Here is a 55189-nt window from a genome sequence, read left to right on the forward strand (position 1 = left end):
CAGCACGGGCTTGTAGGCGGCCTTGGGCGCGCCATTACGCTTCAGCTCACGGCAGATGCTCGATGGCGAGCGACCCAGAGCCGCAGCGATTTGTCGGATCGTCTCACCCGCTTCACGACGCCGGGCAAGCTCACACCGCTCCTCGAGCGTGAGGTGATCATAGGCTTGTCCCATCGCAACACCTCGGTCAGAGAGTGTTGCACTTCGTTTGTGAACTCAGGGGACCCAGATCCCATAGCGGTGTGGTGGATCGGAGGGGCTCAGAGCCCGTGGCGTCAGCCCCAAAGCCATTCCATCCGGGTCCCAGCATTCGCCGGGATGAGCGGAGAAAAAGGGCGATGCCGCACCGGCAGGAAACGCGCTTGGACCCAATCACAGCCTTAGCGCGTTGACCCGGCTCATCTTCCAATCAGGAGCACGGCGACCATGGGCATCTTCAGCAACATCATGGACAAGATCTTCCATCACAAGCCCAAGGCGGCCCCCGCGCCGACCACCCCGACGCCCGCGCCGCAAGCCGCTCCGACCGCCGCCGCGCCCGCCCCAGCCCCGCAGGTCATCGACGTCACCGCCTCGCTCGACGACATGGCCGCCAATGCCGGGCAGAAGCTGGACTGGCGCCATTCGATCGTCGACCTGATGAAGCTGGTCGGCATGGAGAGTAGCCTGTCGGAGCGCAAGGAACTGGCCGACGAGCTGGGCTATAGCGGCGACAAGAACGACAGCGCGGCCATGAACATCTGGCTGCACAAGCAGGTAATCAAGAAGCTCTCGGAAAACGGCGGCAAGGTGCCGGCCGAGTTGATGGACTAAACGAGCACGCAAGACTCCCTCCAGCCCTCCGCGCCATCTCCCCCTCTGGGGAGCCGTCGCGAGCGCCCGAGGGGGTCTTCACTCCCCTTCGTACCCCACCCCCGTCAGATACAGTCCGTCGGCCGGCGCGACCGGCCCACAGGCCGTGCGATCCTTGGCTTCCAGCGCCTCGCGCACGTCCTGAGCACTCCACCGCCCGATCCCGACCTCGGCCAGGGTCCCGGTCATCGACCGCACCTGGCGATGCAGGAACGACCGCGCCTCGAACACCAGATGCACCTCGTCGCCGACGCGCGACACCCGCGCCACGTCCAGCGTCTTCAGCGGCGACTTGGCCTGGCAGGCCATGTCACGAAACGTGGTGAAGTCGTGCAGGCCCACCAAATGCCGGGCCGCCGCCTGCATGGCCTCGGCGTCGATCAGTTTCTTGACGTGCCAGACCTTGCCCGCCTCCAACGCCGGCGGGGCGGGGCGGTTGAGAATGCGGTAGAGGTAGCGACGCTCGACCGCCGAGAAGCGGGCGTGCCAGTCGCCCGTCACCACCACCGCGTCGAGCACGCTGACCGCCTCGCGCGCCAGGTGGGCGTTGAGGGCGTTCATCACCGTCTGAGCGGGCCAGTCGCGCTCGAGATCGACATGGACCACCTGGGCCGTCGCATGGACGCCGGTGTCGGTGCGGCCGGCCGCAGCGATGCGGATCTCCTGGCCGCAGAACGCCTTCACCGCCGTCTCGATCGCCCCCTGCACCGACGGCAGCGCGGCCTGGGCCTGGAAGCCGTTATAGGGCCGGCCGTCATATTCAATCGTCAGGCGGTAGCGGGGCATCTAGTCTGGCTTGACCTAAAACGAGGAAACCAATGGCGCTTATCACAAGCTTCCAACGAAAGCCGCAAGCTAGCGGCCAACTCCAACGAACCGACGTCGTGGGCCACTACAAGGTGTTCTCCCATGATGGACAAAAGCGGGTCCTTCAAATCGACACGCTCGGGTCTCAACAGCGGGAAATCCCTGGCAAGGTGAGCCAGACAATTCAACTGTCGGAGGACAGCGCCAGAGAACTTTGGCTGATCCTCGGCAAAGAGTTTGCCTTCAAAACCTAGGCCAGAGCTGTCCCTACTGCCAGCGGGAAGCCTCGAACGAAGACCTCGGCGTCCTGGGCGCCCTTGCCCTCGCGCTGGGCCTTGAGCAGGCGCACCGCGCCGTCGCCACAGGCGATGAGCAGGGCGTCGTCGAGCACCGCGCCCGCCGCGCCGTCACCGTCCTCGACCCGCGACAGCAAGGCCTTGACCCGCACCGGCCCCTTGTCCGACGGCGCCTCGAACCAGGCTCCGGGAAAAGGCGAAAGCCCGCGGATGTGGCAGTCCACCTCGGCGGCCGAGCGAGTCCAGTCGATGCGAGCCTCGGCGGGCTTGATCTTCTTGGCGTAGGTCACGCCCTCGTCGCTCTGCGGCGTCTCGCGGGCCCCGCCGCGCTCGATGGCGGCCAGGGCGACGGGCAGGATGCGCGAACCGACGGCGGCCAGCTTGTCGTGCAGCGAGCCGGCGGTCTCCAAGGCGTCGATCCGCACCTGCTCGCCCATCAGCACGGGGCCTTCATCGAGGCCGACGCTCATCCGCATCACCTGGACCCCGGTCACCGCGTCGCCGGCCATGATCGCCCGCTGGATCGGCGCGGCGCCCCGCCAACGGGGCAGCAGGCTGGCGTGAAGGTTGAAACAGCCCAGGCGCGGGGCGTCGAGCACCTCGGCCACCAAGATCTGGCCAAAGGCCACCACCACGGCGGCGTCGAGGTCCAGGGCCTGAAAGGCTGCGATCTCCACGGGCGACTTCATCGACACCGGCGTGCGGACTGGCAGGCCCAGGCTGTCGGCGAAGGCGTGGACCGGCGAGGGCTTGAGGTCCTGCCCGCGACCGCGCGGCGCGGGGGGTTGGCTGTAAACACAGGCGATCTCGTGCCCGGCGGACATTAGTTCGGCCAGGCAGGCGACGGAGAATTCGGGCGTCCCGAGGAAGGCGATGCGCATGGCCGCCGGTTTAGACGGCTCGGCGTCCTGGGGAAAGCTTGAGAGTCGGAACCTTCACCATGGACCGCCGTTCTAGGAAGCGACCTTTTCCAAGGAAGAACCGTCATGCGCTCCATCGCCCTCATCGCCGCCGCCGGCCTGGCCGCCCTCTCGCTGGCCGCCTGCTCGGACGAGCACGCCGCCCAGATCAAGGAAGGCGCCAAGGCCGCCGGCTCCGAGATCAAGCAGGCCGCCACCGACATCAAGAACGATCCCGACGTCAAGGAAGCCGGCACGGCCCTGAAGGAAAGCACCAAGGAAGCCGCCGCCGACGTCAAGGTCGCGGCGGGTGAAGCCGTCGATGCGACCAAACAAGCCGGAGCCAAGGCGGGCGACGCCACCAAGGAAGCGGCGGGCGACCTCAATCGCGAAGCCAAGGAAGCCGGCCAGGACGCCAAGCAAGAAGTCCATAAGGCGACGCGGTAAATCACGGACGGGGACACGTCCTCGGGCGTGTCCCCGATAGAGCTAAGCCGCGCGGCGGGCCTTCTTGACCTTGCTGATCGCCCGGTCGCGCTTCAGGCGCGACAGATGGTCGATAAACAGCACGCCGGCCAGATGGTCCATCTCGTGCTGGAAGCAGACGGCGGAGAGGCCCTCGGCCTCTTCCTCCACCGTCTCGCCCTGATAGTTCAGATAGGTCAGCTTGACCTTGGCCGGACGCTCGACCTCGTCGTAGACCTCGGGCACCGACAGGCAGCCCTCTTCGTAGACATAGAGCTCTTCCGACGCCCAGGTGATCTTGGGATTGACGAAATATAGCGGAGCCGGCGGCTCGCCTTCGCGGGCCAGGTCCATGACGATCACGTTGAGCGGCTCGCCCACCTGCACGGCCGCCAGGCCGATGCCGGGGGCGTCGTACATCGTCTCCAGCATGTCATCCATCAGGGCGCGCAGACCGTCATCGACGGCGGGGACGTCCTTGGAGACCTGCTTGAGAACCGCCAGATCGGCGGCGTTATCGACGGTGAGGATGCGACGTATAGCCATGATGGTGCTCAGGTAAGGGCCGCGCGGTTCAGCGTCAAGGCGACGGAAGGGCGCGGGGGAGCGTCACGCCTGTTTCAAAATCCGCTCATCCCGGCGAATGCCGGGACCCCGATCCCGTAGCGGTGTGGCCGATTGGAGGGGCTCAGCGCTCATGGCCTCAGCCTCAGAGCCATCCAATCTGGGTCCCGGCATTCGCCGGGGTGAGCGGAGAAAAAAGCGCTAGAGGTTCGCTTGCAGCTTCGGCGTTTCGTCCACCGCCAGCTTGATCAGCGGCCGTACCGAGCCCTCGACCGGCGTCAGCTCGCCGATCTCCTTGCCCTCGTGGTCCACCGACAGGTCCTCGAAGCGGCGGGCCTGGGTCAGCACCTGGCTTTCCAGCGAGCCGACGAATTGGTTGTAGCGACCGACCGCCGCCTCCAGCGCCTTGCCCACCGAGCCGGCATGGGCCCCCATCACGGCGATCCGCTTGTAGAGCTCGCGACCGACAGCCACGATATTGGCGGCGTTCTTGGCCTGGTCCTCGGCCCGCCAGCCATAGGCGACGGCCTTGCACAGGGCGAACAGGGTGGTGGGGGTGACCAGCAGCACCCGGCGGTCCATGGCCTCGGTCATCAGGTCGGGCAGGCGGTCCAGGGCGGCCGCGAGAAAGCCGTCGCCGGGCACGAACATCGCCACGAAGTCGGGCGAGCCTTCGGACGCGAACTGGTCCCAATAGGCCTTGGCCGACAAGCCCTGCATGTGGTTCCGGACGCTGGCGGCGTGGCGGATCATGGCGGCTTCGCGCAGGGAATCCTCGGTGGCCTCCTGGGCCTCCAGAAAAGCGTTGAGCGAGCACTTGGCGTCGATGACGAACACCCCGCCGCCGGGCATTTTCACCTTCACGTCGGGCCGGCGACGGCCCTCGTCGCTCTCGACGCTGAACTGCTCCTCGAAGTCGAAGCGGTTCGTGAGGCCAGCGGCCTCAAGAACGTTACGTAAAGTCTGCTCGCCCCAGCGGCCTTGCACGCCGGCCCCGCGCCGCAGGGCGGCCGACAGCTTGCGGGCCTCGAACTGGGTGGCCACCGAGGCTTCCATCAGGGCGGTGATCTGGGCCTTGAGGCCGCCGGTCTCTTCGGCGCGGGCCTTTTCGACGGCGGTAACCTGGGCCTCGAACTTGGCCAGGGTCTCGGCCACCGGCTTCAGCTGAGCTTCAAGACGGGCCTGAGACAGTAGTTCGCGGCTTTTGAAGTTCTCCTCGGTGCGCTTGATCAGCGCCTCGGCGACGGTGTTGGCGGTCATGGTCGCCTGCTGGGCGGCCTGGGCGCGGATCAGCTCGCCCTGGGTGATCGCCTGGTCCTCCAGCAGCCGCGCCCGCTCGTCGGCCTGGACCAGCCGGGCGTTGAGCTCCCAGGCGCGGCCGTCGGCGGTGGTCGCCCGCTTCTGGCTGGCCAGGGCCCACAGCACGGCGCCGAGCGCCAGCAGGGCGAAGACCAGGGTGAGGATCAGGAAGGGATCGGAGAAGTTCATGCTCCGTTCCTATAGGGAGTCGGGGGATCTAGGAAGCGGTGGACTTGCCCCCTACGGACCGCTTCGCGGTCGTCTTCCCCCACAGGGGGAAGAGCCTTTGGTTGAAGCCGCGCTGGAGGCTCCGCCCCCTATGGGGCGGACAGACGGCGCAGCCGTCGGGTGGGGGCAAGTGTGCGAGCTCTAAGCCGGCCGCCGGGCCCGCAACGCCTGGGCGATCGTCCCATCGTCGAGCCAGTCCAGGTCGCCGCCCACCGGCACCCCTCGCGCCAGCATGGTCACCGACACCCCCGACGGGATCAGCCGATCGGCCAGGTAATGCGCGGTCGTCTGGCCATCTACCGTGGCCGGCAGGGCCAGGATAACCTCGGAAATCTCGCTGCCGGTCGCCCGGCTCAGCAGCTCGCCCACCCGCAGGGCCTCGGGGCCGATTCCGTCCAGCGCCGACAGCAGCCCGCCCAGCACGTGGTAGCGGCCCTTGAACGACTGCCCGCGCTCCATGGCCCATAGCGACCCCACCTCCTCGACCACGCAGATCAGCCGCGGATCCCGGGTCTGGTCGGCGCAGATGGCGCAGGGATCGGAGGTGTCCAGCGAGCCGCAGATCGAACAGGTCCGCACCTTGGCCTGGGCGTCGACCAGGGCGGCCGTCAAAGGCGCTAGCAGGGTGTCACGCTTCTTCAGCAAGGCCAGCGCCGCCCGCCGGCCCGAGCGCGGGCCCAGGCCCGGCAGCTTTGACAGCAGGGCGATCAGCCGCTCGATCTCGGGTCCGGCGGAGGCGGCCAAGGCCTAGAACTTCATCCCAGGCATGCCGCCCATAAGGCCCGCCATCGGGCCAGCGGCTTCCTGCATCATCTGGGCCTGCTGGGCGTCGAGCTTCTTCTTGGCGTCGGCATGGGCGGCGACGATCAGGTCGGCGATGACCTCGCCTTCGCCGGGCTCGATCAGGCTCTCGTCCAGCACCACCTTGAAGAGTTCGCCCGAGCCCTTCAGCGTGACGGTGACCATGCCGCCGCCCGAGGTGCCGTCGACCGTCAATTCCGCGAGCTTGGCTTGGGCGTCAGCCAGTTTCTGCTGCATGGCCTGGGCCTGCTTCATCAGGCCGCCGAGGTCTTTCATGGGTCTAGGCTCCGCTCTTATGCCCCCCTCCCCCTTGATGGGGGAGGGGCTGGGGGTGGGGTGACAGCGTCGGCGGGCCTTGGCGCGGCAGGGCCACATCCTGAAACGCTTTCACCCCCATCCCCGACCCTTCCCCCATCAAGGGGGAAGGGAGATTTCTATTCTTCCAGCTCATCCGGTTCGATCGGCGGCGCCTCGGGCGTCAGGATCTTGCGGATCTCGACGATCTCGGCGCCGGGGAAGGCGCTGAACACCGAGGCCACGAACGGGTCGGACTTGATCGAGGCCATCTCCTCGCGGTCTTCGCGCTTTTGGCGTTCGATCAGGCTCTCGGCCCCGCCGCCGCCCTCGGCCGCCACCAGCCAGGGCTGGCCGGTCCATTCCTTGAGCGCCCGCACCAGCCGGCCGGCCAGGTTGCCGGGCGCGCCGGGGGCGGGTTCGAAGGTGATCGCCCCGGGCCGGAAGCTGATCGGACGGACATATTGCTCGACATCCAGCCGCAGGCCGATGTCGCGTTTCTCGGCGATCAGCTTCACCACGTCGTCGAAGGACGACAACACCGGAAGAGCCGAGGCGGCCGGCGCGGCCATCATCCGGGGCTGAGCGCTGACCGCGCCGCCATTCCCGCCGCCGCCGACCGAGCCGCCGCCGCCGCCGCTAGGACCGCCACCAGCGGGCAGGCCGTCGCGCAGAGCCTTCAACGCCTCTTCCGGGCCCGGCAGGTCGGCGGCATAGCACAGTCGGATCAGCGCCATCTCTGCGGCGGCCCGGGCATCGGGCGCGCGGCGCACCTCGTCATGGGCCTTGAGCAGCATCTGCCACAGCCGCGACAGGGTCCCGGCCGAGGTCTGGGCCCCGATCGCGGTCAGGCGGGCCGCCTGTTCCTTGGGCAGGGTCAGGGCGTCCGGCCCCAGGGCCTTGGCCACCGAGGCGCCGTGGCAATGGTCCAGCAGGTCGAGCATGACCACCGCCGGATCGGCCCCGAAGCCCCACAGGGCGCGGAAGCCGGCCAGGGAGTCGCCGGGCTTGCCGCTCATCACGTTCTCGAACAGGGCGATGGTCTGGCCGCGGTCGGCCAGGCCCAGCATGTCGCGGACCACGGCGGCGGTGACGGTGGAGCCGCGCTCGCCTTGAACGATGGCCTGGTCCAGCAGCGAGAGGCCGTCGCGCACCGAACCCTCGGCGGCGCGGGCGATCAAGGCCAGGCCGTCTTCCTCGACCTTGGCGCCCTCATTGGCGGCGATCTTGGCGAAGTGCTTGACCAGCACGTCGGGCTCGACCCGGCGCAGGTCGAAGCGCTGGGTGCGCGACAGGATGGTCACCGGCACCTTGCGGATTTCAGTCGTCGCAAAAATGAATTTGGCGTGCGGCGGCGGCTCTTCCAGCGTCTTCAGCAGGGCGTTGAACGCCGCCGTCGACAGCATGTGCACTTCGTCGATGATATAGACCTTGTAGCGCGCCTCGACCGGGGCGTAGCGCACGCCGTCCAGCAGCTCGCGCATCTCGTCGACCTTGGTGCGGGACGCGGCGTCGAGCTCCAGCACGTCCATGTGCCGGCCCTCGATGATCGACTTGCAGTGCCGGCCCTCGACGGTCAGGTCGACCGAGGGCTGGTGCACGGTGTCGGTCTCGTAGTTGAGGGCCCGGGCCAGCAGGCGGGCGGTGGTGGTCTTGCCCACCCCCCGCACGCCGGTGAGCATGAAGGCGTGGGCGATGCGCCCGGTGGAGAAGGCGTTGGCCAGGGTGCGGACCATCGCCTCCTGGCCGATCAAATCCTCGAAGGTGCGCGGCCGGTACTTGCGGGCCAGCACGGTGTAGGCGGCAGCGGGATCGGACGCCTGGGAGGTCATGGGTGTGACGGCGGGCGCCGCTTCAGCCGGAAGCGTCGCCACGGGCGCGGCGATGGGCGCGGCCCCGAAGATGTCGGCGGTGTTCGCGTCGCGCTCGTGCTCTGCCCCAGGGGGAGCTTCATCCCACGGCGGCGCGGAATCGGTGAGGTCGTCGTGGTCGGCCATGTCTCGACTGTAGAGCGCGGAGAGGCGCAGCAAAAGGCTCGGCCCGCGCTTGCAGGCCAGATGCTGTCAGATTTCAGGGGGAAGGTGGAGACCGACAGCCGACCCGAAGGTTAACTCGTTGTGGCTGCTGCCTCTCGGCCCTGACCAGATTGGCGAGCGCTTCGCCCGTCGCCGATCTCCGAGGCCTATATCGCGACTCGTCGTGAAGGATGCAAGACATCAAGCGCCGGGCCGTGACGACTCTTCGTCGCGGATGCTACAGAAACGCCATGGCTCTTTCGATCATCACCAACATCTTCGCCGGCAACCCGCTGGACCGCGCCGGCGAGCGGCGCGGCGACGAGTCGTGGCTGGCCGAGAAGGCCGACGATCCGCATTCGCTGGCCGTGGCTCTCTGGAATGGCAAGCCGCTGGTCGAGGACGCGCCTGCGTCCCAAGACAAGGATGGCGAGGACAAGCCGGCCAGCGTCCAGATCGCCTATCTGCGGGCCGACATGGCCAAGGACTTGGCCGGCACGCCCGAGCGGCTGCTGTTCATGGGGCTGTGGAAGGACATCGCGGTGTTCGCGGTGGATCTCGAAGGCTCGGCCGATCCCGTCGAGGGCCCGCTGCAGGGCCTGGGCCGGTTCGAGGAGCTGCGAGGCGTCGCCCCGATGCTGCCGCCGCCCGACGCAGGCATATTGGCCACCGCCAAGTCGATGTTCGAATGGCGTCGCAAGCACCGGTGGTGCAGCGCCTGCGGCCAGGAGACCGCCGTCACCGATGGCGGCTGGAAGCGGCTCTGCCCGGCCTGCCACACCGAGCACTTCCCGCGCACCGACCCGGTGGCGATCATGCTGGCCCTGCACGACGGCAAATGCCTCCTGGGTCGCCAGGCCGCCTGGCCGGCCGGCATGTATTCCGCCCTGGCCGGCTTCATCGAGCCCGGCGAGACGATCGAGGAAGGCTGCGCCCGCGAGCTAAAGGAAGAGGCGGGCCTGACCGCAACCGCCGTTCGCTACCACTCCAGCCAGCCCTGGCCCTGGCCGTCGTCGCTGATGATGGGCCTGATGGCCGACGTCGACAGCGACCAGGCCGCCCCCGACCAGACCGAGCTGGAAGCGGTCAAGTGGTTCACCAAGGACGAGGCCAAGGCCCTGATCAGGGGCGAGATGGAGGGCTTCTTCGCCCCGCCGCCGCTGGCGATCGCCCACCAACTGATCAAGGCGTGGGCGGAGGACTAAGTCCTGCCCCTGTGGGGCAGGTGTCGGCGAAGGCGCCGGAGGGGGAGGATCCGGACAGTGTCCGCGCCCTAGATCGCAAGAGCCTAAAACTCCCCCCACCGATCGCCTTCGCGATCGCCTCCCCACAGGGGGAGGACCTTGTCCCATTCAGCCGCCGAACACCCTGACCAACTCCCGCACCACCATCACCGCCAGGGTGATCGTCGACAGCGAGAAGGCCAGGAACCGCAGCGCCACGACATTGGCGCTGACCTGGACCAAACTATGAACCACCCGCAGCGCCACATAGAGCCAGGCCAGACGCAGCGCCCAGCCGTCGAGGTGCCCCGCCACCTGGATCGCCAGGGCGGCGGCGTAGAAGATGGTCGGCTGCTCCATCAGGTGGTTGTAGTTGTTGGCCGCCTGCCGAACCCCGGCGGGCAGGAGGTCGAGACTGCCTGGAAATGCCGCGTCCTGCGGCTTGAGCCCCGCCTTGCTCATCGCCGGTAGGCGGCGGACATACATCCACAGCCAGATCAGCAGTGACCAGGCCACCAGCGCCATCACTGGCGCGATCATCGTATGCATAGCGTCCCTCCCAGGATCGTTTTCGGGAGGTTAGGCGCCGATTGCCCAATAGCGAAGCTTGCCGCGACGGCAGGGACGGTGCGTCCTTCGAGGCTCGGCTGCGCCTCGCACCTCAGGATGAGGAATTCAGCAACAGCGTTCCTCATCCTGAGGCGCCCGCGGAGCGCGCCTCGAAGGACGCACGGCGCTTAAACCCGATCCCGGAACGGATCGGCTGGGTATACGCCCAGGATTTCGAACTTGTCCGAGAAGAACTTCAGCTCATCGAAGGCCAGGGCCAGCGAGCGATCCTCGGGCCGGCCATCGACTTCGGCATAGAAGAAGGTCGCCGTGAAGGCGCCGCCCTCCATGTAGCTTTCCAGCTTGGTCATGTTGACGCCGTTGGTCGCAAAGCCGCCCAGCACCTTGTAGAGCGCGGCCGGCAGGTTGCGCACCTTGAACACGAAGCTGGTCACGCAGCGGTGGGTGAAGGCCGGCGCCTCCGGGGCCTTCTCCGCCGTCATCACCAGGAATCGCGTGGTGTTGTTGCGTTCGTCCTCGATGTCGCGGGCCAGGATGTCGAGGCCATAGATCTCGGCGGCCAGGGCGGGCGCGACGGCGGCTCGGGTCGGGTCGGGCTTGAGGGCCAGGGCCTTGGCGGCGCCGGCCGTGTCGCCGGCGCTCTCGTGAGCCAGGCCCAGCTTCTTGAGGCTGTGGCGGCACTGGCTGAGCGCGATCGGCATCGAGCAGGCGGTCGTCACCGTCTCCAGCGTCACGCCCTTATTGGCCATCAGCTGGAAGCGGATCGGCTTGAAACGCTCGCCGATGATCTTCAGGCCCGAAGCGGGCAGCAGATGGTGGACGTCGGCCACGCGGCCGGCGATCGAGTTCTCGATCGGGATCATACCCAGCTGGCAGGCGCCGGTCTTGATGGCCTCGAACGCCTCCTCGAAGGTGGCGCAGGGCACGGCCTCGTAGTCGGGGAAATAGGTGCGGCAGGCTTCGTGGCTGTTGGCGCCGGGCTCGCCCTGGAAGGCGATCTTCTTGAGGAGGCTCATGGGTGGTTCCCGGCGTGCAGGGTCAGGGCGAACTGGCGCGCCGCATCGAGGTCGGAAGGGTTGTCGACGGAGATCGGAGCCTCGGGCGCCACGGCGGCGTGCAGCACGAGGCCCAGCTCCATGGCCCGCAGTTGCTCCAGCTTCTCGCGCTTCTCCAGCGGCGAGGCCGGGGCGGCGTTGAAGGCCTGCAAGGCGGCGCGGCGATAGCCATAGATGCCGATGTGTCGCCAGATCGGCGCGTCGCCATAGAGGGTGGAGCGGGTGAAATAGAGGGCCCGGCCGGAAAAGCCGTCATGTTCCATGGCCAGAACGGCCTTGACCACGTCGGGATTGCTCCGGTCCTGCGGCGAGGCCTCCGGTGCGACGACCGTGGCGATGTCGCAATCGGGATAGGCGCCCAGCAGGTCGGCGCAGGCGGCCAGCATCGAGGGCTGCACGAACGGCATGTCGCCTTGCAGGTTGATCACCACGTCGTGGGCGCCGTCGGGATCCAGCACGTCCAGCGCCGCCAGGATGCGGTCGGAGCCCGAAGCCAGGTTCGGGTCGGTCAGAACGGCTTGGCCGCCCGCCGCCTGGACAGCCTCGAGGATCGCAATATCGCCCGCCGCCACGACCACCGGACCGATTCCCGCCGCCTGGGCTTGACGCAGAACCCGTACGATCATCGATACGCCGCCGATGTCGGCCAGGGGCTTGTTGGGCAGGCGGGTGGCCGCCATGCGGGCCGGAATGACGACGATGGGGTTCATGGAAACGCCGATGCTGGGCAAAACCGTTGCTGGCCGGTTGCGCCTGGGGCGGTAGCGTGTAAGAGACGCGAGCGCAACATGGAGCGTACGGGGGAACCTCCGGGCGCGAACTCGGGCCTGTCGTCAGACGGCCCCCAAGAGGCTGGTAAGGCTTTAGATGAGCGACCTGACGTTCAACAAGATCGCTGGCGGCGTACTGCTGACCGGCCTGGTCATTTTCGGTCTCAAGGAAGCGTCGGACATCGTTTTCGCCAAGCACGAAATCGAGAAGCCGGGCTATGAGATCGCGGTGGCTGAAGAAGCCGAAGCCGGCGGTCCCGCCGCCGAGGTCGCGCCTGACTGGGGTAGCGTCCTGCTGGTTTCGGCCAATATCGCGGCCGGCCAAGCGGTGACCGCCAAGTGCACCTCCTGTCACAGCTTCGCCCAAGGCGGCGCGACCATCGTCGGTCCCGACCTGTACGGCGTGGTGGGCCGCAAGCCGGGCGCGCACCCCGGCATGGCCTATTCGGCGAGCATGGTCGAGTTCGGAGCCAAGAACCCGGTCTGGGACTACGACCACCTCGACCAGTTCCTGAAGGGTCCGGGCAAGTACATCTCGGGCACCAAGATGTCGTTTGTCGGCCTGAAGAAGCAGGAAGACCGGATCGCGGTGATTTCCTATCTGCACAGCCTGGGCTCGACCCTGCCCGTGCCCGCCCCCAAGCCGGCCGGTCCGGCCCTGCCTGCCGCCGGGGCTCCGGCTGCCGCGGCGCCCGCCGCCGGCACGGCCGTGTCGGGCGGCGCTCCGGCGGCTCCGGGCGCTCCGACGACCCCGTCGCCGTCCGCCGACAAGGCCGCGACCGCGCCCGTCAAATAGGCCGACGCTTTCGCGACAAGCATCCAAGGCCGTGGGTTCGCCCACGGCCTTTTTGTTTGCGGGTCTTGCCAGGGCGCCTGTCTTGCAGGCGCCGTCGCAACGTCGTCAGCAAACCTGCCTTGCCGGCTTTTCCTATTTTGTGAGTAGGGTAACGGATCCTACAGCTTCACCGGATCCGCTCGCCCATGACGCTCGCCAAGTTCGCTCGCCCCTCCTTTGTACGGGTGTTCGCCCTCGCCGCCCTCGTCCTCGCCGCGCCGATCAGCGCCCAGGCCGCCAAGTCCCCGACCGTGAGACTGCAGTCGCTGGCCGAGTTGCCCACCCCCCTGCCCTATCCCTATGACGAGAAGGCCGACGCTGAGGCCGATGTCGCCAAGGCGATCAAGACCGCCAAGGCCAAGCACAAGCTGGTGCTGATCGACCTGGGCGGCAACTGGTGCGGCGACTGCCGGGTGTTCGCCGGCATGATCGAACAGCCCGACCTCAAGGCCTTCGTCGACAAGCATTACGAGGTCGTGGCCGTGAACGTCGGCCGCTACGACCACAACATGCAGATCCCGGCCCGCTACGGCATCGACAAGCTGAACGGCGTGCCGACCTTCCTGGTGGTCGACACCAAGGGCAAGCTGGTCAATCCCGACGCCCTGTTCGCCCTCACAGACGCCCGCCACATGACCCCCCAATCGCTGGCCGACTGGCTGGCGCAGTGGCCGAAGTAGGCCTGTAGGGACGCCCCCTCCGTCACACAGCTTCGCCGCGCGCCACCTCCCCCCGCTTCGCAAGGGAGGACGCTCGGATTTCTCCTCCCCTGCGAAGCGGGGGAGGTGGCACGAAGGGCCGGAGGGGGCGTCCCGCGCCTAAGGTCTCCTCCACCCCGTCACCGGCCCGCTTCCCGCAGCTTCGATCCGGGTGATGGCTTCGGCCAGAGGCTCGACGGCCACGGCCATGTGGTGGGCGTTGGCGTGGAGGACGGTGTCTGCGTCCAACAGGATGGCCACATGGCCTTTCCAGAACACCAGATCGCCGCGCCGACGATCCTCGGCCGCGATCGGCTTGAAGAAGGCCCGTTGCAGGTCGGTGTCGCGCGGGACCGCCCGGCCACAGGCCGCCAGGGCCTGCTGGACGAGGCCCGAACAGTCCAGACCCAGCGATTCGCGACCGCCCCACTGGTAGGGCGCGCCGAGATAGCCTTCCGCCACCGCCACATGGTCGGTCAGGGCCACGCCGACCGGCGCCAGATGGGCGGCGATGAACCAGCCCGTGCCCTCACCCTTGGCGAACCGGCCTTCGGTAGCCTCGATGGCGGTCAGGGCGTTGAGCGAATAGAGGCCCGCCGGCCGTGACTTGATGTTCGGCTCGGCGAAGGCATAGGTGCGCGGGACCGCCACCTGGTGGGTGGCCGGCGCGCCCAGGGCCGCCAGGTCGGCCTCGGCGACGAAACCGACATAGCCGTCGCGCGCCGCCTGGCCCCAGGCGAAGCCGTCCTTGATCTCCAGCACCCGGAAGTGCTCGCCGAACAGCAGTTGGTCCCACTGCTCGGCCATCGGATGGGCAGCTTTGCGCAGGGCGGCGGTCGGCATGGCGACCTGGCGCGGCTTGGGCGCCGCGTAGCGTTCGGCGGCGACCAGACCCTGCAGGTCGAGGTCGGCCAAGTCCGGGCGAGCCAGGGTGAGGCGCGGGTCGCTCATGCCGAAGCCTTCGGAAAACGCGACTTCAGCATGCCATACAGCCCGCGGATCACCTGAGCCTCGCCGCCGGCCGCGTAGCCGGGCCGGGCCTTGGGGTTCCAGGCGAAGATGTCGAAATGCACCCAAGCCCCGGTCGTCGGCGCGAAAGCCTGAAGAAACAGGGCGGCGGTGATCGAGCCGGCCTGGGCCCAGGCGTCGGGGTCGTTCTTCAGGTCGGCGATGTCGCTCTCGACCGCCTCGCGATAGCCGTCCCACAGCGGCATGCGCCAGACGGGATCGACGGCGTTGCGCGCACCCTCCTCGATCTCCAGGGCCAGGTCATCGTCTGGGGTGTAGAAGGGGATCACCTGCGGACCGAGCGCCGCGCGGGCGGCGCCGGTCAGGGTGGCGAGATCGATCGTCAACACCGGCTCCAGCTCGGCCGCCCGCGTCAGGGCGTCGGCCAGGATCAGGCGACCCTCGGCGTCGGTATTGCCCACCTCCACGCTCAACCCCGCGCGGGTGGCCAGCACGTCGCCCGGCCGCATGGCGTCGCCAGCGATGGCGTTCTCGACCACCGGGACCAGCACGCTCAGCGCCACCGGCAGGCCGGCGGCCATCACCATTCGGGCAAGCGCCAGGGCGTGCGCGGCGCCGCCCATGTCCTTCTTCATGTTGCGCATGCCGCTCGACGGCTTGATGTCCAGGCCGCCGGTGTCGAACACCACGCCCTTTCCCACGATCGCGACGCGAGGGTGGGCCGCGTCGCCCCAGCTGATCTCGATCATCCGGGGCGCGCGCGCCGGCACGGCGGCGCGGCCCACGGCGTGGATGGCGGGATAGTTCTGTTCCAGCAGGTCATCGCCGGTCACCACCGCGATGGTCGCCCCATGGTGCTCGGCGATCTCGCGGGCGATGGTCTCGATCTGCAGTGGGCCCAGGTCGTTGGCCGGGGTGTTGACCATGTCGCGGGCCAGGGCGCAGGCATGGGCCACGGCGCGGATTTCGGCAAGATCGACGCCGTCATCCGCGACCAGTCGTCGCGGGGTTTCACCGGCGCGCGGCTTGTAGCGATCGAACCTGTAGCTGCCGAGCGCGAAGGCCAGGGCGATCTGACCGGCGTCCAGGCCGTCGGGGACGGACGACAGCCGGTAGTCCCCGCCCGGCAGCTTGCCCGGCAAGGCGCGAAACAGCATGGCGTCGGCCTTGCCCTTTTCCCCCAGGCCCAGCAGCACGCGGTCCACAACCCCTTGCGGCGTCGGCAAAATCAGCACCTGGCCGGCGCTGGCCTTGAAGTCCTCCAGCGCCACGTAGCCTTTGACGAAACTGGGCCGGGCCTCGACGAAGGCCGCCAGCTCGGACTCGTACAGGCAGTGAATCGGCGTCGCCGCCCCGTCCCCGGCGGAGCGTTGCGAGGGGGCGATGATCGGTTCCGACATGGGCGCGCCTTGAAGGTGAAGACTTATGCTTAACGATTCCTTGAGGGCCGCGCGCGAGGATGCGCGAACCGTCGGGAGATCTGTCTTCATGTGTCGCAAGCGCGCGCTCCTCGCAACCGTTCTCGCCCCCCTCCTGGCATCGAGCCTGCTGATGGGCGCGATGGCCCATGCCGCCGACAAGCCGGCGCTCGGCGCCGCGACGGCCGCCGCCGCGTCGCCGCCGCGCAAGGCCAGCCCTGAACAGCGGCTCGAGATGCGCCGCGCCGATCCCCTGAGCCGCGCGGCCTTCTGGTCGAACGAACTGGAGCGGGACGGCCGCGACCTGGAGGCCGGCGTGGGCCTGTCCCAGGCGTTGCGCGCGCTGGGCCGCTACGACGAGGCCGCCGATGCGGCCAGCCGCGTGCTGATCGGCGCGCCGGACAATTACGACGCCCTGATGGAACTGGCCCGGGCCAATATCGAGCGCGGCCAGGGCTTCTACGCCATCGACCCGGCTCGCAGGGCCGCCGTCCTGCAGCCGCGCGACTGGCGCCCCCAATCCCTGCTCGGCGTGGCCTATGAGCAGGCCAAGCGCGACGACGAGGCCATGGCGGCTCACCGCCAGGCCGTGGCCCTGGCCCCGGCCGAGGCTGCGGCCCTGGCCAACCTGGCCATGCATCTGGCCCAGGGCGGCGACCTGACCGGCGCCGAAGCCATGCTGCGCCGGGCCTCGGCCCTGCCCACCGCCACCATCCAGGTGCGCCAGAACCTGGCCCTGGTCGTCGGCTTGCAAGGCCGGCTGGACGAGGCCGAGCGCCTGGCCCGCCAGGACCTGCCGCCGGAGCTGGTGGACAACAACCTCGCCTGGCTCCGCGCCGCCGTCGGCCAGACCAGCCCCACCCGCTCGTGGGACGCGATGAAGGCCGGCGGGTAGGGGTTTCTCCTTCTCCCGCAAGGGAAGAAGGAAGATTCCGTCACCTTACTGTCAGGACCGACCCGTCAATGCCGACGACCATGACCCGCTGACCCGTCGCCGGCGGCAGGCCGTCCTGGACTACGGCGGCCCATTCCTTGCCGTCGGCGAACACCCGGCCGCGGCCGTGCTCGAACGCCGCGACCACCTCGCAGTCGCGGCCGATCAGCCGCAGGGTCGGGTCGTTGAGGTCGGGATGCTGGGGGCCTTCCAGCACCGGCTGCAGAAAGCGCCTCGCCAGATAGGTTGTGGCGATGGTCAGGGCCGCGAACAGGGCGATCTCGATCGGCGGACCGGGCGAGACGGCCAGGGTCAGCAGCCCGACCAGGCCAGCGCTGGCGGCCGGCCAAAGCAGCCAGCCGGTGCCGGTGGCCACCTCGACCGCCAGGAAGATCGCGCCCACCGCCAGCCAGACCCAGAACGGATGCGTCGCATAGAACAGCATCAGGCCGTGCATGGGCTCAGACTCCGCGCTTGGGCGTCGGCGGCACGACGGTGCGCGCCGCGTCGCTGCCGCCCAGGGTCTTCAGCAGCTCGGCCACGCCCGCCACCGTGCCGGTCAGCCCGGCGAAGTCGGCCGGCACGATCACGGTCTTGGCGTTGGGCGACTTGGCCAGCTCGCCGAAGGCCTCGACATATTTCTGGGCGATGAAGTAGTTGATGGCGTTGACGTCGCCCTTGGCGATGGCTTCGGACACGAAGGCCGTCGCCTTGGCCTCGGCCTCGGCTTCCCGCTCGCGGGCCTCGGCGTCGCGGAAGGCGGCCTCGCGACGGCCCTCGGCCTGCAGGATGGCCGACTGCTTCTGACCCTCGGCGCGGGCGATCTGCGACTGCTTTTCGCCCTCGGCCTCGGTGATCACCGCCCGTTTCTCGCGCTCGGCCTTCATCTGGCGGGCCATGGCGTTGGTGATGTCCGGCGGCGGTGTCAGGTCCTTGATCTCGATCCGGGTGACCTTGACGCCCCAAGGGCCGGTGGCGTGGTCGATGGTGGTCAGCAGCCGGGTGTTGATCTGGTCGCGCTGGCTCAGCACCTCGTCCAGCTCCATCGAGCCGACCACGGTGCGCAGGTTGGTCTGGGCCAGCTGGGTGATGGCGTACATCAGGTTGTCGACGCGGTAGGCGGCCTGGGACGCGTCCATCACCTGGATGAACACGATGCCGTCGACCTTCACCGAGACATTGTCCTTGGTGATGACCTCCTGCTGGGGAACGTCGAGCACCTGCTCCATCATGTTGACCCGCCGGCCGATGGTCTCGGCGAAGGGGGTCAGGATGCTGATGCCGGGCTTGAGGGTTCGGGTGTAGCGTCCGAACCGCTCGACGGTGAACTCGCGCCCCTGCGGCACGATCTTGATCACATTGATCACCAGGAAGATGGCCAGGACCACCAGCACCAGCGGCACGATGAATGACATCACGACAAGCCCTCCCACAACCGTTGGAGGGAGACTAGCGCGCCGCTCCGTCGTCCGCCACGGAATCCGGCGCCGGAGCGCTGGCGGATGCGTTCCGCATCGACTGGGCCAACCGGGTCGAGAGCGCCTGGCCCTTGCGGGCCACGGTATGCTCGGCCTGGCGGCTGGCGTCGTCGCATTCGACGAACTGGCCCTGACGCGCGGCGAAGCCGGTGTTGAACTTGTCGCGCAATTGGGCGTCGAAGGCCTGGTCGGCCTTTTCCACCTGCGTCAGCCGCATCATCCGAGACCGCCAATATTGATCGCCGACTCCTTCGCAGACCTGCCGCAGGGCGTGGCTCTCGCCGATGGTGAAGGCCAGGTCCAGCAAACGTTGACGCTCGACCGCGCCGCGGTCTTGGGCCAGGACCGCACCCTCCGGGGCCAGCATGGCGAGCGCCAGGAGCGCGGAAATCAACGGACGGTTCATGGCCGCACTATCCTCATCGCCGGCGGCTTTGTCACCGTCACACGCGCGTTGAGTGAACCGCGTGGCCAAATCACGACTCACACAGGCCTTGCGAACGCCACGGATCGGAGCGACCCTGTGGATAAGTGGGGGAACGCACCGCAGGGAGGTCGACATGACTGAAGTGCATTACGGCGTGGTTCGCGTCGGAGAGACCTGGGCGATCATCGGCGATCAACTTCGGGTCGGCGCCTATTCGACGCGGCTTCAGGCCGAGACCGCAGCCCGCAGCCTGGCCGAACAGGCCACCGGCTTGGGCCTCCCCGTCCAGATGCATCTGCAGGACGACACCGGCGAACTGCTGCATCCAACGCTGCTGAGCTGATTTCCCTTCCGTTGTCATCCCCGACAAGGCCCGAAGGGCCGCCGGTCCTAAATGACAAACGAGGAATGTTCAGGCCGCTTCGCCCTCCGCATCCTCGTCGCTGCCGCCGCCGAACAGCAGCCCTCGCAGCGTCTTGATTACCTGGGCCGCCGACGCCAGGAAGCCCACCACCGAGGCCGCTACCTGGAACATCGCCCAGACAGCGCCGGCCAAAGGGCTGTCGGTGAATAGCGCGATCAGCGGATAGATGATCTGGCTGACGACGATGCGGAATTGCGCGTAGGCCATCGAATACTCGATCACCACCCCGCCGATCGCCGCCACCACCAGAACCGCCAGCACCGGCGCCCACAGCAGGGGCAGCACCAGCAACAGGCCCAGAGCGACCACCAGGGTCTTGGTCGGCAGGGCCGCGCGCGACACCGCCGTGGCCCCGACTCCATAAAGCATCGCACCGCCCAGCAGCAGGAAACCGACAGGCAAAACCAGGTCGGCGACGTCCACGAGATCCAGTCCGGCCACCAGACTGGTCGCCGCCGCGATGATCAGGACCAACAGGAAGGCGCCCAGCCACAGGGCGCTGTACTGGCTGAGCCGATGCCGGATAATGGCGCGATCGCGCATGGTGTCATCTCCCCCGAGAACCCGCTGTCAGGCGACCGGAAGCGTGACCGAGAAACCCGCGTTCGTCGACCGGAAACCAGTGGGCAGGAAACCCATTGCGCCGCCGCGCGCTTCTTATGCGCGAAAGTTTGACTGTCCTCCTGGGCAATCAAAGGGGAGCGACATGGCCGACACCGCCGAACTCACCACCTTGGGTCAAACCAGCCTGCTGGCCGGCTGTGAAGGCAACCGGTTGCTGGCCGCCCTGCGTCCTAGCGACCTGGCGCAACTGGCCCCGTACCTGAAGTCGATGAGCTTGACTGCCGGCGCGGTTCTGTTCGAGGCGGGCGAGGACATTCATACGACGATCTTTCCCTGCTATTCGACCATGGCCTCGCTGTTGGTAGTCACCCGCGACGGCGACGAGATCGAGGTCGCCTCCATCGGTCGCGAAGGGGCGATCGGCGGCATCGTCAGCGCCGGCTTCAAGCCCGCCTACGGACGCGCCATCATCCGCATTCCGGGCGCTGCGATAGCGATCCCGACCGTGCGGCTGGAGGAGGCCAAGATCCGCTCGCCCGCCTTGCACGACCTGTTTTCGCGCTATGCCGACGTGCTGTTGGCTCAGATGATGCAGTCCTCGGCCTGCAACGCCCTGCATAGCATCGACCAGCGCATGTGCCGCTGGCTGTTGTCGACCCACGACCGGGCCAACCAGTCGACGATCCGCCTGACCCAGGAAACCCTGGCCGACATGCTGGGCGTGCAACGCACCACCGTCACCGCCGTGGCCAAGGCCCTGCAGGATGAAGGCTTGATCCGCACCGGCCGCGGCAAGATCGAGATCCTCGACCGCGCCAAGCTGGAACGTCGGGCCTGTGAGTGCCACGGCCAGGTCGAGGCGCATTTCCAGCGGCTGCTGCCGGAAATGAAGGTTTAATCCTTCTCCCCTTGCCGAAGAAGGTGGGCCGCGAAGCGGGTCGGATGAGGGGTCGCGCCGTCCTATCCACCGCCGTGCGCAGCTGATCTGGTCTTCGACCCCTCATCCGTCGGCTGCGCCGGCACCTTCTCCCGCAAGGAGAGAAGGATCAGGATCTCAATCCCGCCACCCGCCCGATCGTCGCCTCCGCCTCGGCCATCACCCGCCGCACGATCTCGCCTGCCGGCAAGACCTCGCGGATGCCGCCTGCGCTCTGCCCCATGGCGAAGCAGGACTTGTCGGCGTCGAGTCCCTCGATCTGACCGGCTATGCCGCCCAAGGCCCCGGCCTGGATGCTGATCATGGCCTGGCGCGGAAAGGCCTGGATATCGCCGGGCCGCGCTTCCCAGTCCTCGACCCAGGCATTCTTGCGCACCCTCATCGGCTTGCCGGAATAGGACCGGGTGCGGACGGTGTCCTCGTCCGCCGCTTCCAGCACCGCCTGACGGTAGAGATCGCCGGCGTGCGCCTCGGCGGAGGCGATGAACCGGGTGCCCATCCAGACGCCCTGCGCCCCCAGGGCCAGCGCGGCGGCCAGGCCACGGCCATCGAAAATGCCGCCCGCCGCCACCACCGGAATCTCAACGGCGTCCACCGCCTGGGCGACCAGCGGCAGGGTCCCCACCAGGCCGGTGTGGCCCCCGCCCTCGCCGCCTTGGCAGATCACCGCGTCGCAGCCGGCCTGCTCGGCCTTGACCGCATGTTTCACCGCCCCGCAAACCACCATCACCTTCAGACCCGCCGCCTTCAGCCGGGCGATGATCGGCAGGGGCACCCCAAGTCCGGCGATGAAGGATGAGGCCCCGCCGGCGATGATGACCTCAACGGCGTCGGTCAGGGCGTCGGGGGTGGCGGCCAGCAGGTCGACGCCGAACGGCTTGTCGGTCAGGGCGCGGACCTCGCGCATCTGCTCGCGAATGAAGTCGGGCGTGGTCCCGGCCATGCCGAGCACGCCGTATCCGCCGGCGTTGGAGACGGCCGCCGCCAGCGGGGCGTAGGAAACCCCGCCCATGCCAGCCAGCAGGATCGGATGCTCGACGCCGAGCAGGTCGCACAGCGGGGTGTGCAAGGTCATCAGAATCCTCCTGTTTTTTCGGAGGATGGGCGCTGGGGTCGTGACGGCAAGCGTGCCGCGAGGTCAGTCGCGGTTTCGTCTAGTCCCGCCGCAGGACGTCCGGCTGCGCCTCGGCTTCCGACGTCCAAAAGCAGGCGGCCATCGAGGTCAGGATCATGGCGATCAGGGCCAGCATGCCTCTGGGCGGCGCCAGGGCCACGACGTCTTGCGGGGTCATTTCTCGTTTCCTCCCGCCGACGCCCAAGTCTGATGCTCGATCTGCCGACGAGAGAAGCTTCCCACAGCCCTAAATTTTCGCAAGTGCCTTATTTATAAGGATATTTTATGGACCGCGCCGTCCAGTTTTCATCAGAAGATGGAATAGGCCCCGTCGATCACGAAGGTGTCGCCCGAGTGGTAGCTCGAAGCGTCCGAGGCCAGATAGACGGCGATGCCGCCGAAGTCCGCCGGCTGGCCCCAGCGCCGGGCGGGCACCCGGGGAATGACCTTTTCGGCGAAGGCGGGATTGTCCTGCGCGCCTTGGGTCATGTCGGTGGCGATCCAGCCGGGCAGGATGGCGTTGGCCCGCACCCCGTAGCGGGCGTGCTCGACGGCCACCGACTTCATCATCGAGATCACCCCGCCCTTGGTGGCGGCATAGGCCTGGTTGCGGGCCGCGCCCTCGATGGCGGCCAGCGAGGCCACCCCGACGATGGAGCCGCCAGCATCGCCCGATTTCGCCCGCTCTGCCATGTGGCGGCAGGCCTCGCGGAAGGTGAAAAACACCCCGTCGAGGTTCACGGCCAGAGTCTTGCGGTAGGTCTCGGTCTTCATCTCGATAAAGCTGGGCGCGCCATAGCCGACCCCGGCATTGGCGATCACGCTGTCGAGCCGGCCCATGGCGGCCACGGCTTCCTCCATGCCCTCGCGGACCTGGTCTTCCTGGCTGACATCCACCGTCTGGGCCTTCACCCGAACGCCGTGCTCGAGCAACTTAGCCTCGGCGGCCTGGTTGCGCTCGGCATTGCTGCCCCAGATCACGATGTCGGATCCCGCCTGGGCCAGGGCGCTGGCCATGCCCAGCCCGATGCCGCGATTGCCGCCGGTGACCAAGGCGACCTTGCCGGTCAGGTCGAAGGGTTGATAGGCCATGCGCGTTTCTCCCAAACGTTTGTTTGAGGAGAGCGGTTGTCGGCGGCGGCGTCAAGGACAGCGCGATTGACCCCATGCCGCCTCTCGCCTTAATCTGCGCCCAGGCTGATGCTGCCTGCCGCTCGCATCCTTCGGGAAGGGTGAAAGCATTGATCTTGCTGTCAGCGGATCCCTTTTGATCGGCGACCAAGTCGGCAATGCGAGCACCGATGAGGGATCGCCGAGTCGAAAAGGATCTCATGCCAACCATCGATCAGGCCAAGGCCCGCGAGTTCTATTGCGACTTCCTGGGCTTTTCGGTCGATTTCGAGCACCGGTTCGAAGCCGACATGCCGCTGTACATGGGCGTGTCGCGCACCGGAATGACCCTGCATCTGTCCGAGCACTATGGCGACGCCAGCCCCGGCGCAACCGTCTGTGCGCCCATGCTGGGCGTCCATGCCCTGCACAAGGAACTCAGCGACAAGAAGTACGGCGATGGCCGTCCTGGGATCGTGCGCGAGCCCTGGGGCGACGTGCTGACGGTGCACGACCCGTTCGGCAACCGCATCCGGTTTTCGCAGGACATGGGGGGCGCGTAGGTCCTCTCCCTGTGGGGGAGACGATCGCGCATTGATCGGTGGGGGGAGTTTAATGGTCGAAGATCCGAGCGGTGATCGTCCTATCACGCCCCCCACCGCCGGCTACGCCGACACCTCCCCCACAGGGCGAGGAGCTCTGCCTGGCGGACCTTTACGCGACCCACCACATTCACCTTCAATGACCTCCCCGCCCCCCTCACCCCGAAAGCGCCTGTCCCGTCCCGTCCGCTGGGCGCTGGACGGGTTGGGCGGAAGCCTGCTGGCGATCGGCGCGGTGGGGATCGTCACGCCCGGCCTGCCGACCACGGTGTTCTGGATCGGCGCGGTGCTGTGCTTCCTGAAGACCCGACCCCACGCGGTGCGGCCGCTGCTGCGCACACCCGTGATCGGGCCGGCCATTCGCTGGTACCTGCGCTGGCGGCCGTTTGGTGGGTCGAAAAAGAAGCGCCGAGCGCCTATCTAGCCCCAACCATGACCGACGCCGCCGACAATAACACCGAGACCGAGCCTCGCCGCGCCCTGAGCAACCGCCGGGTGCTCGGCTTCATCATGCGCTTCTGGCTGCGCCGGAAAGGCCTGTTGCTGGCGGGCGTGGGCCTGACCTTGCTGGCCATCGGCTTCGATCTGGCGCTGCCCTGGGCGTCTGGTCAATTGATCGACACCGTGACCAAGGGCCCCTCGGCCGTCGACGCGGCCTGGGTGGCGTGGGCGATGTTCGTGGGCGTCTATCTGGGCTTCTCGCTGATCCGCAACCTGGCCATGCGGTTCTGGATCCCGCTGGCCGCCCGCAACATGGAAGAGATGACCAACGAGGGTTACGCCCGCGTCCAGGCCTTCTCGTCCGACTGGCACGCCGACAGCTTCGCCGGCGCCACGGTGCGCAAGCTGACCCGGGCGATGTGGGGCTATGACAGCGTGACCGACGCGGTGACCATCTGGCTGGCGCCCAGCGTCATCGTGCTGCTGGGCCTCTCCCTGATGCTGCTGGTCCGCCAGCCCCTGGCCGGCGCCGTCGCCCTGGTGGTGGTGATCGCCTATATCGTCGTCAATGTGGTGGTCACCACGCGCTATGTGCGGCCCGCCAACCTGAAGTCCAACGCCCTGGATTCGCTGATCGGGGCCAGCCTGGCCGACGCCGTGACCTCCAACCCCACGGTCAAGAGCTTCGGCGCCGAGACCCGCGAGGCCGCGCGCGTCGCCGTGGTGACCGCCGCCTGGCGCGACGCGGTGATGGTCACCTGGCACAAGTTCACCAATGTCTGGCTGGGCCAGAACCTGCTGCTGGTGCTGCTGCAAGCCGGGCTGACGGCGGCGATGATCCATGCCTGGTCGCGCGGGACGGCGACGCCCGGCGACGTGGCCTTCGCCATCACCGCCTTCATGCTGATGAGCGGCTATCTGCGCAACATGGGCGAGAACATCCGCATGCTGCAGAAGGGCCTGGACGACACCGAGGACCTGGCCGCCTGGGAAGGCCTGCCGCCGCAGATCGCCGACGTGCTGGACGCCCCGGACTTCAAGCCCAACACGGGGAAGGAGGGCCCGGGCGCCATCGCCTTCGAGAACGTGACCTTCCGCTACAAGGCGGCGGGTTCGCCGCTGTACGACCACTTCTCGCTGACCATCGCGCCGGGCGAGCGGGTGGCGCTGGTCGGGCCGACGGGCTCGGGCAAGTCGACCTTCGTCAAGCTGGTCCAGCGTCTGCACGACCTGCAGGGCGGCCGCATCGTCATCGACGGTCAGGACGTGGCCGAGGTGACCCAAGGCAGCCTGCGCCGCGCCATCGCCGTGGTGCCGCAGGACCCGGCCCTTTTCCACCGCTCCCTGCGCGACAACATCGCCTATGGCCGGCCCGGCGCCACCGACGAAGAGGTGATCGCTGCGGCGACCAAGGCGCGCGCCCACGACTTCATCCTCAAGCTGCCCCAGGGCTACGACACCCTGGTGGGCGAGCGCGGCATCAAGCTGTCGGGCGGCGAGCGCCAGCGCGTGGCCATCGCCCGCGCCTTCTTGACCGACGCCCCGATCCTGGTGATGGACGAGGCGACGTCCTCGCTCGACGTCGAGACCGAGGGCCAGGTGCAAGAAGCCGCCGAGGCCCTGATGGCCGGCCGCACCACCATCGTCATCGCCCACCGCCTCTCCACCGTTCGCGGCGCCGACCGCATCCTGGTCTTCCAGAACGGCCGGGTGGTCGAGGAGGGCCGGCACGGGGACCTGAAGGCGGCGGGCGGGGTGTATGCGCGGCTCAATGCGGTCTCGGAGGGGGTGGGTTAGAACCTTCGCCTACATCTACAACCCGCTCATCCCGGCGAATGCCGGGATGAGCGGAAATGGAGAAATGAAATGCGTTAGAACGCGTCCTCCAAAATCCACCCTTCGCAAGCCGGATCCCTCGGCGTGAGGTGCAGGCGGTGACCACCGATCTCGATATCGGTATGCGGCTTGGCTGGAACGACCCGGGCCGGCCCCGTCTTAAGCAGGCCCCGCAGTCCGTCGTTGCTGCAAGACGCCGAGGTGCGGGCAATTTCCTCCCATTCACCGGCGGGGTCGCTCTTGTATACGCCCATGCGATCGCTTGTTGAAAAGAGGACTTCATCCACGCCGTCGCCATCGACATCAATCAGCAGGGCGCTGCAGCCACGACCGCTGGAGAGGCAAAGCGCGTTGAGGTCTCTGCCAAAGGTCTTTTCGATAAAGCCTTCCGGCAGTTTCCGCCCTTGCGGATAGACTTGAACCTCAGCCACAGCCTGGGCGGAAGGCTTGTCATTACCTTTCGAAAGTTCATAGGGGCTGTTGGCCTCAAGCGCCTTGGCGGCGGGGGCGTTGACCGTAGCGTTCCTGTCCTTGCCCAAAGCTATCAGGGCGTCACGGCCAACACGACCGCCCTGGAAGCGTAGGAAGGCGTAGTCGAACGTCTCAGGTTTGACCTTCCCGACTCTAAGCCGCCCCACTTGGTCCTCCACCGACAACCGCCTCGGATCCGCCACCGGCGTGCAAAGCGCCAGCAGCACGGCGATCACCGCGAAGGCCATGGCGATGTTGGTGACCTCCAGCGTCCGCATCCAGTCGCCCGGCCGCACGGCGGCGATCGCGTAGCCGACCGCATGGCCGGCCGCGATCAGCAGGCAGGCCGCCGCGATGATCCGGTCGGGGCTCAGGCCGTATTGGCCGATGCGCAGGCTCAGGCCGTAGGCCGCCAGCACCGTGATCGGGACCAGCAGCACCCCGGCCAGTCGCGCCGCCCATTTCAGCACCAGGGCGGTCTTCTCGGTCCCGTCCTGATAGGCGGCGTTGGTCAGCAGGATCAGGAAGGCGTCGGCGGTGAGCAATATGGCGGTGGCGCTGCGGGTCTTCCACAGCGGCTCGAGGCCGGTGAAGGGCAGGGTCAGCAGGAAGGCCGCGGCGATCAGGGTCATCAGCGGCAGCAGCCAGGCCAGCAGGGTCAGGGCCACGGTGCGCACGCCGCGCACCAGATTGGCCCGCACGTCGGTCAGCTGCACGGCGGCGGCGAACATCACGGCGGTGGCGGGGAAGGCGAACCACTCGTGCCGGATCAGCTTGTCGATGGCGTCGACGCCGATCAGCTTGAACAGGGCCGAGGCCAGGAACAGCAGCAGCCAGAAGGCGCCGGTGAAGCCCAGCGACAGCACCGCCTGCACCCCGTGCTTCCAGGTCACGTCGAAATAGGCCTCGTAGCGCGCGATGCGCCTGCGCTCCAGGTCAGCGGGCTCGACGAGGTGATGGCCGATGAAGATCAAGGCGGCGATCGCGAAGACCGTCAGCGGTCCCAGGCCGTTAACCCCTTCGGCGGCGGGATCGCCGCTCCACACGCCATAGGCCCCAAGCCCGGCGGCGAGGATCGCGGCCACGGCCTTCCAGACGACCAGGGTCCGCCAGCGCAGGGCCGCGACCCCGGCCTGCACCACGAACGGCGCGAACAGGAAGACCATCAGCAGGGCGGCGAACAACTCGCGCTGGGTCGCCGGCCAGACCTTGGACTTGTCGGCTTGCCAGAGCCCGTACAGCAGCAGGCCCTGGGCCAGGCCCGTGGCCAGGCGGATGATCGTGGCTCGGCGGACGGCCCCAGGCTCGGGCGAGGGATCGGCGGGAGCGGCGTCGTGAAAGGCGTCGGTCATCTTGCTGCAACCTCGAATGTCGTGGGGCTAGAGATCACGCCGGGCGAGCGGCGCCTAGGGCCAAGCTTGTCGGCGCGTGCTTGCGACGACGCGGGGACGCCTCTAGGTTCTGCCGTTCAGGAGCGCCTCATGGCCTATCGCAGCTTGCGCGAATTCATCGCCGTCCTCGAGGCGCAGGGCGAGCTTGTCCGGGTGAGCGAGCCGGTCTCGACCGTGCTGGAGATGACCGAGATCCAGACGCGGCTGCTGGCCACCGGCGGGCCGGCGGTGCTGTTCGAACACGTCATCCTGCCCGACGGCACGCGCTCGCCGATGCCGGCGCTCGCCAACCTGTTCGGCACCGTCAAGCGGGTGGCCATGGGCGTCACCCTGGGCGGCGAGCCGCGCACCACGGCGGGCGAACTGCGCGAGGTCGGCGAGCTGCTGGCCTTCCTGCGCCAGCCCGCGCCGCCCAAGGGGTTGAAGGACGCGCTCGACATGCTGCCCCTGGCCCGCACCGTCATGGCCATGCGGCCAGGCACGGTGAAGAAGGCTCCGGTGCAGGAGGTGGTCCTGACCGGCGACCAGATCGACCTGTCCAAACTGCCCGTGCAGACCTGCTGGCCGGGCGAGCCGGCGCCGCTGATCACCTGGCCGCTGGTCGTCACCAAGGGCCCGGGCAAGGACCGCGAGGACGACTTCAACCTGGGCATCTACCGCATGCAGGTGATCGGCAAGGACCGCTGCATCATGCGCTGGCTGGCCCATCGCGGTGGAGCCCAGCACTATGCCCGCCACAAGAAGGCGGGGAAGCGCGAGCCCCTGCCCGCCTGCGCCGTGCTGGGCGCCGATCCCGGCACCATCCTGGCCGCCGTGACGCCGGTGCCCGACACCCTGTCGGAGTACCAGTTCGCCGGCTTGCTGCGCGGCGCCAAGGTCGATCTGGTGGCCGCCAAGACCGTGCCGCTGATGGTGCCCGCCCATGCGGAGATCGTGCTCGAGGGCCACGTCCTGCTCGATGAGTATGCGGACGAGGGTCCCTACGGCGACCACACCGGCTATTACAACAGCGTCGAGAAGTTCCCGGTCTTCCAGGTGACGGCCATCACCATGCGCAAGGACCCGATCTACCTGACCACCTTCACCGGCCGTCCGCCGGACGAACCGTCCGTGCTCGGAGAGGCGTTGAACGAGGTGTTCATCCCGCTGTTGCGCCAGCAGTTCCCGGAGATCGTCGACTTCTGGCTGCCGCCCGAGGGCTGTAGCTACCGCATCGCCGTGGTGTCGATGAAGAAGGCCTATCCCGGCCACGCCAAGCGGGTGATGCTGGGCGTCTGGAGCTATCTGCGCCAGTTCATGTACACCAAGTGGGTGATCGTCGTGGACCACGACATCAACGCCCGCGACTGGAAGGACGTGATGTGGGCCATCAGCACCAAGATGGATCCCGCCCGGGACATCACGGTGATCGAGAACACCCCCATCGACTATCTCGACTTCGCCAGCCCCGAGAGCGGCCTGGGCTCGAAGATCGGCCTCGACGCCACCGACAAGCTGCCCCCCGAAACCCACCGCGAGTGGGGCGAGGAGATCCGCATGGACCAGGCGGTGATCGACGCGGTGAGCGAGAAGTGGGCCCGGCTGGGCTTGCCGGGGGGCGGCAAGCCGATCTGGAAATAGGGGCAAATGGGTATCGAGAAACTCTGGGACGGGCTGCCTAAGGACGCACTGAAGCTGGCGTTGGCGCTGCATCCGTACACGCGGGTTCAAGTCTTGTGGCAACCCGCGAACACCGCGCAGTTCTTTTTCATCCGCATCAGCGTCGGCAAACCAACGACTTACCTCTTGCTTGAGGGTCGAGACGGCCAGACCGCGAGTTTGGCGAACTACGATCATGATTTCGACGTCGTCTGGGTCGGCGTTGATCGCGATGAATGGGACCTCTCGGATGCGTCTCACAGAGCTAAAGCTTTTCCGCTGGTAAGGGCCGAGGCCGTGCGCCGCGCCGCTGGGGACAGCGAGTAGGCGATGTTGTGATGTCCCTCCAACGGAGGCGGCGTCATGCGATGCTCGGTGCTAAAGATCGGCGGTTCAGCGGGCGTAATCCTGCCTGAGCCTTTTCTCGCCAGGATCGGCACCGAGGTTGGCGACTCCGTGGACGTGGTGATGGAAGACGGCCGGATCATCATCGCCGCCGGCGGGCGCGCGCCGAAAAAGCATCCGCGCGACGGTTGGGAGGAGGAAGCCAGGGCTGGCCAAGGCGGGCCTGACCGAAGAAGAACGCGAATGGCTTGAAGCGCCGCTCAGGACCGAGGCCGACGCCGAGCTCAAATGGTGACATGTGCCAAGACAGTCCTCCCCCTGTGGGGCATGGGAGGAATTGAGCTGGCCGGCCAACGGCGCCATAGGTCGGCCATGAGCACCCTCTTCCCGCCCCCCGCCGACCAGACCGCCCTCGAGCGCGGGGCCGCCATCACGCCGCGCTTCGACGCCCAGGGCCTGATCGCCGCCATCGCCCAGCATGCCGATACCGGCGAGATCCTGATGTTCGCCTGGATGAACGACGAGGCGCTGAAGCGCACCCTCGACACCGGCGTCGCCCATTATTTCAGCCGCTCGCGAAACACGTTGTGGAAGAAGGGCGAGACCAGCGGCCAGCTGCAGATCGTCACGGAGCTGCGCATCGACTGCGACCAGGACGCGGTGCTGATCAAGGTGCGCCCGCAAGGCGACGGCGGGGCCTGCCACGTGGGCTTCCGCTCGTGCTTCTACCGCGTCTGGGAGAACGGTGCCTTGGTCGAGCGCGAGGCTTAGGGCTCTCTTCATCCGAAGCAGCCTGGACCTCCGTCGTGCAGGTGGCGGCGGCCTGATGTGCAGACGCCGTCACTTTCGCCACGGCTAGGCTGAAGGGCAGGCCTGCGGCAAACGCTCCAGACGCAAGACCGTGTCGCCCGCCATGAAGACCCGGAAGTACTGCCCGTCCCGGATCGTGTCGCCGGCGTTGTGGAAACCGGAACGCCAAGGGCTGCTATTGAAGTGCAAAGCCCTGCCCGCCACCGAGAGGTAGGTGTCGGCCACGCCGTGGACGCGCTCATGCACCACGCGCTCCACGCCCCTCGTACAGCCCTCAAGTGTGACGACCCTGTCGAAATGGAAATCCAGGTCAGCCTTGGCGGCCAGAAGAAACGGCAGCATCGCGGCGCCCAGCAGGAGGGCCGCCACGCCCACCATGACTCCGCCCTCGACCCGCTGCATCGAATTGATTTCCGAAATCGGCGCGCGCCGATTCAGCCAAAAACGCACTAGCGCCGCGATGAGCGCCACCACACCGATCGCGGCAAACCCGACGGAGAATTGTTCGAACGGCGACCTTGCGTCGAAGAGCACTTGCTGAATTGCCATCGCCCATCCCCGTCACTGGAGATCGGACTATCGGCTTAGTCGCGTGTCATCAACGCTATTGACCGTGCGCCGCGCCTTCGGCCTTGCGTCGTGTGTGAAGGCCGCTGACAAAACACAATGACCACCCTCCAAGCCCTGCTCGCGTTCAGCGTCGCCGCCGGCCTGCTGACCATCACGCCCGGCCTCGACACCGCCCTGGTGCTGCGCACGGCCGCCGCCGAGGGCTGGCGGCGCGCGGCCGCGACGGCGGTGGGAATCGGGTTGGGCTGCCTGGCTTGGGGCGCGGCCGCGGCTTTTGGGGCGGGCGCGCTGCTGGTCGCCTCCCAAACCGCCTACACGATCCTGAAGTGGACCGGCGCGGCCTATCTGGTCTGGCTGGGCGTTAATCTACTGATCACACCCCGCGCCAGCTTCGACACCTCGGCGGACGAGGCCGCGACGGCCGGCGGGTTGCTCGCGGCCTTGGCCAAGGGGTTCTGGAACAACCTGCTGAACCCCAAGGTCGGGGTGTTCTACGTGTCGTTCCTACCACAGTTCATCCCGACCGGCGCCAGCCCCGCAGTCTTTGGCGTGCTGCTGGCGTCCCTGCACGTGGTGATGGGGCTGGTCTGGTCAGGTGGACTGATCCTGGCCACCGCGCCGATCGCTCGGGCGCTGCGCAAGCCGGGCGTGGTGAAGGGGCTGGACCGGGTGACAGGCGGGGTGTTCGTCGCGTTCGGGGTGCGGATCGCGCTCGAGCGGCGGTAGGCGCCGCTGACACCCCGTCCGTCGGCTTCGCCGCCACCTCCCCCGTGAAACGGGGGTAGGAGAAGAACGCTCTCACTCCTCACCCGCGAAGCGGGGAAGGTGGGCGATGCGAATACACATCGTGACGGAGGGGGTGTCCGGCGTTGGACGCCTACCCCTCGGCCAAACCCTTCACCCCGCCCTCGCCATCCGGCGTCACCACGAAGCGCTTCAGCACCTTAGTCTCGTAAGTTTCCGACAGAATCGTCGAGACCGCCATCAGCTCACCGGTCGCCCGGCCGTGCTCCAGGGTCAGTAGCAGATAGCCCTTGGCGGCGTGGTCGGTGAACTTGACCTCCTTGTTGCGGGCCACGAAGGCCTTGCCGATCGGGGCGCCGGGCAGGTAGTCGCTGTAGCCGGGGGAGGTCACCGAGGTGACCCCGAACTCGGCCGCCACCCGCGTCGTGCCCGCGTCGTCCCACAGCTCGTTGGCCCAGAAGGCGTGACTGTCGCCAGAGAGCACGATCGGGCGGGCCTGGCTGGCCTTGAAGATGTCGTAGACGCGCTGGCGGTCGGCCGGATAGCCGTCCCAGGCGTCAAGATTGGAGGGCGTGTCGATCGCCGCCAAGGCGCGGCTCTGCTCGACCGCCTTGGCGAGATAGGGCGGCAGCTTGGCCAGCAGGTCGGCAAAGGCCGGCTCGCCCATGGTCGCCTTGAGATCGGCGTTGGCTACCCGGGCCATCACCACCTGGTTGCCCAGCACCTGCCAGGCGGTTCCGCTCTTGACCGAACCATCGACCTCCCGAGCCAGCCACTGTTCCTGGCCCTGGCCCATCATCCGCCGGGCGGGGTCCTTCAGCTTGACGGCGAAGGCGGCGAAGTCCGGCTTGCCGTCGGCCCCGGCCAGATGGTGCGAATAGTCCAGCTGGTGGGTGCGGGCCGTCAGGCGGGTCTCGGTCATCAGCAAGGTGGCGACATCGCCGAACTGGAAGCCGCGCCACGAGGCCTCGGGCAGGGCGCCGGCCACCGGCTCGCGGATCGGCATCCATTCGTAATAGGCCTTGATGCCGGCGGCCTTGCGCTTGGCCCAATCGCCCTCCGTCGCCGGTTGATGGTTCTCGGCCCCGCCCACCCAGCTGTTGTCCGCGGTCTCGTGGTCGTCCCAGACCACGATCCAGGGCGCGCGGGCGTGGGCGGCCTGGGCGGCGCGATCACTCTTGTGCTGGGCGTGGCGCAGGCGATAGTCGGCCAGGCTGAGCAGCTCGTGCGGCGGGTTGGGGATCCGGGTCTTGGCGGTGGGCGAGGCCATGCCGTACTGATCGGGCGCCGCGCCATATTCGTAGATGTAGTCGCCTAGGTGCAGCACGGCGTCGACACGCGGCAGCTTGGCGATCGCGTCATAGGCGTTGAAATAGCCGGCCGGATAGAGGCTGCACGACACCACCGCCAGCACCACGTCCTTGGTCGGCCCAACCGGCAGGGTCCGGGTACGACCGACAACCGCCTCGCCCACGGCCTTGCCGTTCACCGCCTGGCGGAAGCGGTAGACATAGTCGGTGGCCGGCTTCAGGCCGATGACGTCGATTTTGACCGTGTTGTCGCGCGAGGCGTCGGCGGTGGCTTGGCCTTGCTTGACGATGTTTTTGAAGGCCGGGTCGGTCGCCACCTCCCAGCGCACGCCGACCGGGGCCTTGGCGTCCGGCGCGGTCACCCGCGTCCACAGGATGACCCGGTCAGACAGCGGGTCGCCCGAGGCGACACCATGGTCAAAGCGCGCCAGGCCTGCGTGCAAACCCTGGGGCGTGGCGGCCATCGCCTCGCCGGCCGCGCCCGCGCCGCCGAAACCGAAGAGGGTCAAGGCTCTGCGTCGATCGATATTCATGGTCGTGTTCCCCGGAAATCACGGCAGCGCTAGGTCTTGTTGTGCGTTAGCCTCAACACACAACAATCGGATGACGCACGCATGTCCAGTGAAGGCCTCCACGTTCCGCGCGAAAAGCTGCGCGGCAAGACCCTCAACCAGCACTACGCCATCACATCCTTGATCGAAGAGCTCGAGGCGGTGGATTGGTACCGTCAGCGCGCGGACGACTGTGACGACGAGGAGCTACGCAAGATCCTGCTGCACAACGCCCGCGAAGAGCTCGAGCACGCGGCCATGGTGCTGGAATGGCTGCGCCGCAGCGATCCGGAGACCGACGAGCAGTTAAAGAAATACCTGTTCAAGGACGGCTCGATCACTGGCCAAGAGGAAGAGGCCGAAAGCAAGTAGCCGCCGATGGGGACAGGCGCATGCGCCTGTCCCCAATCTCGTCCTAGTACCGCAGCGCGGCCGTCACGCCGTAATAGCGCGGGTTGCCGGCGATGAAGGTGGGAATGCCGAAGGCGTCACCGGTGTTGCCGGCGTCCTTGACGTATTTCTCGTCGGTGGCGTTGGTGACGAACGCCCCGACCTTCCAGCTGGCAAACGACGGCTGATATTCGAGCCGCAGGTCCAGCAAGCCGTAGCTGCTCTGGAATTCGTCGCGCGCCGTGTCGGGCAGCAGGTTGCTGACCTGCAGGGCGGCGATGTCGTTGTCGTCCGAGAAATAGACCTTCGACTGCCAGGTATAGGTCGGGGTGAAGGTGAAGCGCCCGCGCAGGGCGTCGGCGTGCAGGCTGGAGCCGATCGAGGCCTTGTAGTCGGGCGATAGCCGGAAGCGGTTGCCTTCGTAGATTCCGGTGTCGAACCGGCCGTGGGTGTAGCCGAAGGTCGCGAAGAGCTCGGCGAACGAGGCCGCCGCCCAGGTCGTCTGGCCCTCGAAGCCATAGGACTTGGCCTTGCCGGCATTGGTGGTCACCGGCTTGGCGTTGACCAGGATCGTGGTCTGGAAGTTGTCGTAGTCATAGGCGTAGACCGCGCCTTCCAGGGTCAGGCGACCGCCCATCGCGCGGGTCTTGGCCCCCACCTCGAAGGAATCCACGGTCTCAGCCGAGACCGGCGTGAACCGCGCCGGGCCGCCGGGCGCGGCGGGTTGGCCAACCGACAGCACATCGGGCCGCCGACCGCGGGCATAGGAGGCGTAGAGGCTGGTGCCCGTCGTCGGCTTGTAGCGGCCGACCAGGCGCCAGGTCAGGCCCTCGTCCGAGAAGTCCTGCGAGAAGATGTCGCCATTGTTGGTGGTCGGCTGCGAAACGATGCCGAACATCGGCACGGGATAGCCGGCCGAGGTCGGGATGGTCGCGGCGCCCGGCACGGCCATGGCTTGCAACAGGCCAGGACGCTGGGCTGCGGGGATCGACGACAGGGCGATCAGCCCGCCCAGGATCGAGCGATCCTCGACGCTGGAGGCGTAGCCGCTGGTCTTGTCGTCGTGGGTGTAGCGCAGGCCGGCCGAGATCTCGAACTGCTCGCTCAGCCGCCAGGTGGCGTCGCCATAGACGTCGAACGACTCGGTCTTGCCGTAGTTGGTGTAGCTTTCGCGGTGGACATGCAGGTTGTTGGCGATGCCGGGCAGCAGCGGGGCCAGCGGGCTGGTCGCGCCGATGCCGGTCAGACCGCCCACCAGCGCGGTCAGCACGGCGGGGTTGGTCAGCAAACCGGTCGGCTGGGCGTTGGGCTTGCTCAGATAGCCGGTGATCAAGGCCAGGGCGTAGCGCTCGTCGATCTGCGACGGCACGCTGGTCCGGGCGTCCTCGTTGAAATAGCTGACGCCCGCGAAGCCGCTGATCGGACCGCCGGCGTCGTAGTTGAGACGGAACTCCTGGCTGTATTGCTTGCCGCGTGCGTCTTCGGCGAAGGTCAGCATTGGCAGGGAGAAGCCGTCCGGATCGAAGGTCTCTGTGCTCTGGAACCGGCGAGCGGCGGTGATCGACGACAGCTTGAAGGCGTCGTTGAGGCTGTAGTCGACCAAGACCGTAGCGCCCGAGACGAAGCGCTTGAGGCCCAACTTCGCGCCACCGTTGAAGCCTGCGCCGGCCGACAGGGCCGCGCCATTGTTGGGGTCGCGATCGCCCAGCACCGCGCCGGTCGTCGGATCGGTGGGGTTGAAGCTGTTGGACTTGAACGAGGTCCCCGTCGGGTGGTCGGCCTCGTAATTGATGATCAGGTCGGCGTTCAGCCGGCTGGTCGGCGACCAATGGGCCGAGAACCGCAGGGCGCCCGTATCGGTCGAGCCCAAGGTCCGGCCGGTCAGCAGGTTCTCGATCGGCCCCTTGCGCTCCTTGTAGCGACCCGCCAGCCGCACGGCGAAGGTGTCGCTGAGCGGCACATTGGCCATGCCCTCGAACAACCCGTAGCCGTCATTGCCGACTTCCGTCGCCACGCGCCAGTCCAGGGCCTTGGGGTCGGCCTTGTTCTGGATGACATTGACCGCGCCGATCAGCGCCCCACGACCATAGAGGGTCGATTGCGGACCCTTGGCGATCTCGATGCGCTGGATGTCGAACAGCTCGATATAGGAGCCTCGCGACTTGGAGATCGACACGCCGTCCTGGAACACCGACACCCGCGGCTCGGTGGTGGCGTCACCGCTGTCGGAGGTGACGCCGCGCATCACGAAACCAGGGTTGTTGGGCGACTGGTTCTGGACCTGGAAGCCGGGCACGAAAAGCGACAGCTTGTCGAATTCCTGGACGCCCAGCCTGTCGAGCATGGCGCCCGAATAGGCGGTCAAGGCGATCGGCACGTCGAGCACCTTCTGCTCGCGCTTCTGGGCGGTGACCACCAGTTCCTCGACGACGCTGGGTTCAGCGGTGGCCGCAGGCGTAAGATCGGCGGCCCAGACTTGGCCGGCGGTCAGGGCCAGGCCGCTGGCGGCGGCCATGAGCAAGGTGGTGCGGATCGCGCGCATCGACTATCCCCTTCATACGCTGAACTTCGAACCTGAGCCGGTAGGCGCGGGCGATGTCGGCGCCGCGACAAACCCGTGACGGAGCCGTGAAGCCGCTGGTCCAGCCCCCCGATCCCCCGCTCGGAGACGAGATCGAGGACCCAGACGCCTTGGAAACGGGCATGCCGGCCGGTGAGACCCTGCGGATCGAGATCGGCCCCGACCTGGCCGGCCAGCGGCTGGACAAGGCCTTGGCCACCGCCGCTCCGACCCTTTCACGGGCTCGCCTGCAAGCCCTGATGGCGGAGGGCCAGGTGTCGCTGGCGATCCCCGGCAAGACGCCCGTCCCGCTGACCAGCGGCTCGGCCAAGGCCGTGGCCGGGACCTATGCGGTCAACATCCCGCCCCCGACCGCCGCCGAGCCCCTGCCCGAGAACATCCCGCTGAGCGTGCTCTATGAGGATGCTTATCTGATCGTCATCGACAAGCCCGCCGGCATGGCCGCCCACCCGGCGCCGGGCTGCGAGACCGGCACCCTGGTTAACGCCCTGCTGCACCACTGCGGCGACAGCCTGTCGGGGATCGGCGGCGTCGCCCGCCCCGGCATCGTCCACCGGCTGGACAAGGAAACCTCCGGCGTGATGGTCGCGGCCAAGACCGACGCCGCCCACCAGGGCCTGTCGGCCCTGTTTGCCGAGCACGACATAGACCGCATGTACCTGGCCCTGACCCGCGGCGCGCCTAGCCCCGCCGTCGGCACGATCCAGACCCAACTGGGCCGCTCGCCGGGCGACCGCAAGAAGATGGCCGTCCTCAAGTCCGGCGGCCGAGAGGCGACCACCCACTACCGGGTCGAGAAGACCTTTGGCGGCGGCGGCAAGCACGCGCCCCTGGCGGCCCGCGTCGCCTGCCGGCTGGAGACCGGCCGCACCCACCAGATCCGCGTCCATATGGCCAGCAAGGGCAGCCCCTGCCTGGGCGACCCGGTCTATGGGGCCGGAGCCCCCGCTGCGCCGGTCAAGGCGGCGATCACGGAGATCGGGTTCGCCCGCCAAGCCCTGCACGCCGCCGTGCTGGGCTTCGTCCACCCGATCACCGGCCAGACCCTGCGGTTCGAGACGCCCCTGCCGCCGGACATGGCGGCGCTGGAGGCCGCCCTTGAAGCGCTGTGACTCCGCCACCAGCTTCGCCTTGCGGCCACGCAACATTCAGGCCCTAATTCGGCTCACGGCCGGGTCCAGGATGGATAGGTCGGAGGTCTTGTCCATGCTCGCGTCCCGTTTCGCCCTGGCTGTCGCATTTCTGGCCGCGCCGCTGGCCCTGCCCAGCCTGGCCGTGGCAGCTACTCCTGACGACGAGGTCGTGGCCACCGCCTCGCGCGTCGCCAAGCCGCCCACCGAAGCCGAGATCGCCAAGGCCCAGGCCGACGCGAAAGCCAAGGCCGAGGCCGCCCGCAATGCTGAGCCCGTGAGCACCCAGGACCAGGTCGCCGCCTGGCTGGCCGACGCGCCGCCGATCGAACGCGGCGGCGGCGGCCCCCTCGACTATGCGGCGCCGCCGAAAGTGGACGTCAATGGCTACGCCCTGGGTCCCGACGGCAAACGCCAGATGCACGGCGAGGCCGGGGTCAGCGTCGGCACCGGCGGCTATCGCAGCGCCTATGTCTCCACCCTGATCCCGATCGGCGAAGCCAGCACCTTGGGCGTCGCCGTTTCCAAGACCGAATACGGCAAGAACGGCCGGGGCTACGGGGGCGGCTACGGCGGCGGCTACGGCTATGACGGCTTGGGCTATGGCGGCTTGGGCTATGGCGGCTACGGCCGAGGCGGCGGCTCGCAGTCCTTGGCCCTGTCACTCGACATGCGCGGCGGCGGACGGTCACGCGACGACACGCCCGAAGGCTGCGCGCCAGGCTTCCGCGACGGCGATCGCTATGTCGAACCCGTCTGGGTGACCCAGATGCGCGGCGACGCCCGGAGTTGCACGGCGGCGGCCGAACGGCCCTAGCCCCGCGCGACCAATCGCCCCAATCTTGTTTCGGCGCGGACGACCTGGATCGGCGTTCGCCTATACTTAAGAGCTTGCGGTCAAGGTGCCGGCCTGGACCAGGCTCCAGGGCACTGTCGAGCGTACGCATGCAGCCGGAAATCACCGCTTTCCACCACCCCGCCACCGGGCGGGTGACCTATCTGCTGGTCGATCCAGCCACCCAGTTGTGCGCCTTCATCGACCCCGTGCTCGACTATGATCCCCAGACCCAGGCCGTCGATACGACCTTCATGGACGCCATCATCGCCGATATTCGGGCCAAGGACCTGGGTCCGACCTGGATCCTGGAGACCGGCGTGCATACCGGCCACCTGTCCGCCGCCGGTCATCTCAAATACGAGACGGGCGCCTCGATCTGCACCGGCGCGGGTGTCCTGGAAAGCCTCAAGCGCCTGGTCCCGGTGCTGGGATCCGACGGCGTCGATCTTGACGGCTGGGACTTCGACAAGCTGGCCCAAGACGGCGAGGTCCTGCCGATGGGCGGGATCGAGATCACCGCCATCGCCCTGCCGGGCCGCCTGCCCGGCGCCACCGCCTACCAGATCGGCGACGTGGTGTTCACCGGTTCCGCTATCCTGCCGCCGGACCAGGGTCTGGACGACAGCGACGCCCCCGGCGCCGACGCGGCCGGTCTGCACGCCGCCGCTAGGCGGTTGCTGGATCTGCCGCCTCACACTCGCCTGCTGACCGGCCAGGTCGGCGCCGAGGCCGACGCCTGGGAGGCCACTGTCGCCGACCACAGGACCACAAATATCGACGCCGGCGATTCCGTCCCCGCCGAGGCCTTCGTCGCCCGCCGCGCCGCCGCACCGCCGTCGCCCGGCCCGTTGGCGGCGCCCGCCCTGCAGGTGGGAATCCGCGCCTTCCGCCTGCCCCCGCAAGGCGACGACGGCCTGCGCTTCCCGCCGATCGATATCAGTTCCATTTAAAAACCCACTTGCGTGTCGGCCAGGCGATCCCTTAGATGCTTCGTACACGAAGCAGTGAGGACGCCGCATGGCCGATCAAGATTTCAGCGCTGCCCTGACCACCGCCCAGGCCGACAACCTGCCCGGTCTGTTGGGCCTGGAATGGAGCCATGCGACCCGAGGCTTGGTTAGGGGACGCTTCACTGTGGCCAGCCGCCATATGGCCCCCAACGGCTTTCTTCACGCCGCCAGCGTCATCGCCCTGGCCGACAGCGCCAGCGGCTATGGTTGCGTGACCTCCCTGCCGGAGGGCGCGACAGGCTTCACGACCATCGAGTTGAAGTCCAACTTCCTCGGCACCGCTCGCCAAGGCGAGGGCGTGGCCTGCGAGGCCAAGCTGCTCCACGGCGGCCGCAACACTCAGGTCTGGGACGCCCTCGTCACCCACGAGACCACCGGCAAGACCCTGGCGCTTTTCCGCTGCACCCAGATGATCCTTTACCCTCGGGCCTAGTCCGGTCGGAAACCGCGCCGCGCGACACAAAAGCGTGTCACAAGCCCTTGCGCTCTTCCGGCGGCGCCGCTAGGTATCCCGCCCTCACTCAAGGCCGCCCCCGGGCGGCCCCTGAAGACCCCCTGGAGAGGTGGCAGAGTGGTCGAATGTACCGCACTCGAAATGCGGCGTGCCTGGAAGGGCACCGTGGGTTCGAATCCCACCCTCTCCGCCACCATCCCGACATCAAAATCCACCCGCGACGACCATGCTTCGGCGCGGTAGCGTTCCATCCGCACATTGAGACGGGGAGCGCTGCGTGAGCCTTGACGATGACGCGACGCCCGGCGCCACCCGCCCCTGGTGGAAGGACGCCGTTGTCTATCAGGTCTATCCACGCTCGTTCCTCGACACCAACGGCGACGGGATCGGCGATCTTCCTGGGGTCACCGCCCGGCTCGACTACCTGCAGGATCTCGGCGTCGATGTGGTGTGGCTCAGCCCGCACTTCGACAGCCCCAACGCCGACAACGGCTATGACATCCGCGACTATCGCCAGGTGATGGCGGACTTCGGGACCATGGCCGATTTCGACGCCATGCTGGCCGGGATGACGGCCCGTGGCATGCGGCTGATCATCGACCTGGTGGTCAATCACAGCAGCGACGAACACGCCTGGTTCGTCGAGAGCCGCAAGAGCCAGGACAACCCCTATCGCGACTACTACATCTGGCGCGACGGCAAGGATGGCGGTCCTCCCAACAACTATCACGCCTTCTTCGGAGGGCCAGCCTGGACGCTGGATCAGGCGACAGGCCAGTACTACCTGCACTATTTTGCCGCCAAGCAGCCGGACCTCAACTGGGAGAATCCCAAGGTCCGCGACGAGGTCCATGACCTGATGCGGTTCTGGCTCGACAAGGGGGTGTCGGGGTTCCGGATGGACGTCATCCCGTTCATCTCCAAGCAACCCGGCCTGCCCGACCTGACGCCCCAGGAGCGCCGCGCGCCGCAGTTCGTCTATGCCGCCGGGCCCAAGCTGCATGATTACCTGAGCGAGATGCGTCACGAGGTGTTGGCGCACTACGACACCCTGACGGTCGGCGAGGCGTTCGGGCTTACGCCCGACGCGGCCCAACACATGATGGACAGCCGCCGCAGCGAACTCGATCTGGTGTTCAATTTCGACATCGTGCGGATGGACATCGACGGCTGGCGCAAGACGTCCTGGACCCTGCCCCGACTCAAGGCGCTCTACAGCCAGCAGGACGCGGCGGCCGGGCCGTTCGGCTGGAACACGGTGTTCCTGTCCAACCACGACAATCCCCGAGCGGTTTCGCACTTCGGCGACGATGATCCCGAGTGGGTCGAGCGTTCGGCCAAGGTTCTGAACACCCTGATCCTCACCCAGCGCGGCACGCCGTTCCTCTATCAGGGCGACGAGCTGGGCATGACCAACTATCCGTTCCAGACCCTGGACGACTTCGACGACCTGGAGGTGTCCGGTCGCTGGCGCGACCTGCAGGGTCGGGTGTCGGAGGCGGAATATCTAGCCAATGCCCGGTCCATGGGCCGCGACAACGCCCGCACGCCTATGCAGTGGGCGGACGATCCACACGGCGGCTTCACGCTCGGGACGCCGTGGCTGGCGGTCAATCCCAACGCGGCGGCGATCAATGCGCGAGACCAGGCCGGGCGGGCAGACGCGGTGCTAAGCCACTGCCGCGACCTGATCGCGTTCCGGCGGGGGTCCGTCGATCTGCGGGAGGGGGATTATGAGGATCTGGATCCCGACCACGCGCAGGTCTTCGCCTATCGGCGCGGCGAAGGCTTGGTGGTGATGCTCAACTTCGGGCGGGCGGCGGTGGCTTACACGCTTCCCGACCACCTGACGGTGGAGGGCGTGGCGTTTGGCGAGGCGGTGGTCGAGGGTCGGATCGTGACGCTCGACGGGTGGACGTCGGTGATCCTGGCGATCCGGCTCTAATCACCAGACCTCCAAAAACGTTGTCATCCCGGACAAGCGCGTCGCGCGCCGATCCTGGATGACAACCGCCGAGAGGAAAAGGCGTCCGCCGGAGACCGACGCCTTTCAATCTTCAGTCCCGAATCCCCTACGCCTTGATGAAGGCCAGCATGTCCGGGTTGATCACCTCCGGATGGGTCGTGCACATGCCGTGCGGCAGGCCCGGATAGGTCTTCAGCGTGCCCTTCTTGAGCAGCTTGATGCCGATCAGGGCGGCGTCGGCGATCGGCACGATCTGGTCGTCCTCGCCGGTGGTGACGAAGTCGCTGCTCATGGTCTTGTCTCCTGAAGCTTGTGGCGACGCCTTGAGCGTGGCTGCGGACGATACTGCGGGCGCCCGTGACGGCAGGGCCGCCATCAGGGCCAAGCTGAAGCCGCTGGTGACGACGCAGCGGCGCGATGCGCCTCCCGGTCCGCCGGCGGCGTCGGTCTCGGGTTTGCTGCGGGAAATGGTCGTGCGCCATCCTTCGATGTCGGTTCAGCCGGTGCCTGCGGTGAACCCAGACGCAAGCCTAGGCGATCAGGTCCGGCGGCGATTGAATGGAATAGTCGTGACGTGCACGTCCTCTGGACGTTTGGCGACGGGCTGATCACAACGCTACCGCCGAGCCGGCGACGCGTTCAGGCCGCTTCGAAACGGAAGAAGCTGTTGACCGTCAGCCGGCCCGTTCGCGGGTCCAGGCTGGCCGGATGGTCTGGCAAGACGCCGGCATGCAGCAGGCGGCTGGCATAGACGATGACCCGGTTGAAGGCCGGTTCGACGACGGCGGTCTGCTCGAACAGGGCGTTGGAACCCGCGATGTAGCCGGCCGGAACCGAGGCGGTTTCGATCTCCCGGCGCAAGGCGGCGAAATAGGCCTTGCCGCGCTCGGGTCCTATGGATTCGAAACCGGTGGCGCGGTGACGGTAAAAGGCCGTGCCGCCGTGGGGCGGTCCGCACAGATAGTGCAGAATCGCCAGCTGGTCGGGATCGGTGGTGTCGATGTGCGGCAGGCGTTGGGGCAGGATGGCCTGGTCGGTCGGTAGGACCGCCATCGAAAGGGCGCTGGTGATGTGCGCCTTGCCCTCCGGCGGGGCGCCGAACACCGTCGCCAGATGGGGGCGAAGGGCGGTGACCAGAGCCTGAACATAGCCGCCCGGGGATGGCGCCCGGACGCCCGGATAGAAGTTGGCCGCCGCCTTCACGGGGGCCAGGATCGCCTGTTCGGCCGCGAAATCGACCAGATGCTCGGCGCCGGTCAGCAGGCCGTCGATCACCAGCACCGGATGGCGTTCGGCGCCGATGCGCAGGGTTTCGATGCGCGGGCCAGCGGCGGCGGCGAAGACCGGTCCGGCCGCCGGCTCGCTCATCGCCGCAGGCCCTCGGCGGCCTCGGCGCTGGCGGCGTCCCCAACCTTGGTGGTGAAGCCCTGGGTGTAGACCTGGTTTAGCAAGGCCCTGTGATCGGGCAGGCCGGCGGCGGCGCGCAAGCCGGCCTCGCGCACCTTGGCGAAATCGGCCCGGGCCAGGTCGCCATGCACGTGGGCGGCGGGATCGACGGTGGTCGCAAAGCCCATCCCGTACAGAACGTACTGATAGTTGAAGTACTTGAAGCTCTCATGGAGGCTGGGGAAATCGAAGGCGTTGGGCGGTCGGTGTTTCCACATCGCCAGGTGGTCTTGCAGGCTTTCGGGGATTGAGGCCGGATCGGCGTTGTCGGTCCAGAAGCTGTTGTCGGTGCGCTGGCTGAGGCAGTAGTGCAGCTTGATGAAGTCGATCGCCCTCAGATAGCGGTCGGTCATCGCCGCGTTGAACTGCTTGGCGGTCGCCTCCATGCCGCCCCGCCGCGGCAGGTTGCGGGCCAGCATGTAAGCGGCGGCCTCGATCAGCACGATGCCGGTGGATTCGAGGGGCTCCAGAAACCCGCCCGACAGGCCCACGGCGACGCAGTTCTTGACCCAGTGGCTGGCCCGGTGGCCCACCTTCAGCTTCAGCGGCCGAACCGTCAGCCCATCGCCGGCCTTGCCGACATAGCCGCGCAGGATCTGCTCGGCCCGATCGTCCGTGGTGTGACGACTGGAATAGACATAGCCCGTGCCGCGCCGGTCGGGCAGGCCGATATCCCAGGTCCAGCCGGCCTCGTGGGCGGTGGAGATGGTGGTGGTCGCCACCGGCCCGTCTGGGCGGTCATAGGGCGCCTGCAGGGCCAGGGCGCGATCGACGAACAGCACGTCGCTCTTGTCGATCCAGGCGCTGCCCATGGCCTCGCCGATCATCGCGCCGGCAAAGCCCGTGCAGTCGATATAGAGGTCGGCCGTCAGATCGCCGTGCTCGCGCGTGGTCACCGAGCCGATCGATCCGTCCTGCGCCTTGTTGACGCTCAGCACATTGCCCAGCAGGTGCTTGATCCCGGTTTCCTTGCCGACATCGCGAAGCAGGTTCGCCAGTTTTCCCGCGTCGAAGTGATAGGCATAGGTCATCGGCCCGCCATACTGCGGATCGTCGATACGCTTGGGACCCCGCCCAGCTTCGCAGACCTTGTCCTGCAGGGTGACAGCGCCGGAAAACGGGACGCCGCCCGCCTCGCCCATCAGCCAGTATGGCGCCAGGTCCAGGCCGCCGTTCAGCAACCGGGGCGAGGCGAAGGGGTGGTAGTAGTGGCTGTGCACACCATCCTTAGGCGCGGTCTTCCAGTCGACGAACCGGATACCCTGCTTGAAGGCCGCCCCGGCCTCGCGCATGAACCGCGCCTCGTCGACGCCGATCGTCCGCAGGGTGTTCTGGATGGTCGGAAAGGCGCCCTCGCCCACTCCGATGATGCCGATCTCGCTAGACTCGATCAGGGTGATGCGCACCCCGTCCGGTCGCATGGAGCCCAGGCGGCGAGCCAGATAGGCGGCGGTCATCCAGCCGGCCGTGCCGCCGCCGACGATCAGGATGTCATTGATCTCTGGCGTTTGGGTCATCGGCCGGCGGCAGCGCGCTGACGGAAACCGTTGCGGTAGATCTCGTCCAGCAGCGCCCGGTGATCGGGCATGGCCGCCGCCGCCCGATGGGCCGCCGACTTCAGCCGCGCGAACTCGGCCCGCGCCGCGTCGAGATGCGGATAGGCCGACAGATTGGCCGAGAGGTCGGTCTTGAAGCCCATGCCGTACAGCACATACTGGTAGTTGAAGACCTCGAAACTGTCATGGACGGTGCCGAAGTCGAACGGGTCCGGCCCACGGGTCTTCCACATCTCCAGCAGGGCCTGCAGCGAATCCGGGATCGATTCTGGCCGGGTGTTGTCGATCCAGAAGTCGCTGTCGGTGCGCTTGGTCAGGCAATAGTGCAGCTTGATGAAGTCCAGCACGCCCTTGTAGCGCAGGCCCATGGCTTCGTTGAACAGGGCGGCGGTCGGCTCCATGTCGCCCGCGCGCGGGAACAGCCGGCCCAGCATCCAGGCGGCGGCCTCGATCAGCATGATGCCTGTGGCCTCCAGCGGCTCCAGGAAACCGCCCGACAGACCGATCGACACGCAGTTCTTGACCCACGGCGTTTCGCGATGGCCGATGGGCAGCTTCAACACGCGAGCGTTCAGCCCGTCGGCCGACTTGCCGATATAGGCCCGCAGCACCTCTTCGGCCCGCTCGTCCGTGGTGTGATCATTGGAATAGACATAGCCGACGCCTCGGCGCTCGGGCAGGCCGATGTCCCAGGTCCAGCCGGCTTCGTGGGCGGTGGAGATGGTGGTGCTGGCCACTGGGGCCTCAGGGTCATCGTGCGGGACCTGGATGGCCACGGCGCGGTTGACGAACAGGGTGTCGCTGTCGTCGATGAACTTCACGCCCATAGCCTCACCGATCAGCTTGGCCGAGAAACCACTGCAGTCGACATAGAGGCCGGCGGCCAACTCGCCATGCTCACGGGTGACCACGGCGGCGATCGCGCCGGTCTCGTCCAGTCGCGCGCCCTGGACATTGCCGATCAGGTGGCGGACGCCCAGCTCCTTGCCGACGTCGCGCATCAGCACGGCCAGCTTGCCGGCGTCGAAATGGTAAGCGTAGCCAAGCGGACTGGAATATTGCGGATCGTCGATCAGCTTGGGGCCCTTGCCCGCCTCGCAGACCGTGTCCTGCAGCGTCACCGCCTCCGAGAACGGCGTATCCCCGGCGCAGCCCAGCAGCCAGTAAGGCGCCAGGTCCAGGCCCCGCAGCGTATGGGGCCGGCTGAACGAGTGGTAATAATGGCTGTGGGCGTCGCCGACGGGGGCGGTGGTCCAGTCGACGAACTTGATGCCCTGTTTGAACGAGGCCCCGGCCCCGCGCATGAACCGCGCCTCGTCGACGCCGATCTCGCGCATGGTGGTCTGGATGGTGGGGATCGTGCCCTCGCCCACCCCGATGATGCCGATCTGCGACGACTCGATCAGCGTGATCTTCACCCCATCGGGACGGTTGGCCCCCAACTTGCGGGCCAGATAGGCGGCGGTGATCCAGCCGGCCGTGCCGCCGCCGACGATCAGCACTTCATCGATCGGTTTCGTCACGTCGTTCCCCTTCCCGTCAGCCGGATCGTTTCCATCACCCAGGCAGCAGGCAGCGCACCGCCTCGCAGATCCGCTCGGCGTCAGGACCCAGCACGACGTGCACCGAGCGCTCGCCGACCCGGACCACGCCGCGTGAGTCCAGGGCTCTCAGCGCCGCCTCGTCGACGGCGGCGTTGTCGCGGACCACCAGGCGCAGGCGGCTGGAACAGGCGCCCACCGTCTCGACATTGGAGAAGCCGCCCAAGGCGCTGACCAGGCCCTCGGCCCGGCTGTCATCAATGGCGGTGGGTAGGGCGACCGCTGCCGCGGCCTTGGTCGCGGCAGGCTTGGGCGGCGCTGGCCTGCCCATGGCGGCGCGGATCTCACCGGCCACTTGGTCGGCGACCGGGCCGAGGACGACCTGTAGCGCCTTGTCCGACGGCCGGACCACACCCCGCGCTCCGAGGGCCTTCAAGGCGGGTTCGCGGACCACGGCCTGGTCGACAACGATCAGCCGCAGGCGGGTGGTGCAGGCGTCGACCGAGGTCAGGTTCCCCGCCCCGCCCAAAGCGGCGACGAAGTCGGCGCCGCGCCCGCCGGCGCTGGGCCCCACCGCCGCCTCGGCGGCCAGGTCCTCGGCCGGCTCGCGGCCAGGGGTCTTGAGATCGAACTTCAGGATGAAGAAGCGAAACAGCCCGTAATAGATCCCGCCATAGACCAAGCCGATCGGCACGAGCCACAGCGGGTGGGTGGCCTTGCTGAAGTTCAGCACATAGTCGAACAGACCGGCCGAAAAGCCGAAGCCCAGCTTGACGTCGAGCAGGTTCATCAGGGCCATCGCAACTCCGGTCAAAACGGCGTGCAGGGCGTAGAGCATCGGGGCCAGGAACATGAAGCTGAACTCGATCGGCTCAGTCACCCCGGTCAGGAACGACGTCAGGGCCAGCGAGGTCAGCATGCCGCCGACCGCCTTTTTCCGCTCGGGACGGGCCGTGTGGTACATGGCCAGGCAGGCGGCGGGCAGGCCGAACATCATTACCGGGAAGAAGCCGCTCATGAACGCCCCGGCGGTCGGGTCGCCGGCCGCGAAGCGGTTGAGGTCACCCGTCGCGCCATGGAAGTCGCCCAGGATGAACCAGACCACGTTGTTGAGGATGTGGTGCAGGCCGGTGACGATCAGTAGGCGGTTGAGGATGCCGTAGACGAACAGGCCCAGGTTTCCGGAGACGGTGACCATGTGGCTCAATCCATCGACGCCGGCCTCCAGCCAATGCCAGCCAAAGCCGAACACCAGGGCCAGCAGCACCCCGCCCAGGCCGGCGGCGATCGGCACGAAGCGGCGGCCGCCGAAGAAGGCCAGATATTCCGGCAGCTTGATGGTGCTGTAGCGGTTGTAGAGCACGCCAGACATCACGCCGGACAGGATGCCAACCGGGATCGACAGCTTGCTGATCGCCTTGGCCTTCCAGGCCGCCAGGGCCAGGTCGCCGCCCTTGGCGGCCGCCGCCGCGACCACGTCGGGCGGCACGACGATCAGGGCCTGGATGCCCTGGGTGGCCACCAGATAGGCCACGACGCCGGCCAGGCCCGCCGCGCCGTTGTTCTCGCGCGCCAGGCCCACGGCGACGCCGATGGCGAAGATCAGGCCCAGATTGGCGAAGATCGCCCCACCGGCGGCGGCGAAGACATTGGCGACCACCAGGGTCAGGCCGCCGGACATCGCCGCCAAGTGGGCGTGGCCCAGCAAGTCGGTCTGGCCGATCCGCAGCAGCAGCGCCGCGACCGGCAACACCGCGATCGGCAGCATCAGGGCGCGGCCTAGGGGCTGGAGGACTTCGAGCGGGGACTTCATCGCTTAGGCTCCAACCTTCAGGACTTGGGCCGCGAAGGCTTTGCAGAGATCTCGGACGGCCTCGGGTGAGGTCAGGTCCAGCGCCTGGCGCGCCAGGGCCTGGCAGGCCGAAATGTCCAGGATGCGGACCAGGGCCTTGACCTCGGGCACGGTCGCCGCCGTGGCGGAAAGCTCGGTGACGCCTAGGCCCAGAAGCACCGGCACGGCGACGAGGTCGGAGGCCAGGCCGCCGCAGACTCCGACCCAGCAATGATGCTTGGCGGCCCCGGCGCAGGTCTGGGCGATCATCCGTAGGACGGCCGGGTGGAGCGCGTCGATGCGGGCGGCCAGCTCCGGATTGCCCCGGTCCATGGCCAGCACATACTGGGTCAGGTCGTTGGTGCCGATCGACAGGAAATCGGCCTCGGCGGCCAGCAGGTCGGCGGTGATCGCTGCGGCGGGGGTCTCGATCATGACGCCCAACTGGACCCGCTCGGTGATCCCCATCTCGCGCTTGGTCTCGTCGAGCAGGGCGCGCACGGCGCGCAGCTCGTCGAGGCTAGCGATCATCGGGATCATGATCTTGCACTGGCCCAGCGGCTTGACCCGCAGTATGGCCCGCAGCTGGGTCTTGAGCAGATGCGGCCGCCACAGCGACACGCGCACGCCGCGCAAGCCCAGGGCCGGGTTCTCCTCGGCCGGGATCGGCAGGTAGGGCGCGGCCTTGTCGCCGCCGACGTCGAGGGTGCGGATGATCAGCGGGCGGCCGTCCAGGGCCGAGGCGATCGCCTGGTACTGGCGGGCCTGCTCGTCCTCGTCGGGGGGCGTTTCGCGCTCCAGGAACAGGAACTCGGTGCGCAGCAGGCCCGAGCCCTCCGCGCCATTGGCGGCGGCGGCCAGGGCGTCGTTCAGCGAGCCAACATTACCGAACACCTCGATGCGTACGCCGTCGGCGGTGCGGCTCTCTTGATGGGCGGCGGCCTTGGCGGCGGCCTTGCGCTCGTGGCGGGCGGCGATGGCGGTCTGGGCGGCGGCGAGCTGCGTGGCGTCGGGGGCGATGCGCAGGCTTCCGCTCTCGGCGTCAAGGATCAGACCCGTGCCCTCGGCGACATCGAGCACGCCGGCGCCCACGGCGACGATGGCCGGAATGCCCATGGCGGCGGCCAGGATGGCGACATGCGACGTCGGCCCTCCCTTGGCGGTGCAGAAGCCCGCGACCTGGCTGGCTTCGACGCCCATCAGTTGCGAGGGCAAAAGCTCGTCGGCCAGCAGGATGGCGCCGGGCGGCAGGACGCGGGCGTCGTCTTCCTCACCCGTCAGTGCCCGGAGCACTTGGCGCTCCAGGTCGATCAGGTCATCCACGCGTTCGGCCAGGCGGCGGTCGCCCAGGCCGCGCAGAGCCTCGACATAGCCGCCGACGGCGCGGCGCCAGGCGAAGCCCGCGCTCTTGCCCTCGGCGATCAGCCGATGGGCCGAAGCGCTCAGTTCGGGATCTTCCAGAAAGGCCAGGTGGGCGCCGAGGATTGCTTTGCGAGCGGTGTCGCCCTTGGATGCGGCCTTCTCGAGCTTGGCGCGGACCAAGGCCAGGGCGTCTTCCAGCGCGCGCCGTTCAAAGCCCATGCCGGCCCCGACCTCGGCGACGATGATGTCGGTTGAGACGAAGCGAACGGCTTGACCGATGGCCAAACCGGGGGCGGCCATGACGCCGCGCAACAAGCCGGGCTCGGCGGGGTGGGCGGGGCGTACGGCCTCGACCGAGACGGGCTCGGCGGTCGGCGGCAGGGCGGCGCTCTCGCCCATGCCGCCTTCGATCAGCTCGACGATAGCGATCACGGCATAATCGGCGTCCGGGCCGCTGGCGACGATGCTGATGCGGTCGCCATGGCGGATGGCCAGGGACATCATCCCGATCGGGCTCTTGGCGCTGGCCCTGCGGTTTACCGCGACGACGGCCACCTCGGCGGCGAACTTGCGGGCGCTCTCGGCGATGCGGGCTGCGGGCCGGGCATGGATCCCGTGCTGCAGGGGCACCACGACCTCGCGCGACACCTCGCCAACGGCGACCGTCGAGGTGACCACCGCGCCATTGACCGGGGCCAGCTCCATCAGGAAATCACCCACCAAAGCGGCATGGTCCTGCGCGCGGCGGATGATCTTGAAGGCGTCGGGATTGGTGATGACGATCGGGGTGATCAGGCTGCGGGCCCGCTGCGACAGCAGGTCGAGGTCAAAGCTGATCAACCGGTCGCCGGACTTCACCGCCTGACCGTCCGCGACGTGGACCTCGAAGCCCTCGCCGCCCAGGCCGACGGTGTCCAGCCCCACGTGCATCAGGATCTCGGCCCCATTGTCGGCCCGCAGGGTGACGGCGTGCCGCGTGCCGTGCACCGAGATCACCCGCGCGTCGCAGGGGGCGTGCAGGGTCGAGCCCAGGGGGTCGATGGCCAGGCCGTCGCCCAGCATGCGCTCGGCGAACACCGCGTCGGGCGTCTCGTCCAGCGGGGCGATCCAGCCCTTGAGCGGCGAGGACAGTACGAGATTGGACACGGACGCTTCCCTGCTTTCCGAAACTTTAGTTCTTGCCGCTCTTGCCGGCGGCCGTCAGCGTCACCTGGTCAAGCACCAGGGTCGGCTCCACGCTGCGTGCTGTAAAGCTCAGACACAGGTCGTGGACCCCGTCACGCCTGGGCAGCGCGCCCGAGACCGTGGCCAGGCCCGGTCCGCGCGCGGCGGCGCCCAGCGGGATGGCGGCGATCCGCTCGCCCGCGCAGCCGTCGATCCGGACTTCGAGCTCGCCGTCCGGCGTAGAGGGATCGCGCAGCGGGATCTTCCCGCGGTCGGCGCCGATCTGGAAGTTGAACGGGACCTGGCCGATGCGGGCGGACAGTTTGACGGCCTTGGACAGATCCGCGCCCTTCCACACCCAGCAGGCGTTCATCAGATTGACCGCGAACACGGCGCGGGGGCCGGCCCCGGAGCCGCTTGCTGGCGCGTCGTCCTCGAGCGAAAGGTTGATCCCGTCACCGCACAGCTCCAGCTGGTGGCTGGTGCGCGTCTGCGCCGCCAGCAGGCTGATCGGGTAGTCGCGAACGCGGCCGAGAGCCTGGCCATCGAGGAAGGTCCGAGCACGGAGCGTCTGGCCCGGCATCACGGCGAGGGGCGCGTCATAGGCCGTCGAGGTCGCCGTTGGCGCCTTGCCGTCGGTGCTGTACCGGACCTCGCCAAGCCCCAGACCGGAAGCCAGAGCGACCGAGACCTTTCCGTCGGCGGCCGGCCTCAGCGTCGCCTGCGGCTCGTAGGGCACGGTGTCGTGCGCCACGCCCAGTGCGTCGAGCCGCGCGGTCTCGGCCGGCAGTCGGCCTGCGAAATCGGCCCAGTCATGGCGGTCGCGCGGCGTCCAGCCGTTTTCTGCCAGGGCGACCAGGCGCGGGAAGCTCATGGCCTCCAGGCGCTCATCGGTGCGCATGTGCTCGGTGAAGGCCGTGGCTTCCAGCCCGAGAATGTGACCGCGCTGGGCGTCGGTCAGGGCGGCCGGCGCGGCGTCGAAATCGTAGATGTCCTTCAGGCTGGTGATCTTGATCCGGCCGGGCGGCTCGTCGGCGGAGGCGCTCTGGCGGCGGTCGAGATAGAGGGTGCTGTCGGGCGCCAGGACGGCGTCATGGCCCTGGGAGGCGGCGGCCACCGCGCCCTCCACGCCGCGCCAGGACATGACTGTGGCGTTGGGGGCAAGGCCGCCCTCGAGGATCTCGTCCCAGCCGATCATCCGCCGGCCTCGGCCGTTGATTTTCTTCTCGGCCCGCTGGATGAACCAGCTCTGCAGCCCGTGCTCGTCCTTGACGCCCAGGGCCTGGATCTGGGCCTGGACCTCGGGACTGGCCTTCCACTGGTCCTTGACCGCCTCGTCGCCGCCGACATGGATATAGGGCGAGGGAAACAGGTCCATCACCTCGTCGAGCACGTCGTTGAGGAAGGTGAACGTCGGTTCCGTGGGCTTGTAGAGATAGGGAAACACCCCCCAGTCGCCCATGGCCTCGCGCGGCGGGGTCTTGGTCATGCCAAATTGCGGATAGGCCACCAGCGGCGCCAGGGCGTGGCCCGGCATCTCGATCTCGGGGACGATGGTGATCCCGCGCGCGGCGGCATAGGCGACGAGGCCGCGCACCTGGTCCTGAGTATAGAAGCCGCCGTAGCGGGTGGCCTTGCCGGTCTTGGGATCGCGGCCCGCCGCGCCGGCCGGCACGCGCCAGGAGCCTTCCGAGGTCAGCTTCGGGTACTTCTTGATCTCCAGCCGCCAGCCCTGATCGTCGACCAGGTGCCAGTGCAGGACATTGAGCTTGTGGGCGGCCATGGCGTCGAGGATCGTCTTGATCGTCTCGACGCTCTGGAAGTGGCGGGCGCTATCAAGCATGAAGCCGCGCCAGGCAAAGCGGGGGGCGTCGTCGATGCTGACGGCAAGCAGCAGAGCCGGGCCCTTGGCCGCGTCGGTCACGGCCAACTGCCAGACGCTGACCGCGCCATAGAACAGGCCGGCGCGCTTGGGAGCGGTGATGATGACGCCGGTCGGGTCGATGTCGAGGTCGTAGGCCTCGGCCGTGTCGCCGGATGTGGCTCCCCGCGCCAGCACGATGGCGGCCTCGCCGGCGGCCGGCGCGCCCTCGGCGACGGCCAACTTCAGGCCTCGGGCCTTGAACAGCATGTCGGACAGCTGATCGGCCACCACCTTGGCCTCAGCATCGCCCTTGGCGACAAGGATCCGGGTCTTGGCGGTGAGGGCGAAGGTCCCCTGCCCCAGCTTCGCCTGGGCCGGCGCGGGGGTGAGGGTCATGGCCGGCCCCTTCACCGGCGAGGCGGCGAGGCCGGTCGAGGCAAAGGCCAGGACGGCGAGCGAACTCACGACGGCGGCGAAGGGCTTGGAGACGAGGATCATGCGAGGGCGCTCACGCTGACGGGCGGCAAAAAGCGGGCGGAGCGTGTGACCGCTCCGCCCCAGCTCCGTGCTTGCAGTCAGGAGGACTTGGATTGCGATCGGCGGCGAGCGGACAGGTCATGCGGTGATCCTGGACCATGGCGCCTCCGATGCAACGATCTTGGGAGGAAGGACGGGACCTTCGGCGCGAAGCCGAAGGTCCCGGTAAGCCACTAGAACTTGAAGCGGACGCCGCCGAAGACCATGCGACCGTTCTTGTAGATCCGGGCCGGACGGTTTTTGTCGTTGTCGTAGTTCTCGGCCATCTTCTCGTCGGTGAGGTTAATCGCATCGAGGCTCAGCGAGATGTTCTGCGTCAGGTTCACGCTGGCCGAGGCGTCCAGTGACTTGATCGAGTCCGACCACAGCTGCCGGAAGCCGCGCTCGGCGTCGTAGTCGACGAAGAACTTGGACCGGTAGTTGTAGGACAGGCGGGCGCTGAAGCGCTCGTTCTCGTAATAGCCGCTGATGTTGGCGATGGTCTTCGAGTTCGAAGGCACCGGCACGCCCGAGGCCGACGAGGCGTCGGAGTAGGTGTAGTTGGCCAGTACGCCGAAGCCATTCCACAGAGGTTTCTGCAGGCTGATTTCGATACCCTTGTTCTCGCCGCCAGCCACGTTGATCGGGCGACCGATACGGTAGTTACAGGTGTAGAGGTTGGCGCCGGTCAGAACGCACTGGTTGGCGGCGTTGGTGATCCGCGCATCGGTCGGGTCGTTCAGCTGAAGCGGCTGGCGCTCCGAGAACGCGCCCTGGACGATGTAGGTCGAGATGTCCTTGTAGTAGAGGCCGACCGCCAGGAGCGATTGCGGCGCGAAGTACCATTCCAGCGACACGTCGTACTGGTTGGCCCGGTAGGGATCCAGGTTAGGATTGCCGCCGCTGCCGGTCAGCAGAGACTCGGTCAGCGAGGTGAACGCGGCCATCTGGGCGTAGTCCGGACGCGACAGGGTGCGACCGGCGGCCAGACGCAGAACCAGGTCATCATTGATGTCGAACGAGAAGTTCGCGCTCGGCAGGATGTCCGTATAGTTCTGGCCGGCGTCGACCGGAGCGATCAGGCCGAACGGGTTGTTGACCGCGCCGGCGGTGCCAGCGGGTACGCCAACCTTCCAGGCCGAGGTCTCGACCTTGGTCTGCACGACGCGTAGCCCGACGTTACCGCGCCAGTTGTCGCCCTTGAGCTTGCCCAGGACGTAGCCGCCGAAGGTCTTCTCGTTGAACGTGAAGCTTTCCAGCGGGCCGAAGTGGTCGCAGTTCAACAAGCCGTTACAGCCGGCCGCCTGGGTGCCGCCGATCGCCGAGTTCCACACCGCCGCCTTGGGCAGGGCGGCGTAGATCGCCTCGATCTTGCTCTTGTCGGCGGTCAGATAGCCGCTGATGACGCCGGGACCCTTGATGCCGTCAAGATAGTCGCTGGGCGTCAGGCCGCCTTGCACATCGGCCAGCGTACATTTGTGGCCGCCGCAGGCAGTGGCGCCCGGAGCAGTCCAGGGCAGCAGAGCGCGGCGCTGACCGTAGGTCTGGTCAACTTCGCGATCGTGGTCGGTGTATTTCAGCCCGAACTTGACCGACGTGAAGGCGCCGGCGTCCATGAACTTCTCGCCGTCGACGAAGGTATAGAACTCGTTGTCGTCATTGGCGGTGGTGTTGGCCGAGGCCCAGCCCAGCTCCATCTCGTCATCGGCCGTGGCCGGATTGATGGTGGAGAACGACACCTTGGGCAGGCCGCCCGACAGGTCGTAGGTCAGGCCTGTGGCGGCG

The 55189-nt window shown here is 67.8% G+C and carries 54 protein-coding genes, 1 tRNA gene, 1 other RNA gene and 2 pseudogenes (1 of these 58 cut by a window edge); 25 read left to right on the forward strand and 33 right to left on the reverse strand.

Features of this window, described 5'->3' with window-relative positions; all coding sequences use genetic code 11:
- Positions 1-174 (reverse strand): helix-turn-helix domain-containing protein (locus tag ACP696_RS06520; protein WP_426043661.1); only part of this gene is annotated, 174 nt, incomplete at its 3' end.
- Positions 175-426: 252 nt separating this feature from the next.
- On the opposite strand from ACP696_RS06520, the gene ACP696_RS06525 reads away from it, so the two are divergent.
- Complete coding sequence (locus ACP696_RS06525) at positions 427-813, forward strand: DUF3597 domain-containing protein (protein ID WP_426043587.1); 387 nt, start codon at positions 427-429, stop codon at positions 811-813.
- A gap of 78 nt (positions 814-891) precedes the next feature.
- On the opposite strand, the gene truA is transcribed toward ACP696_RS06525, so the two are convergent.
- Positions 892-1638, reverse strand: coding sequence for a tRNA pseudouridine(38-40) synthase TruA (truA, locus tag ACP696_RS06530; RefSeq protein WP_426043588.1), 747 nt, complete (start codon positions 1636-1638; stop codon positions 892-894).
- 32 nt (positions 1639-1670) lie between these two features.
- Between truA and ACP696_RS06535 the strand changes: the two genes are divergently transcribed.
- The gene (locus ACP696_RS06535; RefSeq protein WP_426043589.1) at positions 1671-1913 is read left to right on the forward strand and encodes a hypothetical protein; all 243 of its coding nucleotides are present in this window, start codon (positions 1671-1673) and stop codon (positions 1911-1913) included.
- On the opposite strand, the gene fmt is transcribed toward ACP696_RS06535, so the two are convergent.
- Entirely contained in the window at positions 1910-2836 is a 927-nt protein-coding gene (gene fmt / locus ACP696_RS06540; protein WP_426043590.1) for a methionyl-tRNA formyltransferase, read from the reverse strand. The genes ACP696_RS06535 and fmt overlap by 4 nt on opposite strands.
- 105 nt (positions 2837-2941) lie before the next feature.
- Here fmt and ACP696_RS06545 point away from each other — a divergent pair, with 105 nt between their 5' ends.
- Positions 2942-3301, forward strand: a complete 360-nt coding sequence (locus ACP696_RS06545; protein WP_426011091.1) for a cell surface protein — start codon at positions 2942-2944, stop codon at positions 3299-3301.
- 42 nt (positions 3302-3343) lie between these two features.
- On the opposite strand, the gene def is transcribed toward ACP696_RS06545, so the two are convergent.
- The 6 genes from def to ffs form a co-directional block, all read right to left on the reverse strand.
- Entirely contained in the window at positions 3344-3865 is a 522-nt protein-coding gene (gene def / locus ACP696_RS06550) for a peptide deformylase (RefSeq protein ID WP_426011089.1), read from the reverse strand.
- A gap of 219 nt (positions 3866-4084) precedes the next feature.
- A complete protein-coding gene (gene rmuC, locus ACP696_RS06555) occupies positions 4085-5371 on the reverse strand; it encodes a DNA recombination protein RmuC (protein WP_426043591.1) in 1287 nt (428 codons plus the stop codon).
- Between the two features lie 180 nt (positions 5372-5551).
- A complete protein-coding gene (recR, locus tag ACP696_RS06560; RefSeq protein ID WP_426043592.1) occupies positions 5552-6154 on the reverse strand; it encodes a recombination mediator RecR in 603 nt (200 codons plus the stop codon).
- Between the two features lie 3 nt (positions 6155-6157).
- Positions 6158-6487: a YbaB/EbfC family nucleoid-associated protein gene (locus ACP696_RS06565; protein ID WP_426011083.1), complete on the reverse strand. Its 330-nt coding sequence runs from the start codon at positions 6485-6487 to the stop codon at positions 6158-6160.
- 158 nt (positions 6488-6645) lie between these two features.
- Complete coding sequence (locus tag ACP696_RS06570) at positions 6646-8502, reverse strand: DNA polymerase III subunit gamma/tau (protein WP_426011082.1); 1857 nt, start codon at positions 8500-8502, stop codon at positions 6646-6648.
- Between the two features lie 82 nt (positions 8503-8584).
- Positions 8585-8683, reverse strand: an RNA gene (ffs, locus tag ACP696_RS06575) — signal recognition particle sRNA small type.
- Positions 8684-8771: 88 nt separating this feature from the next.
- On the opposite strand from ffs, the gene nudC reads away from it, so the two are divergent.
- Positions 8772-9725 (forward strand): NAD(+) diphosphatase, encoded by a 954-nt coding sequence (gene nudC / locus ACP696_RS06580; protein WP_426011080.1) that lies wholly within the window; start codon positions 8772-8774, stop codon positions 9723-9725.
- Positions 9726-9872: 147 nt separating this feature from the next.
- On the opposite strand, the gene ACP696_RS06585 is transcribed toward nudC, so the two are convergent.
- Complete coding sequence (locus tag ACP696_RS06585) at positions 9873-10292, reverse strand: MAPEG family protein (RefSeq protein ID WP_426011079.1); 420 nt, start codon at positions 10290-10292, stop codon at positions 9873-9875.
- A gap of 98 nt (positions 10293-10390) precedes the next feature.
- Here ACP696_RS06585 and ACP696_RS06590 point away from each other — a divergent pair.
- Positions 10391-10498 (forward strand): annotated as a pseudogene (locus tag ACP696_RS06590) (hypothetical protein); the annotation flags it as partial.
- Here the strand turns inward: ACP696_RS06590 and ACP696_RS06595 are convergent.
- Together ACP696_RS06595 and ACP696_RS06600 are read right to left on the reverse strand one after the other, a co-directional pair.
- Positions 10481-11329 (reverse strand): prephenate dehydratase, encoded by an 849-nt coding sequence (locus ACP696_RS06595; RefSeq protein WP_426011077.1) that lies wholly within the window; start codon positions 11327-11329, stop codon positions 10481-10483. The pseudogene ACP696_RS06590 and the gene ACP696_RS06595 overlap by 18 nt on opposite strands.
- Positions 11326-12078, reverse strand: coding sequence for a 3-deoxy-manno-octulosonate cytidylyltransferase (locus tag ACP696_RS06600; RefSeq protein ID WP_426011075.1), 753 nt, complete (start codon positions 12076-12078; stop codon positions 11326-11328). The genes ACP696_RS06595 and ACP696_RS06600 overlap by 4 nt, the downstream gene beginning before the upstream one ends.
- A gap of 157 nt (positions 12079-12235) precedes the next feature.
- On the opposite strand from ACP696_RS06600, the gene ACP696_RS06605 reads away from it, so the two are divergent.
- Together ACP696_RS06605 and ACP696_RS06610 are read left to right on the forward strand one after the other, a co-directional pair.
- Positions 12236-12934: a c-type cytochrome gene (locus ACP696_RS06605; RefSeq protein WP_426011072.1), complete on the forward strand. Its 699-nt coding sequence runs from the start codon at positions 12236-12238 to the stop codon at positions 12932-12934.
- Positions 12935-13119: 185 nt separating this feature from the next.
- A complete protein-coding gene (locus ACP696_RS06610) occupies positions 13120-13653 on the forward strand; it encodes a thioredoxin family protein (protein WP_426011070.1) in 534 nt (177 codons plus the stop codon).
- A gap of 138 nt (positions 13654-13791) precedes the next feature.
- Here the strand turns inward: ACP696_RS06610 and ACP696_RS06615 are convergent, their stop codons facing one another.
- Both ACP696_RS06615 and ACP696_RS06620 read right to left on the reverse strand, forming a co-directional pair.
- A complete protein-coding gene (locus tag ACP696_RS06615) occupies positions 13792-14622 on the reverse strand; it encodes a C40 family peptidase (protein ID WP_426011068.1) in 831 nt (276 codons plus the stop codon).
- The gene (locus ACP696_RS06620; RefSeq protein ID WP_426011066.1) at positions 14619-16040 is read right to left on the reverse strand and encodes a leucyl aminopeptidase family protein; all 1422 of its coding nucleotides are present in this window, start codon (positions 16038-16040) and stop codon (positions 14619-14621) included. Before ACP696_RS06620 ends, ACP696_RS06615 begins: the two co-directional genes overlap by 4 nt.
- A gap of 88 nt (positions 16041-16128) precedes the next feature.
- Between ACP696_RS06620 and ACP696_RS06625 the strand changes: the two genes are divergently transcribed.
- Entirely contained in the window at positions 16129-16953 is an 825-nt protein-coding gene (locus ACP696_RS06625; RefSeq protein ID WP_426011064.1) for a tetratricopeptide repeat protein, read from the forward strand.
- A gap of 40 nt (positions 16954-16993) precedes the next feature.
- Here the strand turns inward: ACP696_RS06625 and ACP696_RS06630 are convergent, their stop codons facing one another.
- The 3 genes from ACP696_RS06630 to ACP696_RS06640 are packed head-to-tail and all read right to left on the reverse strand — an operon-like array spanning position 16994 to position 18876.
- The gene (locus ACP696_RS06630; protein WP_426011062.1) at positions 16994-17449 is read right to left on the reverse strand and encodes an NfeD family protein; all 456 of its coding nucleotides are present in this window, start codon (positions 17447-17449) and stop codon (positions 16994-16996) included.
- 4 nt (positions 17450-17453) lie between these two features.
- A complete protein-coding gene (locus tag ACP696_RS06635; RefSeq protein WP_426029985.1) occupies positions 17454-18407 on the reverse strand; it encodes an SPFH domain-containing protein in 954 nt (317 codons plus the stop codon).
- Between the two features lie 34 nt (positions 18408-18441).
- Positions 18442-18876, reverse strand: coding sequence for a TIGR02301 family protein (locus ACP696_RS06640; protein ID WP_426011060.1), 435 nt, complete (start codon positions 18874-18876; stop codon positions 18442-18444).
- 154 nt (positions 18877-19030) lie between these two features.
- On the opposite strand from ACP696_RS06640, the gene ACP696_RS06645 reads away from it, so the two are divergent.
- On the forward strand, positions 19031-19240 hold the full coding sequence (locus ACP696_RS06645; RefSeq protein ID WP_426011058.1) for a hypothetical protein: 210 nt from the start codon (positions 19031-19033) through the stop codon (positions 19238-19240).
- 69 nt (positions 19241-19309) lie between these two features.
- Here the strand turns inward: ACP696_RS06645 and ACP696_RS06650 are convergent, their stop codons facing one another.
- Positions 19310-19864, reverse strand: a complete 555-nt coding sequence (locus ACP696_RS06650) for a hypothetical protein (protein ID WP_426011057.1) — start codon at positions 19862-19864, stop codon at positions 19310-19312.
- 163 nt (positions 19865-20027) lie between these two features.
- Between ACP696_RS06650 and ACP696_RS06655 the strand changes: the two genes are divergently transcribed.
- Entirely contained in the window at positions 20028-20783 is a 756-nt protein-coding gene (locus ACP696_RS06655) for a Crp/Fnr family transcriptional regulator (RefSeq protein WP_426043593.1), read from the forward strand.
- A gap of 148 nt (positions 20784-20931) precedes the next feature.
- Here ACP696_RS06655 and ACP696_RS06660 read toward each other — a convergent pair whose 3' ends face one another.
- The 3 genes from ACP696_RS06660 to ACP696_RS06670 form a co-directional block, all read right to left on the reverse strand.
- Positions 20932-21897, reverse strand: a complete 966-nt coding sequence (locus ACP696_RS06660) for an NAD(P)H-dependent flavin oxidoreductase (protein ID WP_426029877.1) — start codon at positions 21895-21897, stop codon at positions 20932-20934.
- Between the two features lie 79 nt (positions 21898-21976).
- A complete protein-coding gene (locus tag ACP696_RS06665) occupies positions 21977-22114 on the reverse strand; it encodes a hypothetical protein (RefSeq protein WP_426011051.1) in 138 nt (45 codons plus the stop codon).
- Positions 22115-22245: 131 nt separating this feature from the next.
- On the reverse strand, positions 22246-23028 hold the full coding sequence (locus ACP696_RS06670) for an SDR family NAD(P)-dependent oxidoreductase (RefSeq protein WP_426011050.1): 783 nt from the start codon (positions 23026-23028) through the stop codon (positions 22246-22248).
- 239 nt (positions 23029-23267) lie between these two features.
- Between ACP696_RS06670 and ACP696_RS06675 the strand changes: the two genes are divergently transcribed.
- The 3 genes from ACP696_RS06675 to ACP696_RS06685 all read left to right on the forward strand — a co-directional run bounded on the left by ACP696_RS06675 (position 23268) and on the right by ACP696_RS06685 (position 25886).
- Positions 23268-23609, forward strand: a complete 342-nt coding sequence (locus ACP696_RS06675; protein WP_426043594.1) for a glyoxalase superfamily protein — start codon at positions 23268-23270, stop codon at positions 23607-23609.
- A 178-nt stretch (positions 23610-23787) separates the two neighbouring features.
- Positions 23788-24072, forward strand: coding sequence for a DUF454 family protein (locus ACP696_RS06680; RefSeq protein WP_426011046.1), 285 nt, complete (start codon positions 23788-23790; stop codon positions 24070-24072).
- 8 nt (positions 24073-24080) lie between these two features.
- The gene (locus tag ACP696_RS06685; RefSeq protein WP_426011044.1) at positions 24081-25886 is read left to right on the forward strand and encodes an ABC transporter ATP-binding protein; all 1806 of its coding nucleotides are present in this window, start codon (positions 24081-24083) and stop codon (positions 25884-25886) included.
- Between the two features lie 74 nt (positions 25887-25960).
- On the opposite strand, the gene ACP696_RS06690 is transcribed toward ACP696_RS06685, so the two are convergent.
- Complete coding sequence (locus ACP696_RS06690; RefSeq protein WP_426011042.1) at positions 25961-27748, reverse strand: DUF4153 domain-containing protein; 1788 nt, start codon at positions 27746-27748, stop codon at positions 25961-25963.
- A gap of 129 nt (positions 27749-27877) precedes the next feature.
- Here ACP696_RS06690 and ACP696_RS06695 point away from each other — a divergent pair, with 129 nt between their 5' ends.
- The 4 genes from ACP696_RS06695 (at position 27878) to hisI (ending at position 30541) form a co-directional block, all read left to right on the forward strand.
- Entirely contained in the window at positions 27878-29407 is a 1530-nt protein-coding gene (locus ACP696_RS06695) for a UbiD family decarboxylase (protein ID WP_426011041.1), read from the forward strand.
- Positions 29408-29413: 6 nt separating this feature from the next.
- Positions 29414-29752 (forward strand): hypothetical protein, encoded by a 339-nt coding sequence (locus tag ACP696_RS06700; RefSeq protein ID WP_426011040.1) that lies wholly within the window; start codon positions 29414-29416, stop codon positions 29750-29752.
- A 36-nt stretch (positions 29753-29788) separates the two neighbouring features.
- Positions 29789-30022: an AbrB/MazE/SpoVT family DNA-binding domain-containing protein gene (locus ACP696_RS06705; protein WP_426011038.1), complete on the forward strand. Its 234-nt coding sequence runs from the start codon at positions 29789-29791 to the stop codon at positions 30020-30022.
- A 120-nt stretch (positions 30023-30142) separates the two neighbouring features.
- Positions 30143-30541, forward strand: a complete 399-nt coding sequence (gene hisI, locus ACP696_RS06710) for a phosphoribosyl-AMP cyclohydrolase (protein ID WP_426011036.1) — start codon at positions 30143-30145, stop codon at positions 30539-30541.
- A gap of 84 nt (positions 30542-30625) precedes the next feature.
- Here hisI and ACP696_RS06715 read toward each other — a convergent pair whose 3' ends face one another.
- Positions 30626-31129, reverse strand: coding sequence for a hypothetical protein (locus tag ACP696_RS06715; protein WP_426011034.1), 504 nt, complete (start codon positions 31127-31129; stop codon positions 30626-30628).
- A 117-nt stretch (positions 31130-31246) separates the two neighbouring features.
- On the opposite strand from ACP696_RS06715, the gene ACP696_RS06720 reads away from it, so the two are divergent.
- Positions 31247-31876: a LysE family translocator gene (locus ACP696_RS06720; RefSeq protein WP_426011033.1), complete on the forward strand. Its 630-nt coding sequence runs from the start codon at positions 31247-31249 to the stop codon at positions 31874-31876.
- 151 nt (positions 31877-32027) lie between these two features.
- Here the strand turns inward: ACP696_RS06720 and ACP696_RS06725 are convergent, their stop codons facing one another.
- A complete protein-coding gene (locus ACP696_RS06725) occupies positions 32028-33737 on the reverse strand; it encodes an alkaline phosphatase D family protein (protein WP_426011031.1) in 1710 nt (569 codons plus the stop codon).
- Positions 33738-33818: 81 nt separating this feature from the next.
- Between ACP696_RS06725 and ACP696_RS06730 the strand changes: the two genes are divergently transcribed.
- A complete protein-coding gene (locus tag ACP696_RS06730; RefSeq protein WP_426011029.1) occupies positions 33819-34127 on the forward strand; it encodes a ferritin family protein in 309 nt (102 codons plus the stop codon).
- Between the two features lie 43 nt (positions 34128-34170).
- Here ACP696_RS06730 and ACP696_RS06735 read toward each other — a convergent pair whose 3' ends face one another.
- Complete coding sequence (locus ACP696_RS06735; RefSeq protein WP_426043595.1) at positions 34171-36687, reverse strand: TonB-dependent receptor; 2517 nt, start codon at positions 36685-36687, stop codon at positions 34171-34173.
- A gap of 161 nt (positions 36688-36848) precedes the next feature.
- On the opposite strand from ACP696_RS06735, the gene ACP696_RS06740 reads away from it, so the two are divergent.
- The 6 genes from ACP696_RS06740 to ACP696_RS06765 all read left to right on the forward strand — a co-directional run bounded on the left by ACP696_RS06740 (position 36849) and on the right by ACP696_RS06765 (position 42103).
- Positions 36849-37838 carry an RluA family pseudouridine synthase gene (locus tag ACP696_RS06740; protein WP_426011301.1) on the forward strand — a complete coding sequence of 330 codons (990 nt, stop codon included), beginning with the start codon at positions 36849-36851 and terminating at the stop codon, positions 37836-37838.
- Between the two features lie 94 nt (positions 37839-37932).
- Positions 37933-38673, forward strand: coding sequence for a hypothetical protein (locus tag ACP696_RS06745; RefSeq protein ID WP_426043596.1), 741 nt, complete (start codon positions 37933-37935; stop codon positions 38671-38673).
- Positions 38674-38801: 128 nt separating this feature from the next.
- On the forward strand, positions 38802-39644 hold the full coding sequence (locus ACP696_RS06750) for an MBL fold metallo-hydrolase (protein ID WP_426011024.1): 843 nt from the start codon (positions 38802-38804) through the stop codon (positions 39642-39644).
- Positions 39645-39711: 67 nt separating this feature from the next.
- Positions 39712-40137 carry a PaaI family thioesterase gene (locus ACP696_RS06755; RefSeq protein ID WP_426011022.1) on the forward strand — a complete coding sequence of 142 codons (426 nt, stop codon included), beginning with the start codon at positions 39712-39714 and terminating at the stop codon, positions 40135-40137.
- Positions 40138-40261: 124 nt separating this feature from the next.
- Positions 40262-40351, forward strand: a tRNA-Ser gene (locus ACP696_RS06760).
- Positions 40352-40435: 84 nt separating this feature from the next.
- Positions 40436-42103: an alpha-glucosidase gene (locus tag ACP696_RS06765; RefSeq protein ID WP_426011020.1), complete on the forward strand. Its 1668-nt coding sequence runs from the start codon at positions 40436-40438 to the stop codon at positions 42101-42103.
- A 127-nt stretch (positions 42104-42230) separates the two neighbouring features.
- Here ACP696_RS06765 and ACP696_RS06770 read toward each other — a convergent pair.
- The 8 genes and pseudogenes from ACP696_RS06770 to ACP696_RS06805 form a co-directional block, all read right to left on the reverse strand.
- A pseudogene (locus ACP696_RS06770) lies at positions 42231-42392 on the reverse strand (alpha/beta fold hydrolase); the annotation flags it as partial.
- 371 nt (positions 42393-42763) lie between these two features.
- Entirely contained in the window at positions 42764-43492 is a 729-nt protein-coding gene (locus ACP696_RS06775; protein WP_426011019.1) for a DUF6445 family protein, read from the reverse strand.
- Entirely contained in the window at positions 43489-45087 is a 1599-nt protein-coding gene (locus ACP696_RS06780; RefSeq protein ID WP_426011017.1) for a tryptophan halogenase family protein, read from the reverse strand. The genes ACP696_RS06775 and ACP696_RS06780 overlap by 4 nt, the downstream gene beginning before the upstream one ends.
- Entirely contained in the window at positions 45084-46649 is a 1566-nt protein-coding gene (locus tag ACP696_RS06785) for a tryptophan halogenase family protein (RefSeq protein WP_426011016.1), read from the reverse strand. Before ACP696_RS06785 ends, ACP696_RS06780 begins: the two co-directional genes overlap by 4 nt.
- A gap of 34 nt (positions 46650-46683) precedes the next feature.
- Positions 46684-48480, reverse strand: coding sequence for an N-acetylglucosamine-specific PTS transporter subunit IIBC (gene nagE / locus ACP696_RS06790; protein ID WP_426011014.1), 1797 nt, complete (start codon positions 48478-48480; stop codon positions 46684-46686).
- A 3-nt stretch (positions 48481-48483) separates the two neighbouring features.
- Positions 48484-51006 carry a phosphoenolpyruvate--protein phosphotransferase gene (gene ptsP / locus ACP696_RS06795; RefSeq protein ID WP_426011012.1) on the reverse strand — a complete coding sequence of 841 codons (2523 nt, stop codon included), beginning with the start codon at positions 51004-51006 and terminating at the stop codon, positions 48484-48486.
- 25 nt (positions 51007-51031) lie between these two features.
- The gene (locus ACP696_RS06800) at positions 51032-53386 is read right to left on the reverse strand and encodes a family 20 glycosylhydrolase (RefSeq protein ID WP_426011010.1); all 2355 of its coding nucleotides are present in this window, start codon (positions 53384-53386) and stop codon (positions 51032-51034) included.
- A gap of 212 nt (positions 53387-53598) precedes the next feature.
- Positions 53599-55189: the 3' portion of a TonB-dependent receptor gene (locus ACP696_RS06805; RefSeq protein ID WP_426011009.1), read on the reverse strand. It continues 1196 nt past the right edge of the window; 1591 of the gene's 2787 nt are visible here — the last part of the coding sequence; its start codon lies off the right edge, out of view; its stop codon occupies positions 53599-53601.

This window comes from Caulobacter sp. DWR3-1-2 (assembly GCF_049896225.1).
Lineage (GTDB): Bacteria > Pseudomonadota > Alphaproteobacteria > Caulobacterales > Caulobacteraceae > Caulobacter.

Bases quoted from the DNA above. Each gene is read 5' to 3' on its own strand.
- ACP696_RS06525 (WP_426043587.1), top strand. From the start codon at position 427: ATGGGCATCTTCAGCAACATCATGGACAAGATCTTCCATCACAAGCCC.
- truA (WP_426043588.1), bottom strand. From the start codon at position 1,638: ATGCCCCGCTACCGCCTGACGATTGAATATGACGGCCGGCCCTATAAC.
- ACP696_RS06535 (WP_426043589.1), top strand. From the start codon at position 1,671: ATGGCGCTTATCACAAGCTTCCAACGAAAGCCGCAAGCTAGCGGCCAA.
- fmt (WP_426043590.1), bottom strand. From the start codon at position 2,836: ATGCGCATCGCCTTCCTCGGGACGCCCGAATTCTCCGTCGCCTGCCTG.
- ACP696_RS06545 (WP_426011091.1), top strand. From the start codon at position 2,942: ATGCGCTCCATCGCCCTCATCGCCGCCGCCGGCCTGGCCGCCCTCTCG.
- def (WP_426011089.1), bottom strand. From the start codon at position 3,865: ATGGCTATACGTCGCATCCTCACCGTCGATAACGCCGCCGATCTGGCG.
- rmuC (WP_426043591.1), bottom strand. From the start codon at position 5,371: ATGAACTTCTCCGATCCCTTCCTGATCCTCACCCTGGTCTTCGCCCTG.
- ACP696_RS06565 (WP_426011083.1), bottom strand. From the start codon at position 6,487: ATGAAAGACCTCGGCGGCCTGATGAAGCAGGCCCAGGCCATGCAGCAG.
- ACP696_RS06570 (WP_426011082.1), bottom strand. From the start codon at position 8,502: ATGGCCGACCACGACGACCTCACCGATTCCGCGCCGCCGTGGGATGAA.
- nudC (WP_426011080.1), top strand. From the start codon at position 8,772: ATGGCTCTTTCGATCATCACCAACATCTTCGCCGGCAACCCGCTGGAC.
- ACP696_RS06585 (WP_426011079.1), bottom strand. From the start codon at position 10,292: ATGCATACGATGATCGCGCCAGTGATGGCGCTGGTGGCCTGGTCACTG.
- ACP696_RS06595 (WP_426011077.1), bottom strand. From the start codon at position 11,329: ATGAGCCTCCTCAAGAAGATCGCCTTCCAGGGCGAGCCCGGCGCCAAC.
- ACP696_RS06600 (WP_426011075.1), bottom strand. From the start codon at position 12,078: ATGAACCCCATCGTCGTCATTCCGGCCCGCATGGCGGCCACCCGCCTG.
- ACP696_RS06605 (WP_426011072.1), top strand. From the start codon at position 12,236: ATGAGCGACCTGACGTTCAACAAGATCGCTGGCGGCGTACTGCTGACC.
- ACP696_RS06610 (WP_426011070.1), top strand. From the start codon at position 13,120: ATGACGCTCGCCAAGTTCGCTCGCCCCTCCTTTGTACGGGTGTTCGCC.
- ACP696_RS06615 (WP_426011068.1), bottom strand. From the start codon at position 14,622: ATGAGCGACCCGCGCCTCACCCTGGCTCGCCCGGACTTGGCCGACCTC.
- ACP696_RS06620 (WP_426011066.1), bottom strand. From the start codon at position 16,040: ATGTCGGAACCGATCATCGCCCCCTCGCAACGCTCCGCCGGGGACGGG.
- ACP696_RS06625 (WP_426011064.1), top strand. From the start codon at position 16,129: ATGTGTCGCAAGCGCGCGCTCCTCGCAACCGTTCTCGCCCCCCTCCTG.
- ACP696_RS06630 (WP_426011062.1), bottom strand. From the start codon at position 17,449: ATGCACGGCCTGATGCTGTTCTATGCGACGCATCCGTTCTGGGTCTGG.
- ACP696_RS06635 (WP_426029985.1), bottom strand. From the start codon at position 18,407: ATGTCATTCATCGTGCCGCTGGTGCTGGTGGTCCTGGCCATCTTCCTG.
- ACP696_RS06640 (WP_426011060.1), bottom strand. From the start codon at position 18,876: ATGAACCGTCCGTTGATTTCCGCGCTCCTGGCGCTCGCCATGCTGGCC.
- ACP696_RS06645 (WP_426011058.1), top strand. From the start codon at position 19,031: ATGACTGAAGTGCATTACGGCGTGGTTCGCGTCGGAGAGACCTGGGCG.
- ACP696_RS06650 (WP_426011057.1), bottom strand. From the start codon at position 19,864: ATGCGCGATCGCGCCATTATCCGGCATCGGCTCAGCCAGTACAGCGCC.
- ACP696_RS06655 (WP_426043593.1), top strand. From the start codon at position 20,028: ATGGCCGACACCGCCGAACTCACCACCTTGGGTCAAACCAGCCTGCTG.
- ACP696_RS06660 (WP_426029877.1), bottom strand. From the start codon at position 21,897: ATGACCTTGCACACCCCGCTGTGCGACCTGCTCGGCGTCGAGCATCCG.
- ACP696_RS06665 (WP_426011051.1), bottom strand. From the start codon at position 22,114: ATGACCCCGCAAGACGTCGTGGCCCTGGCGCCGCCCAGAGGCATGCTG.
- ACP696_RS06670 (WP_426011050.1), bottom strand. From the start codon at position 23,028: ATGGCCTATCAACCCTTCGACCTGACCGGCAAGGTCGCCTTGGTCACC.
- ACP696_RS06675 (WP_426043594.1), top strand. From the start codon at position 23,268: ATGCCAACCATCGATCAGGCCAAGGCCCGCGAGTTCTATTGCGACTTC.
- ACP696_RS06680 (WP_426011046.1), top strand. From the start codon at position 23,788: ATGACCTCCCCGCCCCCCTCACCCCGAAAGCGCCTGTCCCGTCCCGTC.
- ACP696_RS06685 (WP_426011044.1), top strand. From the start codon at position 24,081: ATGACCGACGCCGCCGACAATAACACCGAGACCGAGCCTCGCCGCGCC.
- ACP696_RS06690 (WP_426011042.1), bottom strand. From the start codon at position 27,748: ATGACCGACGCCTTTCACGACGCCGCTCCCGCCGATCCCTCGCCCGAG.
- ACP696_RS06695 (WP_426011041.1), top strand. From the start codon at position 27,878: ATGGCCTATCGCAGCTTGCGCGAATTCATCGCCGTCCTCGAGGCGCAG.
- ACP696_RS06700 (WP_426011040.1), top strand. From the start codon at position 29,414: ATGGGTATCGAGAAACTCTGGGACGGGCTGCCTAAGGACGCACTGAAG.
- ACP696_RS06705 (WP_426011038.1), top strand. From the start codon at position 29,789: ATGCGATGCTCGGTGCTAAAGATCGGCGGTTCAGCGGGCGTAATCCTG.
- hisI (WP_426011036.1), top strand. From the start codon at position 30,143: ATGAGCACCCTCTTCCCGCCCCCCGCCGACCAGACCGCCCTCGAGCGC.
- ACP696_RS06715 (WP_426011034.1), bottom strand. From the start codon at position 31,129: ATGGCAATTCAGCAAGTGCTCTTCGACGCAAGGTCGCCGTTCGAACAA.
- ACP696_RS06720 (WP_426011033.1), top strand. From the start codon at position 31,247: ATGACCACCCTCCAAGCCCTGCTCGCGTTCAGCGTCGCCGCCGGCCTG.
- ACP696_RS06725 (WP_426011031.1), bottom strand. From the start codon at position 33,737: ATGAATATCGATCGACGCAGAGCCTTGACCCTCTTCGGTTTCGGCGGC.
- ACP696_RS06730 (WP_426011029.1), top strand. From the start codon at position 33,819: ATGTCCAGTGAAGGCCTCCACGTTCCGCGCGAAAAGCTGCGCGGCAAG.
- ACP696_RS06735 (WP_426043595.1), bottom strand. From the start codon at position 36,687: ATGCGCGCGATCCGCACCACCTTGCTCATGGCCGCCGCCAGCGGCCTG.
- ACP696_RS06740 (WP_426011301.1), top strand. From the start codon at position 36,849: ATGCCGGCCGGTGAGACCCTGCGGATCGAGATCGGCCCCGACCTGGCC.
- ACP696_RS06745 (WP_426043596.1), top strand. From the start codon at position 37,933: ATGCTCGCGTCCCGTTTCGCCCTGGCTGTCGCATTTCTGGCCGCGCCG.
- ACP696_RS06750 (WP_426011024.1), top strand. From the start codon at position 38,802: ATGCAGCCGGAAATCACCGCTTTCCACCACCCCGCCACCGGGCGGGTG.
- ACP696_RS06755 (WP_426011022.1), top strand. From the start codon at position 39,712: ATGGCCGATCAAGATTTCAGCGCTGCCCTGACCACCGCCCAGGCCGAC.
- ACP696_RS06775 (WP_426011019.1), bottom strand. From the start codon at position 43,492: ATGAGCGAGCCGGCGGCCGGACCGGTCTTCGCCGCCGCCGCTGGCCCG.
- ACP696_RS06780 (WP_426011017.1), bottom strand. From the start codon at position 45,087: ATGACCCAAACGCCAGAGATCAATGACATCCTGATCGTCGGCGGCGGC.
- nagE (WP_426011014.1), bottom strand. From the start codon at position 48,480: ATGAAGTCCCCGCTCGAAGTCCTCCAGCCCCTAGGCCGCGCCCTGATG.
- ACP696_RS06800 (WP_426011010.1), bottom strand. From the start codon at position 53,386: ATGATCCTCGTCTCCAAGCCCTTCGCCGCCGTCGTGAGTTCGCTCGCC.